At 61.1% G+C, this 57,671-nt stretch carries 49 protein-coding genes and 3 tRNA genes (2 of these 52 only partly in view); 14 read left to right on the top strand and 38 right to left on the bottom strand.

All coding sequences use genetic code 11. The features are described 5' to 3' along the window. The 3 genes from ureG to ACP7BX_RS20600 form a co-directional block, all read left to right on the top strand. Positions 1 to 147: the final stretch of an urease accessory protein UreG gene (gene ureG / locus ACP7BX_RS20610; RefSeq protein ID WP_028615537.1), read on the top strand. The gene continues 468 nt to the left of window position 1, outside the view; 147 of the gene's 615 nt are visible here — the last part of the coding sequence; the start codon falls outside the window, past its left edge; the stop codon is at positions 145 to 147. A gap of 22 nt (positions 148 to 169) precedes the next feature. Continuing rightward, positions 170 to 742, top strand: coding sequence for a HupE/UreJ family protein (locus ACP7BX_RS20605; protein ID WP_178955500.1), 573 nt, complete (start codon positions 170 to 172; stop codon positions 740 to 742). A 182-nt stretch (positions 743 to 924) separates the two neighbouring features. Further along, a complete protein-coding gene (locus ACP7BX_RS20600) occupies positions 925 to 2,043 on the top strand; it encodes an AGE family epimerase/isomerase (RefSeq protein WP_426129207.1) in 1,119 nt (372 codons plus the stop codon). Here ACP7BX_RS20600 and ACP7BX_RS20595 read toward each other — a convergent pair. The 9 genes from ACP7BX_RS20595 to ACP7BX_RS20555 all read right to left on the bottom strand — a co-directional run bounded on the left by ACP7BX_RS20595 (position 2,015) and on the right by ACP7BX_RS20555 (position 13,138). Then, entirely contained in the window at positions 2,015 to 2,920 is a 906-nt protein-coding gene (locus ACP7BX_RS20595) for a cation diffusion facilitator family transporter (RefSeq protein WP_314524952.1), read from the bottom strand. The two genes, ACP7BX_RS20600 and ACP7BX_RS20595, sit on opposite strands and share 29 nt — an antisense overlap. A 197-nt stretch (positions 2,921 to 3,117) precedes the next feature. Continuing rightward, positions 3,118 to 3,882 (bottom strand): SDR family oxidoreductase, encoded by a 765-nt coding sequence (locus tag ACP7BX_RS20590; protein WP_095014487.1) that lies wholly within the window; start codon positions 3,880 to 3,882, stop codon positions 3,118 to 3,120. Between the two features lie 785 nt (positions 3,883 to 4,667). After that, a complete protein-coding gene (locus tag ACP7BX_RS20585) occupies positions 4,668 to 5,384 on the bottom strand; it encodes an ABC transporter ATP-binding protein (protein ID WP_033897392.1) in 717 nt (238 codons plus the stop codon). Beyond that, positions 5,381 to 6,256, bottom strand: coding sequence for an ABC transporter ATP-binding protein (locus ACP7BX_RS20580; RefSeq protein WP_028615532.1), 876 nt, complete (start codon positions 6,254 to 6,256; stop codon positions 5,381 to 5,383). Before ACP7BX_RS20580 ends, ACP7BX_RS20585 begins: the two co-directional genes overlap by 4 nt. Next, on the bottom strand, positions 6,253 to 7,530 hold the full coding sequence (gene livM / locus ACP7BX_RS20575; protein ID WP_016976932.1) for a high-affinity branched-chain amino acid ABC transporter permease LivM: 1,278 nt from the start codon (positions 7,528 to 7,530) through the stop codon (positions 6,253 to 6,255). The genes ACP7BX_RS20580 and livM overlap by 4 nt, the downstream gene beginning before the upstream one ends. Before the next feature lie 2 nt (positions 7,531 to 7,532). After that, the gene (locus ACP7BX_RS20570) at positions 7,533 to 8,447 is read right to left on the bottom strand and encodes an ABC transporter permease subunit (protein WP_003188099.1); all 915 of its coding nucleotides are present in this window, start codon (positions 8,445 to 8,447) and stop codon (positions 7,533 to 7,535) included. Positions 8,448 to 8,679: 232 nt separating this feature from the next. Further along, complete coding sequence (locus ACP7BX_RS20565) at positions 8,680 to 9,816, bottom strand: branched-chain amino acid ABC transporter substrate-binding protein (protein WP_010213577.1); 1,137 nt, start codon at positions 9,814 to 9,816, stop codon at positions 8,680 to 8,682. 374 nt (positions 9,817 to 10,190) lie between these two features. Continuing rightward, positions 10,191 to 11,474 carry an NAD(P)/FAD-dependent oxidoreductase gene (locus tag ACP7BX_RS20560; RefSeq protein WP_426129210.1) on the bottom strand — a complete coding sequence of 428 codons (1,284 nt, stop codon included), beginning with the start codon at positions 11,472 to 11,474 and terminating at the stop codon, positions 10,191 to 10,193. A 173-nt stretch (positions 11,475 to 11,647) separates the two neighbouring features. Then, the gene (locus tag ACP7BX_RS20555; RefSeq protein ID WP_314524933.1) at positions 11,648 to 13,138 is read right to left on the bottom strand and encodes an L-piperidine-6-carboxylate dehydrogenase; all 1,491 of its coding nucleotides are present in this window, start codon (positions 13,136 to 13,138) and stop codon (positions 11,648 to 11,650) included. 153 nt (positions 13,139 to 13,291) lie between these two features. Here ACP7BX_RS20555 and ACP7BX_RS20550 point away from each other — a divergent pair, with 153 nt between their 5' ends. The 3 genes from ACP7BX_RS20550 to nadE all read left to right on the top strand — a co-directional run bounded on the left by ACP7BX_RS20550 (position 13,292) and on the right by nadE (position 16,337). Beyond that, positions 13,292 to 14,188 carry a LysR family transcriptional regulator gene (locus ACP7BX_RS20550; RefSeq protein WP_426129213.1) on the top strand — a complete coding sequence of 299 codons (897 nt, stop codon included), beginning with the start codon at positions 13,292 to 13,294 and terminating at the stop codon, positions 14,186 to 14,188. 103 nt (positions 14,189 to 14,291) lie between these two features. Continuing rightward, on the top strand, positions 14,292 to 15,506 hold the full coding sequence (pncB, locus tag ACP7BX_RS20545) for a nicotinate phosphoribosyltransferase (RefSeq protein WP_016976927.1): 1,215 nt from the start codon (positions 14,292 to 14,294) through the stop codon (positions 15,504 to 15,506). Positions 15,507 to 15,509: 3 nt separating this feature from the next. Continuing rightward, positions 15,510 to 16,337 (top strand): ammonia-dependent NAD(+) synthetase, encoded by an 828-nt coding sequence (gene nadE, locus ACP7BX_RS20540; RefSeq protein WP_061435092.1) that lies wholly within the window; start codon positions 15,510 to 15,512, stop codon positions 16,335 to 16,337. A gap of 136 nt (positions 16,338 to 16,473) precedes the next feature. On the opposite strand, the gene azu is transcribed toward nadE, so the two are convergent. Beyond that, complete coding sequence (azu, locus tag ACP7BX_RS20535) at positions 16,474 to 16,920, bottom strand: azurin (protein ID WP_426129216.1); 447 nt, start codon at positions 16,918 to 16,920, stop codon at positions 16,474 to 16,476. A 332-nt stretch (positions 16,921 to 17,252) separates the two neighbouring features. On the opposite strand from azu, the gene ACP7BX_RS20530 reads away from it, so the two are divergent. Then, positions 17,253 to 17,435, top strand: a complete 183-nt coding sequence (locus tag ACP7BX_RS20530) for a hypothetical protein (protein ID WP_033897398.1) — start codon at positions 17,253 to 17,255, stop codon at positions 17,433 to 17,435. A 46-nt stretch (positions 17,436 to 17,481) separates the two neighbouring features. Here the strand turns inward: ACP7BX_RS20530 and ACP7BX_RS20525 are convergent, their stop codons facing one another. The 13 genes from ACP7BX_RS20525 to rnr form a co-directional block, all read right to left on the bottom strand. Further along, positions 17,482 to 18,372, bottom strand: a complete 891-nt coding sequence (locus ACP7BX_RS20525) for a transglutaminase family protein (RefSeq protein ID WP_426129218.1) — start codon at positions 18,370 to 18,372, stop codon at positions 17,482 to 17,484. After that, positions 18,372 to 20,858 carry a circularly permuted type 2 ATP-grasp protein gene (locus ACP7BX_RS20520; protein ID WP_426129220.1) on the bottom strand — a complete coding sequence of 829 codons (2,487 nt, stop codon included), beginning with the start codon at positions 20,856 to 20,858 and terminating at the stop codon, positions 18,372 to 18,374. Before ACP7BX_RS20520 ends, ACP7BX_RS20525 begins: the two co-directional genes overlap by 1 nt. A 148-nt stretch (positions 20,859 to 21,006) precedes the next feature. Then, complete coding sequence (locus ACP7BX_RS20515; RefSeq protein WP_426129222.1) at positions 21,007 to 24,297, bottom strand: DUF2126 domain-containing protein; 3,291 nt, start codon at positions 24,295 to 24,297, stop codon at positions 21,007 to 21,009. Between the two features lie 187 nt (positions 24,298 to 24,484). Then, positions 24,485 to 24,934, bottom strand: coding sequence for a hypothetical protein (locus ACP7BX_RS20510; protein WP_426129224.1), 450 nt, complete (start codon positions 24,932 to 24,934; stop codon positions 24,485 to 24,487). Continuing rightward, positions 24,931 to 25,851 (bottom strand): NAD synthetase, encoded by a 921-nt coding sequence (locus tag ACP7BX_RS20505; protein ID WP_426129226.1) that lies wholly within the window; start codon positions 25,849 to 25,851, stop codon positions 24,931 to 24,933. Before ACP7BX_RS20505 ends, ACP7BX_RS20510 begins: the two co-directional genes overlap by 4 nt. 108 nt (positions 25,852 to 25,959) lie before the next feature. Beyond that, on the bottom strand, positions 25,960 to 28,263 hold the full coding sequence (locus ACP7BX_RS20500; RefSeq protein ID WP_314524914.1) for a YgiQ family radical SAM protein: 2,304 nt from the start codon (positions 28,261 to 28,263) through the stop codon (positions 25,960 to 25,962). Between the two features lie 96 nt (positions 28,264 to 28,359). Continuing rightward, positions 28,360 to 29,757 (bottom strand): replicative DNA helicase, encoded by a 1,398-nt coding sequence (dnaB, locus tag ACP7BX_RS20495; RefSeq protein ID WP_016976916.1) that lies wholly within the window; start codon positions 29,755 to 29,757, stop codon positions 28,360 to 28,362. 110 nt (positions 29,758 to 29,867) lie between these two features. Next, complete coding sequence (gene rplI / locus ACP7BX_RS20490) at positions 29,868 to 30,314, bottom strand: 50S ribosomal protein L9 (protein ID WP_003171376.1); 447 nt, start codon at positions 30,312 to 30,314, stop codon at positions 29,868 to 29,870. Positions 30,315 to 30,332: 18 nt separating this feature from the next. Beyond that, positions 30,333 to 31,226, bottom strand: coding sequence for a hypothetical protein (locus ACP7BX_RS20485; protein ID WP_177109938.1), 894 nt, complete (start codon positions 31,224 to 31,226; stop codon positions 30,333 to 30,335). 36 nt (positions 31,227 to 31,262) lie between these two features. Next, complete coding sequence (gene rpsR, locus ACP7BX_RS20480) at positions 31,263 to 31,493, bottom strand: 30S ribosomal protein S18 (protein ID WP_002551829.1); 231 nt, start codon at positions 31,491 to 31,493, stop codon at positions 31,263 to 31,265. 28 nt (positions 31,494 to 31,521) lie between these two features. Beyond that, positions 31,522 to 31,944 (bottom strand): 30S ribosomal protein S6, encoded by a 423-nt coding sequence (gene rpsF / locus ACP7BX_RS20475; protein ID WP_003236224.1) that lies wholly within the window; start codon positions 31,942 to 31,944, stop codon positions 31,522 to 31,524. A 193-nt stretch (positions 31,945 to 32,137) separates the two neighbouring features. Continuing rightward, positions 32,138 to 32,893, bottom strand: coding sequence for a 23S rRNA (guanosine(2251)-2'-O)-methyltransferase RlmB (gene rlmB / locus ACP7BX_RS20470; protein WP_017734971.1), 756 nt, complete (start codon positions 32,891 to 32,893; stop codon positions 32,138 to 32,140). Further along, on the bottom strand, positions 32,890 to 35,517 hold the full coding sequence (gene rnr / locus ACP7BX_RS20465; protein ID WP_177109939.1) for a ribonuclease R: 2,628 nt from the start codon (positions 35,515 to 35,517) through the stop codon (positions 32,890 to 32,892). The genes rlmB and rnr overlap by 4 nt, the downstream gene beginning before the upstream one ends. Positions 35,518 to 35,741: 224 nt before the next feature. Here rnr and ACP7BX_RS20460 point away from each other — a divergent pair. From ACP7BX_RS20460 to ACP7BX_RS20440, 5 genes are all read left to right on the top strand, one after another. Continuing rightward, positions 35,742 to 35,828 (top strand) — tRNA-Leu (locus ACP7BX_RS20460). 152 nt (positions 35,829 to 35,980) lie between these two features. Continuing rightward, positions 35,981 to 36,067: transfer RNA gene (locus ACP7BX_RS20455), tRNA-Leu, on the top strand. A 152-nt stretch (positions 36,068 to 36,219) separates the two neighbouring features. Continuing rightward, positions 36,220 to 36,306: transfer RNA gene (locus ACP7BX_RS20450), tRNA-Leu, on the top strand. 158 nt (positions 36,307 to 36,464) lie between these two features. Then, positions 36,465 to 37,490 (top strand): iron ABC transporter substrate-binding protein, encoded by a 1,026-nt coding sequence (locus tag ACP7BX_RS20445; protein WP_177109940.1) that lies wholly within the window; start codon positions 36,465 to 36,467, stop codon positions 37,488 to 37,490. After that, the gene (locus ACP7BX_RS20440; protein WP_426129230.1) at positions 37,490 to 39,055 is read left to right on the top strand and encodes an ABC transporter permease; all 1,566 of its coding nucleotides are present in this window, start codon (positions 37,490 to 37,492) and stop codon (positions 39,053 to 39,055) included. The genes ACP7BX_RS20445 and ACP7BX_RS20440 overlap by 1 nt, the downstream gene beginning before the upstream one ends. Positions 39,056 to 39,146: 91 nt before the next feature. Here ACP7BX_RS20440 and ACP7BX_RS20435 read toward each other — a convergent pair whose 3' ends face one another. The 12 genes from ACP7BX_RS20435 to ACP7BX_RS20380 form a co-directional block, all read right to left on the bottom strand. Then, on the bottom strand, positions 39,147 to 41,081 hold the full coding sequence (locus tag ACP7BX_RS20435; protein ID WP_095014474.1) for a methyl-accepting chemotaxis protein: 1,935 nt from the start codon (positions 41,079 to 41,081) through the stop codon (positions 39,147 to 39,149). A 139-nt stretch (positions 41,082 to 41,220) separates the two neighbouring features. Next, on the bottom strand, positions 41,221 to 42,510 hold the full coding sequence (locus ACP7BX_RS20430) for an adenylosuccinate synthase (RefSeq protein WP_003217505.1): 1,290 nt from the start codon (positions 42,508 to 42,510) through the stop codon (positions 41,221 to 41,223). Between the two features lie 54 nt (positions 42,511 to 42,564). After that, positions 42,565 to 43,752: an ATP phosphoribosyltransferase regulatory subunit gene (locus tag ACP7BX_RS20425; protein WP_177109943.1), complete on the bottom strand. Its 1,188-nt coding sequence runs from the start codon at positions 43,750 to 43,752 to the stop codon at positions 42,565 to 42,567. A gap of 294 nt (positions 43,753 to 44,046) precedes the next feature. Beyond that, positions 44,047 to 44,913 (bottom strand): protease modulator HflC, encoded by an 867-nt coding sequence (gene hflC, locus ACP7BX_RS20420; protein WP_010213607.1) that lies wholly within the window; start codon positions 44,911 to 44,913, stop codon positions 44,047 to 44,049. Further along, positions 44,913 to 46,088, bottom strand: a complete 1,176-nt coding sequence (gene hflK, locus ACP7BX_RS20415; RefSeq protein WP_028615515.1) for an FtsH protease activity modulator HflK — start codon at positions 46,086 to 46,088, stop codon at positions 44,913 to 44,915. The genes hflC and hflK overlap by 1 nt, the downstream gene beginning before the upstream one ends. Positions 46,089 to 46,184: 96 nt before the next feature. Then, a complete protein-coding gene (gene hflX, locus ACP7BX_RS20410) occupies positions 46,185 to 47,486 on the bottom strand; it encodes a ribosome rescue GTPase HflX (RefSeq protein ID WP_016976905.1) in 1,302 nt (433 codons plus the stop codon). Positions 47,487 to 47,498: 12 nt separating this feature from the next. Continuing rightward, positions 47,499 to 47,759, bottom strand: a complete 261-nt coding sequence (gene hfq / locus ACP7BX_RS20405; RefSeq protein ID WP_016976904.1) for an RNA chaperone Hfq — start codon at positions 47,757 to 47,759, stop codon at positions 47,499 to 47,501. A gap of 94 nt (positions 47,760 to 47,853) precedes the next feature. Next, positions 47,854 to 48,825: a tRNA (adenosine(37)-N6)-dimethylallyltransferase MiaA gene (miaA, locus tag ACP7BX_RS20400; protein ID WP_426129233.1), complete on the bottom strand. Its 972-nt coding sequence runs from the start codon at positions 48,823 to 48,825 to the stop codon at positions 47,854 to 47,856. Further along, positions 48,825 to 50,741: a DNA mismatch repair endonuclease MutL gene (gene mutL, locus ACP7BX_RS20395; protein WP_426129235.1), complete on the bottom strand. Its 1,917-nt coding sequence runs from the start codon at positions 50,739 to 50,741 to the stop codon at positions 48,825 to 48,827. Before mutL ends, miaA begins: the two co-directional genes overlap by 1 nt. Further along, complete coding sequence (locus tag ACP7BX_RS20390) at positions 50,741 to 52,162, bottom strand: N-acetylmuramoyl-L-alanine amidase (protein WP_033898464.1); 1,422 nt, start codon at positions 52,160 to 52,162, stop codon at positions 50,741 to 50,743. The genes mutL and ACP7BX_RS20390 overlap by 1 nt, the downstream gene beginning before the upstream one ends. A gap of 15 nt (positions 52,163 to 52,177) precedes the next feature. Next, entirely contained in the window at positions 52,178 to 52,648 is a 471-nt protein-coding gene (gene tsaE, locus ACP7BX_RS20385; protein WP_426129237.1) for a tRNA (adenosine(37)-N6)-threonylcarbamoyltransferase complex ATPase subunit type 1 TsaE, read from the bottom strand. After that, a complete protein-coding gene (locus ACP7BX_RS20380) occupies positions 52,636 to 53,496 on the bottom strand; it encodes an NAD(P)H-hydrate dehydratase (RefSeq protein WP_426129239.1) in 861 nt (286 codons plus the stop codon). Before ACP7BX_RS20380 ends, tsaE begins: the two co-directional genes overlap by 13 nt. A gap of 63 nt (positions 53,497 to 53,559) precedes the next feature. On the opposite strand from ACP7BX_RS20380, the gene queG reads away from it, so the two are divergent. After that, entirely contained in the window at positions 53,560 to 54,624 is a 1,065-nt protein-coding gene (queG, locus tag ACP7BX_RS20375) for a tRNA epoxyqueuosine(34) reductase QueG (protein ID WP_426129241.1), read from the top strand. On the opposite strand, the gene ACP7BX_RS20370 is transcribed toward queG, so the two are convergent. After that, positions 54,621 to 55,235, bottom strand: a complete 615-nt coding sequence (locus ACP7BX_RS20370) for a trimeric intracellular cation channel family protein (protein WP_028615507.1) — start codon at positions 55,233 to 55,235, stop codon at positions 54,621 to 54,623. The genes queG and ACP7BX_RS20370 overlap by 4 nt on opposite strands. A 63-nt stretch (positions 55,236 to 55,298) precedes the next feature. Continuing rightward, positions 55,299 to 55,841, bottom strand: a complete 543-nt coding sequence (gene orn, locus ACP7BX_RS20365; RefSeq protein ID WP_426129243.1) for an oligoribonuclease — start codon at positions 55,839 to 55,841, stop codon at positions 55,299 to 55,301. 108 nt (positions 55,842 to 55,949) lie between these two features. Here orn and rsgA point away from each other — a divergent pair, with 108 nt between their 5' ends. Continuing rightward, positions 55,950 to 56,981, top strand: a complete 1,032-nt coding sequence (rsgA, locus tag ACP7BX_RS20360; protein WP_033898469.1) for a small ribosomal subunit biogenesis GTPase RsgA — start codon at positions 55,950 to 55,952, stop codon at positions 56,979 to 56,981. A gap of 51 nt (positions 56,982 to 57,032) precedes the next feature. Here rsgA and motB read toward each other — a convergent pair whose 3' ends face one another. Next, a protein-coding gene (gene motB, locus ACP7BX_RS20355) for a flagellar motor protein MotB (RefSeq protein ID WP_314524869.1) crosses the window boundary here: on the bottom strand, positions 57,033 to 57,671 show its 3' portion. Its footprint extends 381 nt past the window's final position; the window shows 639 of its 1,020 coding nt (coding positions 382–1,020); its start codon lies off the right edge, out of view — the gene reads right to left on this strand; its stop codon occupies positions 57,033 to 57,035.

The following is a 57,671-nucleotide window of genomic DNA, read 5'->3' as shown; positions in this document are numbered from 1 at the left end:
GTCGGCGCGTCGCTGGAGCTGATGAACAGCGACACCACCCGCATGCGCAACGGCAAACCTTTTGTGTTCAGCAACCAGAAAACCGGTGTCGGCCTGGATGAAATCGTCGCCTTTATCGAACGCCAAGGTCTGCTGACCGCAGCCTGATCAACCCATAAGGAACCTGTCCATGAGCCTCAAGAAACTCTTCACCGCCGCCGCCCTGCTGCTGGCCCCTGCCCTGGCCTTCGCTCACCCGGGCCACGGCGACAACGGCCTGGTGGCCGGTATCAGCCATCCCCTGAGTGGCATCGACCACTTGCTGGCGATGGTCGCGGTCGGCTTGTGGGCCGCCCAACAAAAAGGCGCCGCGCGTTGGGCGTTGCCGTGCACCTTTGTCGGCACCATGCTGATTGGCGGCGTGCTGGGTTTTGAAGGCCTAGAGTTGCCACTGCTGGAAAGCGGGATTGCCGCGTCGGTGCTGGCCCTGGGCCTGGCGGTGGCGCTGGCGGTGCGTCCGCCGTTGTTCATGGCGGTGGGGGCAACGGCCTTGTTCGCACTGTTCCATGGTGTGGCGCATGGTCTGGAGCTGCCGGACATGTCCAGCCCGTGGGCGTATGCCGCTGGCTTTGTCGGTGCGACTGCCGTGCTGCACGCGGCCGGATATGCGGTGGTGCGCTTCCTGCCGGCTGCGGCGGCGCCGTTGGTGCGGATTGCGGGGGCGGCTTCGGCGGCGACTGGGGTCTGGTTGCTCGCAGGCTGATTTTCGGCGCCGATAAGGGCCTCTTCGCGAGCAAGCCCGCTCCCACATTTTGACCGCATTCCAAGGAAGTACTCGGTCAAATTGTGGGAGCGGGCTTGCTCGCGAAGGCGGCAGTACAAACAACACACAACCCAAGCCTGATACCATGCGCGCCTACACCCCTGCCGTGACGACGCCAGCCAATGCCCAGCGCTTCCCAACCCTCCTTGAACACCGTGCTTACGCACTTCCACAGCCTGATCGTGCCGCTCTGGCAAGGCCCGGGCTGGAATGCCGACCTGGCATTGCCCTATGAGGCGCTGGACGCCGATCATCAGCCACTGCCCCCGCAACGCTACCGCGCGATGGCCTGCGCCCGGCAGTTGTACCTCTTTGCCAGCCTGATCGGCGAGCCCGGCGCGGCCTTTGCTGAAGAACGCGCAGCGGCACTGTTTCGCTCCCTGCAACGGCACTTCCACGACGCCGAGCATGGCGGCTGGTTCTACAGCATCGACCCGTCCGGCCAGCCGCTGGACAAGCGCAAGGACCTCTACACCCACGCCTTCATCATCTTTGCCTGCGCCCATTATTGGTCCAAGGTGCGTGAGCCATTGGTGGAGTCGGTGCTCAACGCCGCCCTGGAAGTGGTCGCCGAGCGGTTCTCCACAGGCGACGGTCTGTATGAGGCCGTATTGGAGCGCAACTGGTCATCGCTCAAGTCCGGCCCACTGCAAAATCCGCTGATGCACCTGGCCGAAGGTTTCCTCGCCACCCTCGCGGTGCGTGAAGACGCCGACGTGCAAGCCGCCCTGCTGGCGCTGGCGACGGCCATGCAGCAGCGCTTCATCGACCGCCAGCACGGCGTGATGATGGAAAAACCGCTGGGCGCTGTGGATAACTGGTTCGAACCGGGGCACCAGTTCGAATGGTTCTTCCTGCTGGAGTCTTCGGACGTGCTGCGCGGTACGCCGCTGCATGCGTCTCTGACCCGGGCGTTCGCCTACGCAGAACTCAAGGGTGTGGATAACGTCAGCGGCGCGGTCAGCGGCATGCTGGCGCTGGACGGTACGGTGCGTGACGGCACCCAGCGTATCTGGGCCCAGGCCGAGTACCTGCGGGCACTGACTTTGCGCCCCAACAGCGAAGCCGTGCTGCAACGCCAATTGCTGGCGCTGCAACAGCACTTTCTGCATGCAAAAGGCTGGAATGAATGCCTGGATGCCAAGGGCGCCGTAAGCCGACCTGACATGCCGTCGACCACGCCGTATCACTTGGCCACCTGTTACCAGGGCCTTATGCAATCCACTTGCGATCTCCGGTAAAGCTGATCGTCAGCCAGCGCGCCGCATCCGGCGTGCCGAGCCCTGTGGATATCTCTTCGCGCAGCCCGTCCAGCGTCGCGACGTTATCCACCGGGTAATCCGCCGGCAACACCACATGAATCTCGATAAACCGCGCCCGCCCGTGCTTTTGCACGTACGACACGTAGTCGTCGAAACCATGTTTGGCCTGGGCCGCTTCCATCACTTCGCGCACTTTGTCGTCCAACTGGTCCGGCGCGATTCCCAGCACCTCGCGCAAGGCCGGGCGCAGGATCTTGAACGCCGGCGCCAGCATGCTCAGGGCCAGCAGGATCAGGATCAATGGGTCGACATACACCGCCCACTCGCCATAGCCCTGGGACTTGAGCAACAGCGCCGCCAAAAAGCTGATCAACAAGCCTACCGACAGCATCGCGTCCACCAGCCAGCTGATGTTGTCGAACTGGATCAGCGATGATTTCAGCTGGCGATTGCGATAACGCACGTAGAAGAAGTAGGCGAACTCGACGACGGTAAACACCGCCGCGTAGATGATCACCAACCCCAACTCGATCTCGCGGCCGCCATTGATAATGCCGAACACGCCATTGAGGAACGCATAGATGGCGATCAGCAACAGGAAACTGCCTTCGATCAGCAGCACCATGGGTTCCAGGTGCCAATAGCCGAACTGGAAACGCTCGTTGCTTTTCTTGGCGATCAGCTTGGCCGTGATCAGCATCAACACCTTGATGGCGGTGGCGATCAGCGAGAAAAAGCCGTCGAACAGAATGGATTGGGCGCCAGAAATCACACCCGTGACAATCCCGGCGATCGCGACGGCGAACATCAGGATGGTCGATTGTTTGAGCAGTGCCTGCTCACCTCGGTTACTCACATTTCCTCCCGTTAAAACCTTAAATCCGCACAGTGCGGAGGGGTTTTCAGGAGATGAGTGTACCTTATGACCTGTTTTGGCCGATCTGACGCCTTCGCGAGCAAGCCCGCTCCCACACTTGACCGAGTTCCAACATATGAATGCGGTCGAATGTGGGAGCGGGCTTGCTCGCGAAGCAGGCGACGCGGTCTAGAGCCTTACTTGGCCCCACGCTCAATCGCAAACCCAGCCCACGTCTGGCTTACCGGCATCAGCTCCAAGCGGTTGATATTCACATGCGCCGGCGTGTTCATGACCCAGAAGATCGTGTCCGCAATATCCTGCGGCTGGATCGGCTCGGCTCCTGCATAAGTCGCGTCATACCGCGCCTGATCACCGCCGAAGCGCACCAGCGAGAACTCGCTTTCACACAGGCCCGGCTCGATGTTGGTGACGCGCACGCCCGTGCCTTGCAGGTCGCAGCGCAGGTTCAGCGAGAACTGCTTAACGAACGCCTTGGAACCGCCATACACGTGGCTGCCCGGATACGGATAATTACCCGCGATGGACCCCAGGTTGATGATGCCCGCGCCGCGACCGTGAGCGATCAAGCGTGGCAGCAGCAGGTTGGTGGTGGTCAGCAGGCCCTTGATGTTGGTGTCGACCATGGTTTCCCAATCGTCGAGACTGCACTTGGGCGCTGGGTCGGTGCCCACGGCCAGGCCGGCGTTGTTGATCAGCCCGCGCAGCTTGGCGAACGACGGCGGCAGGTTGGCGATGGCATCTTCCATGCCTTTGCGGTCCCGCACGTCCACGACCAGGCCATGCACTTCGGTCTGCTTGGAAAGCTCTTCGACCAGCGCATTCAGGCGGTCGGCGCGACGACCGGTGAGCACCAGTTTCCAGCCGGCTTCGGCAAAACGACGGGCGCAGGCTTCGCCGAAACCTGAGGTTGCGCCAGTAATAAACAACGTGTCGGACATGGTGTTCTCCTTGCGGGCATCGGGAAAAAAGCAGCCAGCAGAATGCCCGTACACCGCGATGGCGGCAACCGCTAAGCACATAACTTGATACACGCCTGATCACTTTTTAATCAACTGTATAAAAGCCATACAGGCCGTGGCTTGCAGCTATGTGCGCGCAGGTTATCCACAACTGCGCCCACAGTCTTTGGGGGCAACTACAAAACGCTTCAGGCCGCTATACACAAGGGCTACAGGCGGTTTTAGAAAGTTTTTTGCTTGACCTTGGCCGGGGCGTATGTAGGCCTGTCGCCGATCGCAAAATCAGAACGATGGCTCCAGGCCAGTCGTTCCGGCCTCTGCGGCGGTCTTTCCAGAGTTTAGTCACAGACTTATCCACAGGCTGGCGGGACATATTTCGGTCATATACCTGTGTCTTTAAACAGGTTGACAAAGGCTTGGAGCGGCGACCAAAAAGCGCCTGATCAAAAAACAACCGCCGCGCTACAAGCCCCGGATTCATTGGCTTACAGCCAGCTACTCCCACGTTACCCACAGCCGGTTCCACAGCGGATGGGGACAAGTCAAAACTGTGACAAAACAGGGATTTGCGGCGGCTATATGTCGCGCTTTGGAGGGGGGCTGGATTTGTTTTCCACAATTTGGCATCGGCCTTGTGAACCCCACAAAACAAATGTGGGAGCGGGCTTGCTCGCGAAAGCGGTGGGTCAGTTCCAGATGTACTGACTGACACACCGCTTTCGCGAGCAAGCCCGCTCCCACAGGGGCCTGCGTCAAATTTTAAACTAGTGACCGCCGAGGTAGGCGTTGCGCACTTCCTCATTCACCAGCAATTCCTTACCGGTGCCCGTCAGGCGAATCTCGCCGTTGACCATCACATACGCCCGATCCGACAAGCGCAGCGCATGGTTGGCGTTCTGTTCCACCAGGAAGATGGTCATCCCGGTGGAGGCCAGCTCGCGCAACGTCGAGAAGATCTGCTTCACCACAATCGGCGCCAGGCCCAGGCTCGGTTCATCCAGCAGCAGCAGCTTGGGCCGGCTCATCAGCGCGCGGGCGATGGCGAGCATTTGCTGCTCGCCGCCGGACATGGTCATGGCGCGCTGGGTACGTCGCTCCTTGAGCCGTGGGAACAGCTCGAACATGCGCTGCATGTCTTCCTGGGCAAACTTGTCGCCAATGGGGATGGTGCCCATCAGCAGGTTTTCCTCGACGGTCATGTCGGGGAACACCCGCCGCCCTTCCGGCGACTGCGCAATACCGTTGGACGCGATGTAGTGCGACGACTTATGGGTGATGTCGACGCCGTTATAGAGGATCTGCCCCGACTCGGCCCGTGGCTGGCCGAAAATCGACATCAGCAGCGTGGATTTGCCCGCGCCGTTGGAGCCGATCAGGCTGACGGTTTCGCCTTCATTGATGTGCAGCGAGACTTTTTTCAGGGCCTGGATCGGGCCGTAATACACGTCCAGGTCCTTCATTTCGAGGATAGGCCCGTTCATACAAGCTCCTCTTCGTCAGCGCCCAGGTAGGCGGCAATCACTTTCGGGTCGTTGCGAATCGCGTCCGGCCCGCCCTCGGCGATCACGTTGCCGTGGTCCAGCACCACGATGTGGTCGGAAATACTCATCACCATGCCCATGTCGTGTTCGATCAGCACCACCGTCAGGTCGTGTTCGTCGCGCAGCAGGCGAATCATCGCGCTGAGGGCTTCGGTTTCCTGGGGGTTGAGGCCCGCAGCCGGTTCATCCAGGCAGATGATCTGCGGCCGGGTGCACATGGCGCGGGCGATCTCCAGGCGGCGCTGCTGGCCGTAGGAGAGTTCGCCGGCCAGGCGGTTGGCGCAGTCCACCAGGTCCACCACTTCCAACCAGTAGAAAGCGTGGTCGAGGGCGTCGCTTTCAGCCTTGCGGTAGCCCTTGGTATTGAGGATACCCGCGAGCATGTTGCGGTTGACCCACATGTGCTGGGCCACCAGCAGGTTTTCCACCACCGACATTTCCTTGAACAGGCGAATGTTCTGGAACGTCCGCGCCAGGCCGGCGCGGTTCACCAGGTGGGTACCGCCGAACATTTTGTAGTACACCCGGCTGAGGAAGCTTTTGGGCGACACAAAGTCGGTGGGCTGGAAGCGCTCGCCGAGCAACTGGATCACGTCGGTCTGCTTGCCGCGAAGGTTGAGTTGGATCTTGCCGCCGCTGGCTTTGTAGAAGCCGGTGAGGCAGTTGAACACCGTGGTCTTGCCGGCGCCGTTGGGGCCGATCAAGGCGAAGATCGAGTTGCGTTCGACCTTGAGGCTCACATCGCTCAGGGCCTTGATGCCGCCGAAGTGCATCATCAAGTGCTCAACGGAGAGGACGACTTCCTTGCTCATGGCGCCACTCCTTTACGTGGTGTCACACCGGTACGGCTGATGCGGATCAACCCGCGCGGGCGCCAGATCATCATCACCACCATCAACACGCCAAACAGCAACACGCGGTATTCAGAGAAGCTGCGCAGCAATTCAGGCGCGACGGTCAGAACAAACGCCGCAATCACCACGCCCACCGTCGAGCCCATACCACCCAGGACCACGATGGCCAGGATCAGCGCCGACTCGAAGAAGGTGAACGACGACGGATTGACGAAGCCTTGGTAGCTGGCAAAGAACACCCCAGCCAAACCCGCCGTCGATGCTCCGATGGTGAACGCCGAAAGCTTGACCAACACGTGGTTCAGGCCCATGGAACGGCAGGCGATCTCATCTTCGCGCAAGGCCTCCCAGGCGCGGCCGACCGGCATGCGGGTCAGGCGATGCTTGATGTACAGCACGGCCAGCACCACCAGAAACAGCACGATGTAGATGAACAGGAATTTGATGTTGGGGTTGTAGTCGATGCCGAAGAACTCATGGAAGGGCACCCCGCCATCCTTCGCACGCTTGCCGAACTCCAGGCCGAGGAAGGTCGGCGATGGCACCGGCATGCCGTTGGGCCCACCGGTAAACGACAGCCAGTTGTTGAGCACCAGGCGGATGATTTCACCAAAGCCCAGGGTCACGATGGCCAGGTAGTCACCGTGCATTCGCAGCACCGGGAACCCGAGTATGCACCCCGCCAGCGCCGCCGCGATGGCCGCCAGTGGCAGCACCGTCCAGAAGCCCAGGCCGAGGTATTGATAACCCAATGCCAGGCCGTAGGCCCCGATGGCGTAGAACGCCACGTAACCCAGGTCGAGCAGGCCCGCCAGGCCGACCACGATGTTGAGGCCCAGGCCGAGCAACACATAGATCAGGCCGAGGATCACCACGGTGAGCAGGTACTTGTTGGCGAAGATCGGGAACACGATGGCGATCACGATCAGTGCCGGGATGATCCAGCGCAACCGCGACTTGTAGTCCGGCGCCAGCACGTGCACGCCGGAGCCGGTGCTCTCGAAGCCCTGCAGGATCTTCAGGCCCTTAGGGGTTTGCAGGAACAGGCTCATGGCAAAGCGGCCGACCATCACGATGGCCACCAACAGGGCCACGCGGGCCGGTTCCAGGTTGAAACTGTAGCCGTCGAGGACCACGCCGACGATCGGACCGAACACGACCAGTGAAATCAGCCCGGCGAGGACTGTATCGACCACACTTTTCTTGATATCGATGGGTTTGGCAGCAGACATGTTTACACCTTCGCCACAAGTGGGCGACCAAGCAGGCCCTGGGGACGGAAAATCAGAATCACCACCAGCAGGGAGAAACTGAACACGTCTTTGTAGTCAGAGTTGATCAACCCCGAGAACAACGACTCGGAGATACCGAGGATGATCCCGCCCAACATCGCCCCAGGCAGGGAGCCAATGCCGCCGAGTACCGCTGCGGTAAACGCCTTGATGCCGATGATGAAGCCGGCATAGAAGTCGAAGGTGCCGTAGTTGAGGGTGATCAACACGCCGGCCAATGCCGCCATGGCGGCGCCGATGACGAACACATAGGAGATCACCCGGTCGGTGTTGATGCCAAGGATCGACGCCATCTTGCGGTCTTGCTGGGTGGCGCGGCACATGCGGCCGAGCTTGGTGTATTTGATGATGTAAGTGAGCAACGCCATGCCGGCAAACGCCGCCACGAGGATGAACACCTTGGTGTACGTCAACTGAACGAAGCCCGTGCCGATATCGACACGCCAGGCCCCGGCCAGCAGGGTAGGAATGCCCTGTTGCTTGGCGCCCTGAGCGATCTGCGCGTAGTTCTGCAGGATCAGCGAGATACCGATGGCGCTGATCAGCGGTGCCAGTCGGGTGGAGTTGCGCAGCGGTTTGTAGGCGACACGCTCGATGACCCAGCCGTATACGCCAGTGACGACAACGGTGAAGATCAAGGTGCCGAGAATGAGCAGCGGGAAGGATTCGATGCCGAAGTAAGCCAGCAGTGCCAGACTGATCGCCGCGAGGTAAGCGGAAATCATATAAACCTCGCCGTGGGCGAAGTTGATCATGCCAATGATGCCATAGACCATTGTGTAGCCGATGGCGATCAGGCCATAGACCGACCCGAGGGTCAGACCGTTGACCAGTTGCTGCAGGAAAATACCATCCATAACGCAATCTCACGCGGTGAGCACCTGCACACCGGTGGGTGTGCGGCGCTTCTGGAGGAAAAGACAGATTTGTTGCGAGACGCGATTGCACTGGCAACCTCGGTCCCCTGTGGGAGCTGGCTTGCCTGCGATGCGGTTTCACATTCAACACCGTGTTGAATGTCAGCCCGTCATCGCGGGCAAGCCCGGCTCCCACAGGGGATCTGTGGCGCCTGCGTGGTCGCGTTAATGCTTACTTCTGTTTTTCCAGCTGGTGGTATTTGCCGTCTTTATCCCACTGGTAAACCACGTAGTCGGAGATCTTCAGGTCGCCCTTCGAATCCCACGCTTTTTCACCCATGACAGTTTTCACCGGGTGAGCCTTGAGCCACTTGGCGGCGTCTTCGCCTTTGTTGGACTTGGCGCCGTTGAAGCCAGCGGCCAAGGCCTGAACCGACGCATAGGCGTACAAGGTGTAGCCTTCCGGCTCGGTGCCGTTTTTACGGAACTCTTCCACCACGGCCTTGCTGTCTGGCAGCAGGCGCGGGTCGGCGCCGAAGGTCATGTACACGCCGTCGACGTATTGCGCGCCGCCAGCCGTGGCAACCAGTTCGTCGGTGACCACGCCGTCATCGGACATGAACTTGACGTCTTTCAAGCCAGCTTCACGGATCTGGCGAACCAGTGGACCGGCTTCCGGGTGCAGGCCGCCGAAGTACACGACGTCAGCACCGGTGGAGCGGATCTTGGTGACCAGGGCGCTGAAGTCTTTCTCGCCACGGGTCAGGCCTTCTTCCAGCACCGGCTTGACGCCGCGCTTGGTCAACTGGGCAGCGGTGGCGTCGGCCAGGCCTTTGCCGTAGGTGTCCTTGTCGTTGATGACCGCGACTTTCTTGCCCTTGAGCACGTCGACGATGTAGTCGCCGGCAACGATGCCTTGCTGGTCGTCACGCCCGCACATGCGGAACATGGCGCCCAGGCCGCGTTCGGTCACTTGTGGGTTGGTGGAGCCTGGGGTGATGGCGATGATGCCAGCTTCGTCATACACCTCGGAGGCCGGGATGGTGTTGGAGGAGCAGAAGTGCCCGACCACACCGATCACTTTGTCCTGGTCGGCCAGGCGGTTGGCCACGGCCACGGCTTGTTTGGGTTCACACGCATCGTCGCCGGCTACCAGCACGATTTTCTCGCCGTTGATGCCGCCGGCCTTGTTGATCACATCGGCTGCCGCCTGGGCACCCTTCATGTACTGCTCACCGAAAGCGGCGTTGGCGCCCGTCATGGGCCCCGCGACGCCGATCTTCACATCAGCTTGAACAAACGTAGAAACACCCAGCGCCGCTGCAACGGCGAGGGCCAGAAAACCTTTCTTGTAAAACGTCTGGGACATGAGTGGTGCTCCGATATTTTTGATTTTTGGCACGACAACTTGCATTCAAACCTTTCACTGAAAGCCCAGAGCAAGGCGCGTGCCATTACGTTTTTATTCTTCAAAAAGACACGGTGTCATTGTTATTGCAGGTGTTTCGGCTCCATTCGCCAGGACGTGCAACCCTCTAGCGTCCAGAGGTGCAACCAATGGATCCAAAAAGTACAACCGTGGCAGGTCGTACCTGCAACCAAGCCTATAAACGACAGTTCCTGGCGCTGTAACAAACGGCGTAACGGAACTGCACATTTACAGTGCGTGATTGCTACGACTTGCACCAATACAGATTAGTAGCCTGCTAAGAAAATGCAGGCTTTTGAGCGGTATTTCGCTGATCAGATCACGATCCTCAGGCATTGGCCGGCGTGATACAGCGAGAACCCGGCTTCATACAGGCAGCTGCGCAAGCCCACCCCGGCCAATGGCTGCATCGGCGCGAAGGGAATCGGCAGCGCCTGGGGATTCTGGTGACACAAGTAGTCGGCAAATGCCTTGCCGACCACACTGCCGGTGGTTACGCCACGGCCGTTATAGCCCGTGACGGCCACAAGGCCGGGCGCCGGTTCGAACAGACGCATCAAGTGGTCTGGGGTGAAGGCGATACAGCCGGTCCAGGTGAACTCCCACTGCACCGATTTGAGGTACGGGAAGTAGTGCTGCTGCACCCTATCGGCCCACGCCTTGAGGAACCACGCGGGTTTCTGGTTGCCGTTGCCCAGGCTGCCGAGCAACAAACGGCCATCGGCGTCGCGACGGATGCTGCTCAGCACCTGGCGCGTATCCCATGAGCCCTGGCCACCGGGCAGGATCTGTTGGGCGGCGTCGCCCGTCAGTGGGGCCGACGCGACCTGGTAGTAATAGCCGGGGAAGAAATTGCGCCGCAACTCGGTCCACTCGCCCTCGGTGTAGGCGTTGGAGGCGATCACCACTTGTGCAGCCTGCACTGACCCTTGTGCGGTCTGCACCGACCAATACGAACCCTGGCGCTCAAGTTGAGTGACCGGCGAATGATCGAACAACTGCCCGCCAAGGCCCGCCGCCGCATTGGCCAAGCCACTGGTATAGGCCATCGGGTTCAAGGTTCCGGCACGCCGATCCAGCAAGGCGGCGGCGATCTTTTGGGTGCCCGTGGCCTGTTCGCAAGCCTGGCCAGTGAGCAGCTCTACTGGCGCGCCACGGCGCTTCCATTGGGCTTCACGACTGCGCAAATCCGCCTCGCCACGGGCGTTGTGCGCCATGTGCAAGGTGCCTTCACGGCGTAATTGGCAATCGATGTTGTATTTATCGATCAGGCTGAACACCAGGGACGGCGCCGCACCCAACATGCGGTTGAGCTGGCTGCCCACCGCTTCGCCGAAACCGGCTTCGATCTCGTCCGGCGGGATCCACATGCCGGCGTTGACCAGCCCAACGTTGCGCCCCGAACCACCATGGCCAGTGCGATGGGCCTCAAGCACGGCGACGCTTTTGCCTTGTTCCAGCAAATGAATGGCCGCCGACAAACCGGTGATCCCGGCGCCGATCACGCACACATCCACCTTGACCTCGCCCTTGAGCGCGGCACGGTCGGGCCGGCTGGGGGTGAGGTGTTCCCATAAACATGTTTCGCGTAGTGCCATTGCCAGACTCCGGGATGAAACCTAACAAACAACTGTTATTTTGAATTGCAAACCCAATCAAATGTGGGAGCTGGCTTGCCTGCGATGCAGGCACCTCGGTGTATCAGATACCCCATGGTGATGCTATCGCAGGCAAGCCAGCTCCCACATTGACCGCGCTTCGACTTGAGGAATCAGTCGAAAGTAATGCCCTGTGCCAGCGGCAACTCCAGCGAGTAGTTCACCGTATTGGTCTGGCGACGCATATACCCGCGCCACGCATCCGAACCCGACTCACGCCCGCCGCCGGTCTCTTTCTCGCCACCAAACGCGCCGCCGATTTCCGCGCCGCTCGGGCCGATGTTGACGTTGGCGATGCCGCAGTCGCTGCCCACCGCCGACATGAACTGCTCGGCTTCACGCACGTCGGTGGTGAAGATGCACGACGACAGGCCTTGAGGCACGGCGTTGTTCAGGCGCAGGGCTTCGTTGAAGTCGTTGTAGCCGATCACATAGAGGATCGGCGCGAAGGTCTCGGTGCACACCACGTCGCTTTGCTCGGGCATTTCCACAATGGCCGGCGAGACGTAGTAGGCATTCGGGAACGTATCTTCCAGTTGGCGCTTGCCGCCGAACACCTTGCCGCCTTCGCTCAAGGCTTGCTCCAGAGCATCCTGCATGTTGTCGAAGCCGTGCTTGTCAATCAGCGGGCCGATCAGGTTGCCTTCCAGCGGGTGGCCGATGCGCACTTTGGAATAGGCGGCCTTGAGGCGGGTGACAATTTCTTCTTTCACCGACTCATGGGCGATCAGCCGGCGCAGGGTGGTGCAGCGCTGGCCAGCGGTGCCGACGGCGCTGAACAGGATGGCGCGCACGGCCATGTCCAGGTCGGCACTTGGGCCGAGGATCATCGCGTTGTTGCCGCCCAGCTCCAGGATGCTGCGGGCAAAACGGGCGGCGACTTTCGGCGCCACTTCGCGGCCCATGCGGGTGCTCCCGGTGGCGCTGATCAGCGCGACGCGGGGGTCGTCCACCAGTGCGGCACCCGCATCGCGGCCGCCGATGATCACTTGGCTCAGGTATTGCGGGGCGCCATCGAATTTTTTCAGCACGCGCTCGAACAATGCCTGGCAGGCCAGCGCAGTGAGCGGGGTCTTTTCCGAGGGTTTCCAGATCACGGCGTTGCCGCACACCAGCGCCAGGGTGGTGTTCCACGCCCACACGGCGACCGGGAAGTTGAACGCGCTGATCACACCGACCACGCCCAGCGGATGCCAGGTTTCACGCATGTGGTGGCCGGGGCGTTCGGAGGCGATGGTCAAGCCGTACAACTGGCGCGACAGGCCAACGGCGAAGTCGCAGATGTCGATCATTTCCTGCACTTCACCCAGGCCTTCCTGGGTGATCTTGCCGGCTTCCCAGGACACCAACTCGCCCAGGTCGGCCTTGTATTCGCGCAACACGTCGCCGAACTGACGCACCAACTCACCACGGCGCGGTGCCGGCACTTTGCGCCAGGCTTCGAATGCATGCTCGGCGCGACTGACCTGTTGCTCCACCTCGGCGGCACCTTCCCAGTGCACACTGCCGATACGGCTGCCATCGATCGGCGAATGCACGGGCTGCTTGCCCGACTGGTACAGCGCCGGGTTTACCCCGAGACGATCAAGCAATGCGGCAACCATGGGTCACTCCTTCAATCTCAAACAGAAAATTCACGCCGCCACCGACACGGCGATCCAGGCCTTATTTGTAGCTGGCCCAAGACTTGCCAACAAACGACGATTAGGCGAGATATCATTCCGTTTATTCATGCAAAGCATAAAAAGAGGCACACCGTGCTGAACAAAAGACATTTGCCCTCGATCACCGCCCTGCAGTGCTTCGAAGCCGCCACCCGTCATCTGAGCTTCACCCGCGCCGCCGAGGAACTGAACCTCACGCAGAGCGCGGTGAGCAAGCAGGTGGCGCAGTTGGAAGAGTTGCTGCAGCACCTGCTGTTCCGCCGCGTGCGCCGGCGCTTGCAGATGACCCCGGCGGGTGATCTGTACCTGGTGGAAGTACGCAAGATCCTCACGCAGGTGGAGATGTCCACCCACTACCTGCGCTCCTACGGCGGCGAAACCGAAGTGCTGCGCGTCTCCACGCCCTACACCTTCGGCGCGCGCTGGCTGGTGCCGCGTCTGAAGGGCTGGCGGCTGCGTCATCCGCAGATCCACCTGGACCTGTGCAATGAACAGGAACCGGATGAGCTGCTGCAAGGCAAGGCCGACATGGCGTTCTACTTCGGTCAGGGCTCACGCCCCGGCACCGAGAGCCTGAAGTTGTTCAGCGAAGAGCTTGTACCGGTGTGCGCGCCAGAGAGCTTGCCAGCGCAGCCCTTCACCGACCCCACGCAACTGAGCAACCTGGTGCTGCTACAAAACGCCTCACGCCCCCAGGGCTGGCATGACTGGTTCGCCAGCCAGGGTTACCAGACCGAGCATAGCTATCATGGGCCGCGTTTCGACACCTTTTATATGTGCATTCGTGCAGCCCAAGTCGGCTGTGGTGTGGCGCTGCTGCCGCGATTCCTGGTGGAAGAGGAACTGGCCGACGGCAAGCTGGTGATCCCCTGGCAGCATGCAATGCCGAGCCAGGATGCCTATTTCCTGGCCTACCCCGAGCATTCGGCGGAGGTGCCCAAGGTGCGCGATTTTGTGAAGTGGATGATGGAGCAGGTGGATGCCGACTGAAAAAACACTGGCAAACCGACCCACGTCTATGCGCCACTAGCCCCCTTCCTTAATTGTGCGTAAAGGCCGGCGCCCATCGCCGACCCGTCTGGAGATTCCCGTTATGAGCGAGAGTGTGTTTGCCGATCGCATCGTGCAGAACTTGCTCGACACCGACTTCTACAAGCTGACCATGATGCAGGCGGTGCTGCACAACTACCCCAACGTGGAAGTTGAATGGGAGTTCCGTTGCCGTAACAGCGAAGACCTGCGCCCGTACCTGGCGGAGATCCGCTACCAGATCGAACGCCTCGCCGAGCTGAGCCTGAGCCCCGACCAGTTGGGTTTCCTGGAACGCATCAGCTTCATGAAGCCGGACTTTTTGCGCTTTCTCGGGCTGTTCCGCTTCAACCTGCGCTATGTGCAGACCGGTATCGAGAACGGCGAATTATTCATCCGCCTGCGCGGGCCGTGGCTGCATGTGATCCTGTTTGAAGTGCCGATGCTGGCCATCGTCAGCGAAGTGCGTAACCGCTACCGCTACCAGACCGTGATCCTCGAACAGGCCCGCGAGCAGCTGTACCGCAAGTTCGACTGGCTGACCGCCAATGCCAGCAGCGATGAACTGTCGGAGCTGCAAGTGGCCGACTTCGGCACGCGTCGGCGCTTCTCGTACCGGGTGCAGGAAGAAGTGGTCAGCGTGCTCAAGCACGACTTCCCCGGTCGTTTTGTCGGCACCAGCAACGTGCACCTGGCCCGCGAGTTGGACATGAAACCGCTGGGCACCATGGCCCACGAATGGATCATGGCCCATCAGCAACTTGGCCCGCGTCTGATCGACAGCCAGATCGCCGCGCTCGACTGCTGGGTCCGCGAATACCGTGGCCTGCTGGGTATCGCCCTGACCGACTGCATCACCACCGACGCATTCCTGGGCGACTTCGACCTGTACTTCGCCAAGCTGTTCGACGGCCTGCGCCATGACTCCGGCGATCCCGTGCAATGGGCAGAAAAAGCCATCGCCCACTACCACAAGCTCGGTATCGAGCCGATGAGCAAGACGTTGGTGTTCTCCGACAGCCTGTCACTGCCCAAGGCCCTGGAGATTTTCCGTGCGCTGCGCGGTCGCATTAATGTGAGCTTCGGTATCGGCACCAACCTGACCTGCGACATTCCAGGTGTGGAACCGATGAGCATCGTGCTTAAAATGACCGCCTGCAATGGCCAGCCCGTCGCGAAGATCTCCGATGAAGCGGGCAAGACCCACTGCACCGACCCGAATTTCGTCGCCTATTTGCGTCATGTTTTCAAAGTACCTGCCATCTCTAGCAAGGAGTGAATCATGCAAGCCGTACAGCGTGAGATTGCTGAACAGCTCAAGGTCCAAGCGCCGTTCCACGACCAGGCCGCCCTTGAGGCCGAGGTTGCCCGCCGCGTGACCTTTATCCAGGACTGCCTGCGCAATTCCGGGCTCAAGACGCTGGTGCTGGGCATCAGCGGTGGCGTTGACTCCCTGACCGCAGGCCTCTTGGCCCAACGTGCGGTGAAAGCGCTGCGCGAGAACAGCGGTGATGAGGCTTACCGCTTTATTGCGGTGCGACTGCCTTACGAAACCCAGTTCGACGAAATCGATGCCACCGCCTCGGTAGATTTTATCGAGCCGGACGAGCGCCACACGGTGAACATCGGACCGGCCGTCAAAGCCCTGGCCAATGAAGTGGCGGCGTTTGAAGGCAAGGCCGCAGTGTCCCGCGATTTCGTGCTGGGCAACACCAAGGCGCGCATGCGCATGGTGGCGCAGTACACCATCGCCGGCGCAGCCGGTGGCCTGGTGATCGGCACCGACCATGCGGCGGAAGCGGTGATGGGTTTTTTCACCAAGTTCGGTGACGGCGCGTGCGACCTGGCGCCGTTGAGCGGGCTGGTGAAAAACCAGGTGCGTGCGATTGCGCGGCACTTTGGTGCGCCCGAATCATTGGTGGAGAAGGTGCCGACGGCGGACCTGGAAGACCTGTCACCGGGCAAGCCAGACGAAGCGTCACACGGCGTGACCTATGCCGAGATTGATGCCTTCCTGCACGGTGAGCCGGTGCGTGAGGAGGCGTTCAGGATCATCTGCGACACGTATCGCAAGACCGAGCACAAGCGGGTCATGCCGTTTGCGCCGTGAGGTGAGGCAGGTAGTTTTGTATTGATTGCTTGATCGCCATCGCAGGCAAGCCAGCTCCCACAGTTGACCGAGTTCCAGCATGAGAATGCGGTCGAATGTGGGAGCTGGCTTGCCTGCGAAGAACGATAACGCGGTGTTACTTAACGACCACAGTGCCTTTCATCATCGAGATGTGGCCTGGGAACGAGCAGAAGAATGCGTAGTCAGTCCCGGCGGCCAGCTTCGACACGTCGAAGGTCACCGAGTCTTTCTCGCCGGCACCGATGATCTTGGTGTGGGCGATGATGCGTGCGTCGCCTTCTTTCAGGTAGTCCTTGTCGATACCGGCGGCCATGCCGTCGCTGGCGACGCCAGGCATGTCGGCAGCGGAGCTCAGCACCCAGTTGTGACCCATGACGTTTTTCGGCAGGTTGCCGGAGTGGGTCAGCTCGACGGTGAACGTCTTGCAGCTTTTGTCGATTTCAATGGCTTTGGTGTTGAAGGACATTTGGTCGGTGGAGTCGACAGTGACCTTGCACTCTGCAGCAAGCAACTGGCCGCTCGCCAGAGTCAGCAGGGAAACAGCAACGAGTTTGGCAAACATGTGAATCTCCAAGGCAGGGTTTAGAAAACGCGTATTGCGACAAGGGTGCCTGAATCAGGCAGGAATTCTTATGATCTGAATCAACAGATTGTATACAACTTTAGGCTATCAGACTTATCAACACAATCTACCAGCCAAAGTACAACCCCCTGGCTATGATCGGCTCATCACCCATCGGAGTCCGAGCCATGCACCTCAACCAACTGTTCAACGGCCTGCTGGCCGCCTACGCCTGCGGTAAGTGAAGGCCAAGCGCCCCCTGAAGCTGCTACCATGTCGTCCCAAGGCAGCTGCGCGCCGCCACCCTCACCTTCGACCCTAGAGGATCGCCCATGGCCAAACCTAATTACTCCTTCGCCAAACGTCAGAGAGACTTGGCCAAGGAGCAGAAGAAAGAGGAAAAACTGCAACGCAAGAAAGCCGCTGCAGATGAAGAGGCCAATGGGCTGAACGCCGATGTTGATGGTGAAGAAACGAGCGACGAGACCGAAACACCAAAAGATCCGGCTGAATAAATTCCTTTGTGCTGAGCCGGCCTGCCCGGCTCGGCACAATCAACTGTTATTCCAGCGGCATCACCGTCACCCGCACCTCCGGGTCATGGCTCCCTCCTCCCAGAATCACCCCACGCAACGGCGACACATCGGAAAAATCCCGGCCCCAGGCCAGGGTGATGTGCTCCAGTGCCGGCTGCACATTGTTCGTCGGATCGAAATCCACCCAGCCCGAAACCGGGCAGTACACCGAGACCCACGCGTGGGACGCATCGGCGCCGATCAGCCGTGGCTGGCCGGGCGGTGGCTGGGTGAGCAGGTAACCGCTGATATAACGCGCCGCCAGGCCCCGCGAGCGCAGGCAGGCGAGCATCAGGTGGGCAAAGTCCTGGCACACGCCGCGACGGCGCTCCAGCACTTCCACCAGCGGCGTGGCGACCTGGGTGGCCTCGGCATCGAAGGTGAACTCGCTGAAGATCTTTTCCATCAGCGCCTGCACGCCCAGCAGCAAGGGTTTACCAGGTGGGAAACAGCTTTCGGAGAATTCGACGAAGGTCTTCTTCAGGTGTACGTAGGGCGATTCGAAGCGGAAGCGGCAGGCTTCGATCAACTCACCAGACATCGGCTGGCTGCTGTAGGTCAGACTATCGCGGGTCTGGTCCCAGGCCGGTGATTGCTGGAAGTCCAGCGCCGGCCGCGCCAGCACTTCCACGGTCAGCCCGGCATTCACCAGCAATTCATCATGGGGCCGCTCGAATGCCAGGCGCGTGATCGGGTTGCCGAACACGTCCAGCTCATCGCGGCGCGAGGTCGGTTCCGGGCTGATATCCAGTTGCTGCAAGCTGCAACGCTGCCAGGCGCACGGCCGTGGCCACAAATGCGCCAGCTGCTGGGCCAGGGACACCGGGCTGTCGTAGTGGTAGTGGGTATCGTGGAAAATCTGGTAGCGCGCACTCATCACACCGACACCGTTTGCTGGCTGACATCATCCACATGGGCAAAGTGACGCAAGGCCAGACGGTCCGACACTTGCCCACTCTCATCGGCCACCGCTTGCAGCAGGTCGGCCAGGCCGTCCAGCGCGGCACGCACGCTGGATTCGCCGAACAACGGGTTCTCCAGGCAACCCAGGTCGAATCGCGCCAGGCGCTCCACCAAGGGGCCCAGGCCGGTTTCCCGAGGCACACCAAAGTCATCATTGAGACGTCGCAGCGTGCGGCTCACCAGCTTGAGCTGGAACAGCACCGCGTGGGGGTTCTGTTCATCCAGCAACAGCAAGTCGAGTACCGGGATCAATTGCGGCACCGCCAGGTAACGCGAACGGTAGGTGATGCTGCTGTTACCCAGTTCCAGCAACCACTCTAATCCCGCCTGATCGAACACCGCCACACCGCGCAGGAACGCCGCCAGGCTGCTGCTCAGGAATTGCAGACGCTCGATACGCCGCCCCATCATCAGGAAACGCCAGCCTTCATCGCGGGTCATATCATCCAGGGCAAACCCGGACAGCGCCGCCAGGGACATCACCAGGCGGTTGAGGAAATCCAGCAACTCGCCAAAATCCGGCGACTCACTTTCCAGCTCCATGGCTTCGCGCTGCAGCTCCACCAGGGCCTGCCAGTTCTCACGGGACAGCTTGCCGCGCACCTGCGATGCCGCCCACTGCAAGCGTTGCAGGTTGGCGCGCAGGCTCGACGGCCAGTCATCACCGAGCAGCGCCGCCAGCAGGCGTGCGGGCAATTCGCCCTCCTCCGGCAGCAGGCGCAGGTTTTCGCCCAGCTCGACGGCCGCCTGCAGGGCCAGCGGGTCGTCGCCATCCACATAACGCGCCAGCACGATACGCAACCAACGCGCGCTGTCGTCGCAGCGTTCGCAGTAACGACCGAACCAGAACAGGTTTTCCACCACGCGGGACGGCAAATAGGGATCGCGGCGCACCAGGTCATGGGCGCCAATCGCACGCTGTGCACGCCAGTGTTCGCCACCGGCGGCGCGCTCGCCGAGTACCCAGGTGTCCTTGCTCGCACCGCCGCGTTGCATCGACACCACTTCGGCGTCGGCCTCGGCGGCCACCCGCGTCAGGCCACCGGGCAGTACGCGGTAACCGTCGTCACTGGCCACGGCGTACACGCGCATGCCGATGGCGCGGTGTTGTAAATGATCGTCCACGGTGTGCCATACCGGCGCCTGGGACAATTGAGCCAGCTCCTGGGCAACGTAGGCGTAAGGCCGCGCACGCATGCGTTCGGCCAGGGCCTGGCGTTGTTCGTCGTTGAGGTCGCGGCCGAATACCGGCGCAAAACTCTGCGACGGAAACGCCGGTTTGATCAGCAACTCCGGCAGTTTCTCCAGCGCTTCGGCCAGCACCGGCGCCTCACCGCACCACCAAGTGGCAATGGACGGCAGAATCAGTTTTTCACCAAACAGGAATTCGTTGATCTTCGGCAAAAAGCCCAGCAAACCAGGGGATTCCAGCACACCGCTGCCCAGGGCATTGGCCACCAGCACATTGCCTTGGCGCACGGCATCCAACAAACCCGGTACACCGAGGGCCGAGTCGGTGCGCAGCTCCAGCGGGTCGCAGAAGTCATCGTCGAGGCGACGCATGATCGCGTGCACCCGGCGCAGGCCACTGAGGGTTTTCAGGAACACGGTGCTGTCGCGCACGGTGAGGTCGCCGCCTTCCACCAGTGGGTAACCCAGCTGACGGGCGAGGTAGAGGTGTTCGAAGTAACTTTCGTTGAACCGGCCGGGCGTGAGCAGCACGATCAGCGGCGGCTGATCATCACCGGGCGCCTGGCGGGCCAGGGTTTCCTGCAAGGCGCGAAAGAAACCGGTGAGGTGCTGCACCTGCAAGTCACGGTAAAGATCCGGGAAGGCGCGGGACACGATGGTGCGGTTTTCCAGCGCATAGCCGGCACCGGATGGCGCCTGGGTACGGTCGGCGGTGACCCACCAGCGGCCATCTGGCGTGCGCGCCAGGTCCACGGCGTACAGGTGCAGGAACGCACCGTCCGGCGGCTGGATGCCCTGGCACGGCCACAGGAAGTTGTTATGCCCGAACACCAGCTCCGCTGGCAGCAAGCCTTCCTTGATCAGGCGCTGCGGGCCGTACAGGTCCGCCAGCACCGCATTGAGCAAGCGTGCGCGCTGGGCGATACCGGCCGACAGATGCTGCCATTCATCAGCCGCCAGCACATGGGGCAACAAGTCCAGCTCCCACGGCCGGTCGGCGCCCTTGGGGTCGGCGTAGACGTTGTAGGTCACGCCGTTTTCCTGGATCTGCCGGGTCAGCAATGCCTGGCGCTGGGCCAATTGCGCCGGTGTGCTGCGTTGCAGGTGGTCCAGCAGGCGTCGCCAATGGGCACGCACTGCGCCGCTGTCATCCAGCAGTTCGTGATAGGTGCCCGCGGTCAGCGGGTAACGGTCGAGCAAGTCGGACATGGAACGCTCGGCAGAGGCAAGGGGGCTCAGATTAACTCAACAAACACTGCAAATCCCCTGTAGGCCCCGGCTTTTGTGGTGAGCGGGCTTGCCCCGCGCGAGGCAAGCTCGCTCACCACAAAAGCTGGCGTCCACAGAGGGATCGCGTTCAGTCATTTTTATGGGGGAAGCGGCGCAGATCCAGGGTCATCGGTAGTTCATCGTTCACGACCACGCTCGGCACGTCGAGCTTCCCAGGGCTATGCCCCAACCGGAAAAACCGCGCCATGCGCCGACTCTCTGCCTCGTTGGCATTCACCGGCAAGCTGTCGTAATTGCGCCCGCCCGGATGGGCGACATGGTATTGGCATCCACCCAGCGAACGCTGCATCCAGGTGTCCAGCAGGTCGAACACCAGCGGCGCATGTACCGGGATGGTCGGTTGCAGGCAGTTGGCCGGCTGCCAGGCGCGGTAACGCACGCCAGCGACGAACTCACCGACTCGCCCGGTGGCTTGCAGCGGCACCGGGATGCCGTTGCAGGTCAGCAGGTAGCGCTGCGGGGGCAGCCCGGTCAACTTGACTTGCAGGCGCTCAAGGGACGAATCCACATAACGCACGGTGCCGCCCACAGCGCCCTCCTCGCCCAGTACGTGCCAAGGTTCCAAGGCCTGGCGCAGCTCCAGTTCGATCCCGCTGACGGCGTAGTCACCCACTTTGGGGAAACGGAATTCCAGGTGCGCGGCAAACCACTCGGCGCGCAGCGGGTAGCCAGCGGCGTTGAGTTCGACGATCACGTCGGCAAAATCTTGCTCGATGAAATGCGGCAACAGGAAACGGTCGTGCAACTCGGTGCCCCAGCGCGCCAGCTTCGGCGGCGCGTAGGGTTCGCGCCAGAAACGCGCGACCAAGGCGCGCAGCAGCAATTGCTGGGTCAGGCTCATGCGGGCGTGGGGCGGCATTTCAAATGCACGCAGCTCCAACAGGCCGAGGCGGCCGGTGGCGCCGTCCGGCGAGTAGAGTTTGTCGATGCAGAACTCGGCACGATGGGTGTTGCCGGTCACGTCGATCAGCAGGTTGCGCAGCAGGCGGTCTACCAGCCACGGCGGACACTCTTCGCCGGGTTCGGGCATTTGCGCGAAGGCAATTTCCAGCTCGTACAACGCGTCGTTGCGCGCCTCGTCCACCCGCGGGGCCTGGGAAGTCGGGCCGATGAACAGGCCGGAAAACAGGTAGGAAAGCGAGGGGTGGTTGTGCCAGTAGCTGATCAGGCTCCGCAGCAAATCAGGGCGGCGCAGGAACGGTGAGTCCTTTGGCGTCGCGCCACCGAGCACGAAGTGGTTACCGCCGCCGGTGCCGGTGTGGCGCCCGTCGATCATGAATTTCTCGGTGGTCAAGCGCGTCTGTCGCGCCTCTTCGTAGAGGAATTCGGTGCGCTCCACCAACTCGTCCCAGGTGGCGGACGGCTGCACGTTGACCTCGATCACACCCGGGTCCGGCGTCACGCGGAAGTTGCTCAGGCGTGTATCGGCGGGTGGTTCATAGCCTTCCAGCAATACCGGGCAATGCAGCTCTTCAGCGGTGGATTCAATGGCGGCCACCAGCTCCAGATAGTCTTCAACACGCTCCAGGGGCGGCATGAACAGATAGAGGCGCCCTTCCCGCGCTTCGGCGCACAGGGCGGTGCGGGTCAGCCAGTCGGCGGACTCGTCCACCTGTGGCACGCGTTCATCGCTCGGCGCGGGCTCATCGTGGCTTTGCAGCTGCGCGGTGGACGGCAGCTCCGGCTGATCCTGGTTCGGGTCAGTCGGGTGCACAAACGGATACTCCGCCGCCGTCACCCACGGCTGCGAGGCCAATGGCAGGCGATAGCCCAACGGCGAATCCCCCGGCACCAGGCGGCAGTGGTTGTCACGCAGGTACCAGCGCCCGCTTTGCCAACGGTCATTGGCCGCCGTGCGCGCCAACGGCAGCACTTGGCCGATGACTTTATCCAGGCCCTGGCTGAACACCTTGCGCAGGCGTTCGCGCTCCAAGTCGTCGCTCAGGCGCGGGTCCTGGGCGGTGACGTTCTGCGGCAGCGCGCCTTCGCGCCACAGGTAGTAGAAATTGTCTTCGAAGGCCGGGAACACAAAGCGCGCCGGCAACTTGAGGCGCTCTGCGACGCTGGCCAGGAAACGCCCGGCCAGCGCGCCATCCGCGCCGTAGTCCTCTTGCTCATCGGCAATCAACGCGCTGTTGTGCCAGATCGGCACACCGTCGCGCCGCCAGTAGCAATTGAGCGACCAACGCGGCAATTGCTCGCCGGGGTACCACTTGCCTTGGCCGAAGTGCACCAAACCCTTCGGGGCGTAGTGCTTGCGCATTCGCTGGAACAGCTCGGCGGACAGTCGGCGCTTGTCCGGGCCGAGCGCGGCGGTGTTCCATTCGGCGCCGTCGGGATCGTCGATGGAGACAAAGGTGGGTTCGCCGCCCATGGTCAGACGTACGTCGTCCTTGAGCAGGTCGCCATCGATCTGACGCCCCAAGGCCTGGATCGCCAGCCATTGCTCTTCGGTGTAGGGCTTGGTGACGCGCGGCGCCTCCCAGATCCGCTCAACCGACATTTCGTGGGTGAATTCACACTCGCAAGGTTCCACCAGCCCACTGATCGGTGCGGCGGACGAGGGATCGGGACTACACGCCAACGGGATATGGCCTTCACCGGCGAACAACCCGGAGGTAGCGTCCAGGCCGATCCAGCCGGCGCCGGGCAAATACACTTCGCACCAGGCGTGCAGGTCGGTGAAATCCACTTCCGTGCCGGAGGGGCCATCGAGGGCTTTGACGTCAGCAGTGAGTTGGATCAGGTAGCCGGACACAAACCGCGCCGCCAACCCCAGGTTACGCAGGATCTGCACCAGCAACCAAGCCGAGTCGCGGCATGAACCGGAGGCGTTTTCCAGGGTGTATTCCGGGGTTTGCACACCCGGCTCCATGCGGATCAGGTAGCCGATATCAGCCGCCAGGCGCTGGTTGAGGCCCACCAAAAAGTCCACGGCCGGCAGCGGCATGCGGTCGATGCCCGCCAGGTACGCGGCGAACCGGGGCGTGAGCGGCAGGGTTTCCAGGTACGGCGCCAGCTCGCGCTGCTCATCGGCGGCGTAGCTGAAGGGGATTTTTTCGGCGTAGGGTTCGAGGAAAAAGTCGAAGGGGTTGAACACCGCCATCTCAGCGACCAGGTCGACTTCGATGCGCAGCTCGTCAGTCTTTTCCGGGAACACCAACCGCGCCAGGTAATTGCCCTGGGGGTCCTGCTGCCAATTGATGAAATGCTGCTCGGGCAGCACTTTCAGCGCGTAGGACAGAATCCGCGTGCGGCTATGGGCCGCCGGGCGCAAGCGCACAATCTGTGGGCCGAGTTCGACAGCGCGGTCATAGCGGTAATGCGTAACGTGGTGCAACGCGACATGAATCGACACGGCGGCCTCCTGCGAGCCAGGGCATGGAAACAAAGCGCGCAAGACTTATGCCAGAGCGGCGGTCATTGCGCTTTATCGTAAGACCCGGTGCAGTACAGCACCAAAACGGCGCCAACGGCGGTGCCATGGTGCAAGTGACGCACATATTTGTGGCGTCGGTGTGAAGGTGGGTGGGGAATCTACCCAATCACAGTGATTTGTGGCGGGCAATCACGGTTTCACGCAGGAGGCGCACTTCGCGCAGTTTCTGGCGCATTTCGCGGTGGCGCTGGCTGTTGAGCAGTAGCAGCCCGATTAACGGGAACAGCAAGCCCAAGCCAAACATGAACCGGTGCGGCTGATCACTGAAGGTGGGCAATACACCCAGAAAGCAGAGCCCCAGTAGCCCTACCAGCGGCCATACCCACTGCGGATGTCCACGGGCAATCATGAAGTTGCAATGCACAACGACCAAGGTAAGTGCTATGCCTCCCAGGAAGGAATACTTGGCGTTGTCCTCCATGGAAAGGCCAGGTAAATAACTGTCGAAAAACTGCGGTACCGCAAACACCAAGGTAAAAATGGAGGCGAATATCGCCCCCATGAACACAGGGAAATAGGTCGATAGAAAGCTGCGGATACTGGGAAATTCGCTCATTGGTCGGCTTCCTCGTACAACCCCACGGCAATCGTGCGCACGTTCCCCGAAACCGCGCTGCCGGTGAAACCGATGGCAGCGCCCAAGGCATCCTTGATTTGCGTCACCGTCGCGTGCTTGACCTCGGTGGGCGTAAACCGCTTTGGCAGCTCACCCGACAGTTGTTTCAACTTGATCATCTTCGACGTCAGGCGCGGGTCGTTGATGCTCAATAGCTCCTTCGTGAGTTTGGCACGCTCCTGACGGTTCAAGCCACGGAGCACCTCTCTCACACTTTTCCCGGTGGTCGCTTTGTTCAGCCGGACCAGTTTGAGCGTCGCCAGCGACGATGCACCCACCCCGACCAACGAGGCGGCATCCAGCGCAATCATGGTGTATTGGTACCACTCTTCGCTGTCGAGCTGATCATTCTTGGCGGGGTTGCGGATTTCATTCACGGTGCGATAGCCGCTGGCGAAACACTGCACTGAACTGGCGGCGGCGGCGGTGTAGCCGAGTGCCACGACCACCGAACTGGCCCCCGCCGAAAACGGAACCGCGACCGAACCACTGAGCACCACAATCCATCCGATCACCGCTCCAGCACATGACAAGGTGGTATTCACCGCTTCGCCCACTAATCGCGATTCGCGTGGGTTGTCTTGCACCTGCTGGGCGAATTGCGTGGGTGCGATGTACTTCTGCGCCTCACGCAGGATCAACCGCTTGGGCGCGATGCTGCAGATGGGTTGGAATTCGCGCAGGGTCACCACGTTGAAATCGGCGTCGATGTACACGACACCCGCGCCGACGATGGCGGGATCGGCGTCGATGGCCGCAAACAGGCGCGGCAGGTTGATCTGGCTTTCGATGCGCTGGCGCGCCATGAACTGTGAGCGGTTGGAATCCATGCCGATGCCGGCCAGGGGGTTAGCCATGTTTTTCTTCCTTGAACTGAATGGGCGCCACCTTAACAAACCACCCACCCAGCGCCTAGAAAGCAAAACGCCAGCACAAGGCTGGCGTTTTGCATGTTCAGGCTGCGATCAACGCGGCACCACCGGCTTGCGCGCAGGCTTGCCGCCCTTGCCCTTGGCCGCATCGCTGCGCTCCTTGGCGGCTTGCTTGTTGCGCGCCTGGGCGGCGGCCTTGGCTTGCTCGCGCTTGTCCCACGGGTTGCTGCCGTCGCTGCCGCGAGGAGGCAAACCGGTGTGCTGGGTGAGGATCCTGGTGGTGGTTTCCTTGGCGACCTTATGGCTGCCAGCCGGCGTCGAGTTCTTGCGACGGGCACTCTGGTAGCTGTCGGTGCTTGGCTGGTGCAGCGGGATCAGTTGGTCCTTGCCCGGCCCGATCAGATCGGCGCGGCCCATGCGGGTCAGCGCTTCACGCAGCATTGGCCAGCCTTTCGGGTCGTGGTAACGCAAGAAGGCCTTGTGCAGACGGCGCTGGTCTTCGCTCTTGACGATGGTCACCGCGTCGCTCTTATACGTGACCTTACGCAGCGGGTTCTTGCCCGAGTGGTACATCGCGGTGGCGGTGGCCATCGGCGACGGGTAGAACGCCTGCACCTGGTCGGCACGGAAGCCGTTGCCCTTGAGCCACAGGGCCAGGTTCATCATGTCTTCATCGGTGGTGCCGGGGTGGGCGGCGATGAAGTAAGGAATCAGGTACTGCTCCTTGCCCGCTTCCTTGGTGTACTTCTCGAACATGCGCTTGAACTTGTCATAGCTGCCAATGCCCGGTTTCATCATCTGGTTGAGCGGACCTTCCTCGGTGTGTTCCGGGGCGATCTTGAGGTAGCCACCCACGTGGTGGGTGACCAGCTCTTTCACATACTCCGGCGACTCGACGGCCAGGTCATAGCGCAGGCCGGAGGCGATCAGGATTTTCTTCACACCCGGCAATGCACGGGCGCTGCGGTACAGCTGGATCAACGACGAGTGATCGGTGTTCAGGTTCGGGCAGATGCCGGGGAACACGCACGACGGCTTGCGGCACGCGGATTCGATTTCCGGGCTCTTGCAGGCGATGCGGTACATGTTCGCGGTCGGGCCGCCGAGGTCAGAGATCACGCCGGTAAAGCCCGGCACTTTGTCGCGGATCTCTTCGATCTCGCGGATGATCGACTCTTCGGAGCGGTTCTGGATGATGCGGCCTTCATGCTCGGTGATGGAGCAGAAGGTGCAGCCGCCAAAGCAGCCACGCATGATGTTCACCGAGAAACGGATCATGTCGTAGGCCGGGATCTTTTCCTTGCCATACGCCGGGTGCGGGACGCGGGCGTAAGGCATGCCGAACACGTAGTCCATTTCTTCGGTGGTCATAGGAATGGGCGGCGGGTTGAACCACACGTCCACTTCACCGTGCTTCTGCACCAGCGCACGGGCGTTGCCTGGGTTGGTTTCCAGGTGCAACACGCGGTTGGCGTGGGCGTAGAGCACCGCATCGCCACGGACTTTCTCCACCGACGGCAGGCGGATCACGGTCTTGTCGCGGGTCATGCGCGGGCTGGCCAGGATCTGTACGACCTTGGCTTCTTCCGGGTCATCCACCGGACCTTTTTCCTGCTCGATGGCGCAGGCCTGGGTGTCCTGGGTGTTCACGTACGGGTTGATGATCTTGTCGATCTTGCCCGGACGGTCGATACGCGTGGAGTCCACTTCGTACCAGCCCGCTGGCGTGTCACGACGAATGAACGCGGTGCCGCGCACGTCGGTAATGTCTTCGATCTTGTGGCCCCACGACAGGCGCTGGGCAACCTCGACAATCGCACGCTCGGCGTTGCCGTACAGCAGGATGTCGGCGGTGGCGTCGATCAGGATCGAGTTGCGCACGCGGTCCTGCCAGTAGTCGTAGTGGGCGATGCGACGCAGGGAGGCTTCGATGCCGCCGAGTACGATCGGCACGTTCTTGTAGGCTTCCTTGCAACGCTGGCTGTACACCAGGCTGGCGCGGTCCGGGCGTTTGCCGGCCATGCCGCCAGGGGTGTAGGCGTCGTCGGAACGGATTTTCTTGTCGGCGGTGTAGCGGTTGATCATCGAGTCCATATTGCCGGCCGCGACGCCGAAGAACAGGTTCGGCTCGCCGAGCTTCATGAAGTCGTCTTTGGACTGCCAGTTCGGCTGGGCAATGATCCCGACGCGAAAGCCCTGGGACTCCAGCAGCCGGCCGATGATCGCCATGCCGAACGACGGATGGTCAACGTACGCATCACCGGTGACGATGATGATGTCGCAGGAATCCCAGCCAAGCTGATCCATCTCCTCCCTGCTCATGGGCAGGAATGGCGCTGGACCGAAACATTCGGCCCAGTACTTGGGATAGTCAAATAACGGCTTGGCTGTTTGCATGACGGTGACCGGTGTTGAGATGGAAAATCGCGGGCGCGGAATATAGCACAAATTTTGACCAATTCCGACGGTAATGGTCGGAATTGAGCAGACGGGTTATTCGTCGTCGTCGAAGTTGTAGCTGCCCGGCGCGAGGTTCTCGAAGCGGGTGTACTTACCGATGAAGGCCAGGCGGATAAAACCGATGGGGCCGTTCCGCTGCTTGCCGATGATGATCTCGGCAATGCCCTTGTGCTCGGTCTCGGGGTGGTACACCTCGTCGCGGTACACGAACATGATCACGTCGGCGTCCTGCTCGATCGCTCCGGATTCCCGCAAGTCGGAGTTCACCGGGCGCTTGTTGGGACGTTGTTCCAGGGAACGGTTGAGCTGGGACAGTGCCACCACCGGACAGTTGAATTCCTTGGCCAGGGCTTTCAAGGACCGGGAGATCTCGGAAATCTCGTTGGTCCGGCTGTCACCGCTGGAGCCCGGGATCTGCATCAACTGCAGGTAGTCGATCATGATCAGCGCGATGTCGCCGTGTTCACGCACCAAGCGGCGGGTACGTGCACGCATCTCCGAGGGGCTGATACCCGCGGTGTCGTCGATGAACAGTTTGCGGTCATTGAGCAGGTTGACCGCCGAGGTCAGGCGCGGCCAGTCGTCGTCTTCCAGCTGGCCGGAACGCACCTTGGTCTGATCGATACGGCCCAGGGACGAGAGCATCCGCATGATCAGCGATTCACCTGGCATCTCCAGGGAGTACACCAAGACAGTCTTGTCGCTGCGCAGCACGGCGTTTTCCACCAGGTTCATCGCAAAGGTGGTCTTACCCATGGATGGACGACCGGCGACGATGATCAAGTCGGACGGTTGCAGGCCGCTGGTCTTCTCGTCGAGGTCGGCATAACCGGTGGAAATACCGGTGATGGCCGCATCGGTGTTGAACAGGGTGTCGATACGGTCGATGGCCTTGGTCAACAGCTCGTTGACGCCCACCGGGCCGCCGGTTTTCGGGCGGGCCTCGGCAATCTGGAAGATCTGGCGCTCGGCTTCGTCGAGGATCTCTTCGGCAGTACGCCCTTCCGGGTTGAAAGCGCTGTCGGCGATCTCGGTGCTGATGCCGATCAACTGGCGCAGCGTGGCCCGCTGGCGGACGATCTGGGCATACGCCTTGATGTTAGCGACGGACGGTGTGTTTTTCGCCAGTTCGCCGAGGTAGCCGAGGCCGCCGACCTGGGAGGTCTGGCCTTCCTTGTCCAACTGCTCGGCCAGGGTCACCACGTCGATGGGTGAGTTCTGGTCGGCCAGCTTGGCGATGGCGCGGAAGATCAGGCGGTGGTCATGGCGATAGAAGTCACCGTCCGAGACTTGATCCAGCACGCGTTCCCAGGCGTTGTTGTCCAGCATCAAACCACCGAGCACGGCCTGTTCGGCCTCGATGGAATGCGGCGGCACCTTCAGGGCAGCGGTTTGCAGATCGTATTGCTCGGGAGCTGAAATATCGTTCATGGCCACTTGGAATTAGGGGTGTGTAGAAAAACAAAAGGCACGACCTGTAAACAGGATCGTGCCCGATGTTAACTGCCTGGCACGCGAGGTGCCAGTCAGTTAGGTATTGCTTAAGCTGCTACCACGACAACGCGTACGGTGGCTTCAACTTCGGCGTGCAGGTGCACGGCTACGTCGAATTCGCCTACGTTGCGGATGGTGCCGTTCGGCAGACGAACTTCGCTCTTCTGCACTTCAACGCCGGAGGCGGTCAGTGCATCAGCGATGTCGTGGGTGCCGATCGAACCGAACAGCTTGCCTTCGTCACCGGCGGTGGCAGTGATAGTCACTTCCAGCTCAGCCAGTTGGGCAGCGCGAGTTTCGGCCGAAGCTTTTTTGTCTGCTGCTGCTTTTTCCAGCTCAGCACGACGCTCTTCAAACGCAGCCAGGTTGGCAGCGGTTGCAGCGGTGGCTTTGCCGTATGGCAGCAGGTAGTTACGACCGTAACCGGCCTTAACGTTCACTTTGTCGCCCAGGTTGCCCAGGTTGGCGACTTTTTCCAGAAGGATCAGTTGCATGTGAAAATCCTCTAACTTTTAACCTTCACCGTTCGCGTTATCGGCGTCTTTCGGCGCCAGACGACCGCGAAAATCAATCAGGCCGTCGACAATGGCCAAAACCACGAGTAACGGATAGATCAGTTGCATGAACACCAGCATCGTTACGTACATCCCCACCAGCCAGAACTTGGCCAGGCGCTTCTGCGCGACCAGCCCGTGAATCAGGGCCAGTCCGGAAAACACCAGCGGTACGCTGCAAAACAGCACTAGCAAGGTGGCTTGTGAACCGAAGTACGGTCCGACCATCATGAGTGCCAGCAGCAACATCGCCGGGCCCACGGGGATTCTGATACTGCGAAATTCGCGACCAAAACCACCCGGGTTGTACAACAACGCCTGCCAATATCGCCCAAGCATCAGGCTCAGCAAACTGACGATCTGCATCATTACCGCCATCAGGCCGATCAGGGCCGGTGCAATCAGTGTTGCCAGTCGCGCTCGCTCTTCTACCGACAGCTGTTGGTAGAGTTCCCCGAGGGCCATCGGCAGGATCTTGGCGATCTCTTGCGACAGCGCCTCGATTTGCGGGCGGAAAGCCGCGTCAATCAACACCGAAAACACCAACCCCAATGCCACGCTGACCAGCAGCGTGCGGACCCAGGACTCACTTGCGCGCAAAACCAACGCAAGGCTCGACGACCCCAGCAGCACCAGAAGCACTTTGGGTTCGCCCAGTTGCAGCCACCAGATCAAGGCAGCCACGACTCCCAGGGCCAGGATGCCAACGGCATCCTGCAAACCGCGCCGCAGGAGCACAAGGCATCCAGCGGCAGCGGCCAACCAATACAACAACGGCAATGCTGCACATCCAGCCACTACGAGAGTGGCCTGCACACGACCGCGCATGATGAACTCAGCTAAGGCGCGCATGCATTCAATCCCTTACTACTTGTCGACTGCCCGGTCTCAGCGGCCGTGGCTGTCGGTGTAGGCCAGCAGGGCCAGGAAGCGGGCGCGCTTGATAGCGGTGGCCAGCTGACGCTGATAACGTGCTTTGGTACCGGTGATACGGCTTGGAACGATTTTGCCGGTCTCGGATACGTAGGCTTTCAGAGTGTTGAGATCTTTGTAATCGATCTCTTTCACGTCTTCAGCGGTGAAGCGGCAGAATTTACGACGACGGAAGAAACGTGCCATTTGATAGGCTCCTTAAAAGGTCCGTGGATTACTCGTCAGCGTTATCGCTGTTGTCGCTGTCATCACTATCAGCGCTATCAGCGCCTTCGTGCTCAGGACGGTCGCGACGCTCACGGCGCTCACTGCGGTTTTCTTCAGCCTTGAGCATCTCGGATTGGCCGGTAACGGCTTCTTCGCGACGGATGACCAGGTTACGGATCACAGCATCGTTGTAGCGGAAGTTGTCTTCCAGCTCGGCCAGGGCCTTGCCAGTGCACTCAACGTTCAGCATCACGTAGTGAGCCTTGTGAACATTGTTGATTGCGTAGGCCAGTTGACGACGGCCCCAATCTTCCAGACGGTGGATTTTGCCGCCGTCTTCTTCGATCAGCTTGGTGTAACGCTCAACCATGCCGCCGACTTGCTCGCTTTGATCCGGGTGGACCAAAAAGATGATTTCGTAATGACGCATGAATGCTCCTTACGGGTTGTAGCCTGCCGCTCAAAAACGGTCAGACAAGGAGTGAATGACACTTATGGATCTTGCCGCAGGGAGGCACATCGGTGCCCGCCAGGAAGGCAAGGGGCGCAATTGTAGAGAAGGGGGAGGAAGCGTGCAAGGTGATTGGTGATTATTTGAACAATCACCAATCACTGCGGTTGGATCATTTCTTCGATTTGGCCTTGGCGCCACGCTGGCGCTGGGCTTCAAACAGGCACACGCCGGTGGCAACTGACACGTTGAGGCTGCTGACGCTACCAGCCATCGGCAGATGGACCAGGTAATCGCAATGTTCGCGGGTCAGGCGACGCATGCCTTTACCCTCGGCACCCATGATCAGGATGGTTGGGCCGGTGAGGTCCTGGTCATAAATGCTGACCTCGGCCTCGCCTGCCGTGCCCACAACCCACAGGCCACGCTGCTGGAGTTTCTCCAGGGTGCGCGCCAGGTTGGTCACGGCCACCAAAGGAATCACTTCCGCCGCGCCGCAGGCGACCTTACGCACGACCGGCGTCAGGGTCGCGGACTTGTCTTTAGGCACAATCACCGCCAGCGCGCCGGCAGCATCCGCCGAACGCAGGCAAGCGCCGAGGTTGTGCGGATCGGTCACGCCGTCCAGCACCAGCAGCAACGGCGCACCTTCGGTACGGTCGAGCAGCTCGTCGAGCATCGCCTCGCCCCAGACCTGGCTCGGGCTGACGTCCGCCACGACGCCCTGGTGGACGCCTTCGACCCACACGTCCATTTCGCGACGCTCGGCCTGACCGATGGCAACCTTGTTTTGGGTCGCCAATTCAACCAGCGCTTGCACGCGCGGCTCGCTGCGGCCTTCGGCCAACCACACTTGCTTGACGCGTTTAGGGTGGTGACGCAGCAGTGCTTCTACGGCGTGCACGCCGTAGATTTTTTCCAGACTCATGACTTGGCCTTAGGTTTGCGCGACCCGCCGCTCTTGGCAGGGCCCGAACCCGCTTTTGGCGGGCCTTTACGGTGTTTACTTGGCTTGCTCGACGGACTTTCCGCCCCGCGGGACTTTCCCCCAGACGCCGCTTTACCACCGCTTTTGGCTTCGTTGAGCAACTGCTGCTTCAACTCGCGGCTCTTGCGCAGCTCGGCGTTTTTCGCCGCCGCATCGCTTGGGCGATAGGCTTCAGGGGCCTTTTCCTTCGCGGACGGACGACGACCGGCCTTGGCAGGTGCGGGCTCGGCGGTCGCTGCTTTGGCGGGCGCTGCCTTGCCTTTGCTGGCCGGCTCACTGCCACGCTTTTTACGGCTGCCCGGCGATTCGGCTGGCTTGTCGGACATGCCGAAGTCGATCTTGCGCTCGTCGAGGTCGACGCGCATGACCTGCACTTCCACGGTATCGCCCAAACGGAAGCTGCGACCGGTGCGCTCGCCCGCCAGGCGGTGGTGCACAGGGTCGAAGTGGTAGTAGTCACCCGGCAACGCGGTGACGTGCACCAGGCCTTCGACGTAGATGTCGGTCAGCTCGACAAACAGGCCAAAACCAGTCACGGCGGTGATCACGCCAGGGAAAGTCTCGCCCACGCGGTCTTTCATGAACTCGCACTTGAGCCAGTTCACCACGTCGCGGGTGGCTTCGTCGGCACGGCGCTCACTCATGGAGCACTGTTCGCCCAGCTGTTCCAGGGCCGCTTCGTCGTACGGATAGATCCGTGCCTTCGGAATGGTCATGGCACCGGCGCGCTTGACGTGCGGGGTGTTCTGCTTGGAGTGGATCACGCTGCGGATCGCGCGGTGCGTGAGCAGGTCCGGGTAACGGCGAATCGGCGAGGTGAAGTGGGTGTACGCCTCGTAATTCAGGCCGAAGTGGCCCTGGTTGTCAGCGCTGTACACCGCCTGGCTCAGGGAGCGCAGCATGACAGTCTGGATCACGTGGTAATCCGGACGGTCCTTAATGCTGGCGAGCAGCGCCTGGTAGTCCTTCGGCGTCGGGCCGTCCTTGCCTTTGTGCAGGGACAGGCCGAGCTCGCCGAGGAATGCACGCAGCTTCTCCAGACGCTCCGGCGGCGGGCCGTCGTGCACGCGGTACAGAGCTGGAATTTCGTGCTTCTTCAGGAACTCTGCAGTGGCCACGTTGGCGGCCAGCATGCATTCCTCGATCAGCTTGTGCGCATCGTTACGCGTGGTCGGGGTGATTGCGGCGATCTTGCGCTCAGAACCGAAGACAATCCGGGTTTCCTGGGTTTCAAAGTCGATCGCGCCACGTACGTGACGAGCGCCCAGCAACACCTTGTACAGCGCATAGAGCTGCTTGAGGTGCGGCACCACGCCAGCGTATTCGCTACGCAGGGCCTTGGCTTCGCTGGTCTTCGGCGTTTCCAGGATGGTGCTGACCTTGTTGTAGGTCAGGCGCGCCTGGGAGTGGATCACCGCTTCGTAGAACTGGTAGTCAGTCATTTCGCCGGTTTTCGAGATGGTCATCTCGCACACCATGGCCAAACGGTCGACTTTCGGGTTCAGGGAGCACAGGCCGTTGGACAGCTGCTCGGGCAGCATCGGGATCACGCGCTCAGGGAAGTACACGGAGTTGCCGCGCACCTGGGCTTCGTTGTCCAAGGCAGAACCGATCTTCACGTAGCTGGACACGTCGGCAATCGCGACGAACAACTTCCAGCCACCGGAGAACAGGCGCAGCTTGCCAGGCTTGGCTTCGCAGTAGACCGCATCGTCGAAGTCGCGGGCATCTTCGCCGTCGATGGTGACGAACGGCAGATGGCGCAGGTCGATGCGTTTTTCTTTGTCTTTCTCTTCCACTTCAGGCTTGAGCTTGCCGGCTTCTTTGAGCACAGCCTCAGGCCAGACGTGGGGAATATCGTAGGTGCGCAGCGCAACGTCGATTTCCATGCCCGGCGCCATGTAGTTGCCGACCACTTCAACGATATCGCCCTGGGGCTGGAAACGCGCCGTTGGCCAGTGGGTGATCTTCACCTCGACGAACTGGCCGACCTTGGCGGCGCCATTACGGCCCGGAGTGATCAGCACTTCCTGCTGGACCTTCGGGTTATCCGGCACCACAAAGCCGATGCCGCCTTCTTCGAAGTAACGGCCGACGATGGACTCGTGGGCACGGGACACCACTTCGACGATCACGCCTTCACGGCGACCGCGACGGTCCAGGCCGGAAACGCGCGCCAGGGCACGGTCGCCATCGAACACCAGGCGCATTTGCGCCGGGCTCATGAACAGGTCATCGCTGCCGTCGTCCGGGATCAGGAAGCCGAAACCGTCACGATGGCCGGCAATGCGGCCCAGAATCAGGTCGAGCTTATCCACAGGCGCGTAAGTGCCACGGCGGGTGTAGATCAGTTGAGCATCACGTTCCATGGCACGCAAACGGCGGCGCAGGGCTTCGAGCTGGTCTTCGGTGGTCAGACCGAATTCTTCAACCAGCTGCTCGCGGCTAGCAGGCGAACCCCGATCGGCGAGATGCGCCAGGATCAGTTCGCGGCTAGGAATAGGGTTTTCATATTTTTCCGCTTCACGAGCGGCCTCGGGATCGAGGGACTGCCAATCGGCCATTAGAGAGTTTTCACCTTGTCTATATGCGGGTTAGTTTGGCATACGCGTATTGAAACGGGAAATTTCAGACGCCAACAAGCCTTTTAAAGCCCTTTGCAGCCCCCAGCGGGCACCTTGCACGACCATTGGCGAAATTTTCCAGGCTTTTTTCGTGGCAGGGCTTTACAGCTTAAAATCCCCTCCGTATAGTGCGCGCCATCGACGACGGCAACGTTGTTGATGCTGCCCAGGTGGTGAAATTGGTAGACACGCCAGCTTCAGGTGCTGGTGATCGCAAGGTCGTGGAAGTTCGAGTCTTCTCCTGGGCACCAAATTCAGATCAAACCCGCGAAAGCGGGTTTTTTCGTTTCAGGTCTTTGATTTTTAACGGAAAACTTGATTTATTTTTTCGAATCAGGGGTTTACAGATCAAAAAGCCCTCCGTATAGTTCGTCCCATCAACAGCGCAAGCGCTGCTGATAATGCCCAGGTGGTGAAATTGGTAGACACGCCAGCTTCAGGTGCTGGTGATCGCAAGGTCGTGGAAGTTCGAGTCTTCTCCTGGGCACCAAATTCAGATCAAACCCGCGAAAGCGGGTTTTTTCGTTTCAGGTCTTTGATTTTTAACGGAAAACTTGATTTATTTTTTCGAATCAGGGGTTTACAGATCAAAAAGCCCTCCGTATAGTTCGTCCCATCAACAGCGCAAGCGCTGCTGATAATGCCCAGGTGGTGAAATTGGTAGACACGCCAGCTTCAGGTGCTGGTGATCGCAAGGTCGTGGAAGTTCGAGTCTTCTCCTGGGCACCAAATTCAGATCAAACCCGCGAAAGCGGGTTTTTTCGTTTCCGCGGTTTGAAAATCCTGACCTGAATCTTTCCCAGCGATTTGCCCCCTCGCCCGCACCTGAGAAACTTTATCGTTTATCCTTGTAAGTATTTGTTGCATACAAGTGAGGAACAACCCGGATGATGATCCGCGATACCCATCTCAAGACATCCCTTCTGCGTGGCCTGACCATCACTCTGCTCGGCCTGACCCTGCTCTCGCCCACCGCCTATTCCGCCGACAAGGTCTCCCTGACCCTGTACAACGGCCAGCATAAAGAAGTCGGCGATGAACTCGCCAAAGCCTTCGAAGCCAAGACCGGCATTCACGTCAACGTGCGCAAAGGCAGCAGCAATCAGCTCGCCAGCCAGGTCGTGGAAGAAGGCGATCGCTCGCCTGCCGACGTGATCTACACCGAAGAATCGCCACCGCTGAACAAACTCGGCGAACAAGGCCTGCTGGCCAAGATCGACGCCAGCACCCTCGACGTATTGCCCAAGGATTACGTCGGCGCCAACGGTGACTGGATGGGCGTGACCGCACGCACCCGCGTCGTGGCGTTCAACCCGAAATTGATCGCGGAAAAAGACCTGCCCAAATCGGTGCTGGATTTCGCCGGCCCCGAGTGGCAAGGCAAGGTCGGCTTCGTGCCCACCAGCGGCGCGTTCCAGGAACAGGCCGTGGCGATCATCAAGCTGCACGGGCGTGAAGCCGCCGAAGAATGGCTGACCGGCCTGCGCGCCTTCGGCAAGGTGTACAGCAACAACATGGTCGCCCTCAAAGCCGTTGAAAATGGCGAAGTGGCCACCGTACTGGTGAACAACTACTACTGGTTCGCCCTGAAGAAAGAAAAAACCAACCTGGACTCCCAACTGCATTACTTCACCGATGGCGATGCCGGGGGCTTGATCACCGTGTCTTCGGCGGCGGCGCTGAAATCCAGCAAGCATCCCCAGGAAGCCCAGCAACTGCTGGCGTTCATGGCCAGTGAAGAGGGCCAGCGCGTCATCACCAACACATCGGCTGAATACCCGCTGCGCAAAGGCATGGAATCCAACCGTGGCCTCAAGCCGTTCAGCGAGTTGCAACCGCCGAAAGTCACCCCCGCCGACCTGGGCAACGCCGAAGAAGCCTTGGACCTGGAACGTGACGTTGGCTTGAACTGATGAACCCATCGCTACCCGCCCCCGCCCTGCGTGGGGGTTTGCGCCCAAGACGCAAGCGCCCGTCGATCTGGTTGTTGCTGCCCGTCCTGTTGCTGGTCGGCTTGAGCTTGCTGCCGCTGGCCTATGTCGGGCTCAAGGCGTGGCAAGCCGGTTGGGCGGAGGCGGTGCACCTGCTGTGGCGGCCGTATGTGTTCGGGTTGCTGCGCAATACCTTGGCATTGATGATCGGGGTGACGGTAACGTGTGGCGTGATCGGCCTGTCCCTGGCCTGGCTGCTGGAGCGCAGCAACCTGCCAGGGCGACGCATCTGGGGCGTGATCCTGTGCCTGCCGTTTGCGGTACCGGCGTTTGTCAGCAGCTTTACCTGGGTATCGCTGAGCGCCAGTTTCGAAGGGCTTGGCGGGGCGATCCTGGTGATGAGCCTGTCGAAATACCCGCTGGTGTTTCTGCCGGTGGCAGCGACCCTGCGCAATCTTGACCCGTCCCTGGAAGAGTCGGCCCGCACCCTCGGACTGAATCGCTGGGGCGTGTTCTTTCGCATCACGTTGCCGCTGTTGTGGCCTTCACTGCTGGCCGGGGCATTGTTGATCGCACTGCATATGCTGGTGGAGTTTGGCGCGCTGTCGATCATCGGCTTGCAGACCTTTACCACCGCGATCTACCAACAGTTCGAGCTTGAGTTCAGCAATGCGAATGCCGCAATGCTCTCGGCAGTGTTGCTGGTGATGTGCCTGACGCTGCTGTGGCTGGAGCTGCGTGTACGCGGCAAGGGCCGGCATGTGCGTATCGGCCAGGGCGCGGCGCGGCATGCGGAGCAGGTTCGACTGGGTCAATGGGCGCCATTGGGCCAGGTGTATTGCCTGGCGCTGGCGATCATAGGCAGCGGGATTCCGCTGGGGATGCTCGGTTATTGGTTGGCGGTGGGATCTTCTGCCGCTTTCCCGATGGCAGAAATCGGTGAGGCGCTGCTGTCTTCATTGGCACTGTCCCTGGGCGGCGCCGCGCTCTGCCTGGTATTGGCTGTACCGGTCGGGTTGCTGGTGGTGCGCTACAAAGGCCAGTTGGCGATCTGGGCCGAACGCCTGCCGTATCTGCTGCACGCCCTACCCGGCTTGGTGATTGCGCTGACGCTGGTGTACTTCGCCCTGCACTATGTGCCGGCGCTGTACCAGACCTCGGCATTGTTGTTGATTGCTTATGCGCTGCTGTTTTTGCCGCTGGCCCAGGCGCCGATCCGTACCGCGCTGAACAAGGCTGCGCCGCAGCTTGAAGAGGCTGCACGCACGTTGGGGGCTTCATCGTTCGGTGCGTTTTGCAGGGTGACATTGCCGATTATTTTCCCGGCATTGGGGGCGGCGTTTGCGCTGGTGTTCCTGGATGCGATGAAGGAATTGACGGCGACGTTGCTGCTGAGCCCAACGGGGCTGAATACGTTGGCGACGGCGGTGTGGGCGCATACCTCGAATGTTGAATTCGCGGCAGCAGCGCCATATGCAGCGCTGTTGATTCTAGTGTCGGGGTTGCCGGTGTATTTGCTCACGACTCGGATGTATCTGAGCCGTTAAGGCAGCCATCGCAGGCAAGCCAGCTCCCACATTTGGAATGCATTCCCCTGTGGGAGCTGGCTTGCCTGCGATGAGGTCGGTACAGGCGACACTAGGCCCTGAACTGCCCCAGGCTCGCCTTCAATTGCGCCGCCAGCCCATCCAGCACCTTGCCACTGGCGGTGGTTTCCACCACCGCCTGGGCGGCACGCTCGGCCTGGGCATGGATCACCTCGACCCGACCCCGCACTGCATGAGCACCCTGCGCTTGATGCTCGGCCGCGCGTGTCGCCAAGCCAATCGCCGCATGCACCTGCTCCACCGAGGCCTGCACCGTCTGCTGCAAGCGCACGCTGTCACGCAGCACCAGCAAACCTTCATTAGCCTGACGCCCGGCCTTGCCGATGGTTTCCACCGCCTCCCGCGCGCCCTGTTGCAACGCCACGATATGCGCCTGGATATCGCCGGTGGAGCTTTGGGTCTTGCTCGCCAGCGCACGCACTTCATCCGCCACCACCGCAAAGCCGCGACCGGTCTCACCCGCACGCGCCGCCTCGATGGCTGCGTTGAGCGCCAACAGATTGGTTTGCTCGGCAATGCCGTGAATCACGGTCAGCACCACCTCGATCTGCTGGCTTTGCTGGGCCAGGCGCTCGATGACCGTGGAGCCTGCCTGCACCTGGCCCGCCAGTGCCTCGATCAAACTGCCGACCTCCGCCGAGGTCCGCGAGTTCTCATCCGTGGCCTGGCGAATATCCACCACCTGCTGCAACGCCGCCTGCATCGCATGGCTCTCGGCTTGCGCCTCGTCGGCCATCTGCGACAGTGCGCGCAAGCTCTCGGCCACTTCATCGCGCTGTAAACCGGCCGCAGCGTCAGCACCTGCATTGCGCAAGGTCATCGCGCCGATTTCCACGCCAGTACGCTGGGCCACATCCCCCGCCTCGCGCACGATGGGCTGCAACTTATCCACAAAGCGATTGACTGCTGAGGCCATGTCGCCGATTTCGTCCTTGCTGCTGATTTGCACACGCTTGGTCAGGTCACCCTCGCCCGCCGCCAAATCATCCATGGCAGCAATCAGTAGCTTCAAACGATTGACTACGCGACGACCCAACACGATGGCGATCAACAGCAACACACCGAAACCGACCAGCGCCAGGCCCATGCCGATGCGCCAGCGCAAGGTGCCGGCGGCGTCCTGGACGGCGCTGGTGGTGTTGGCGGTCATCTGTGTAGCGGTGGCTTGCGCGGATTGCAGGCGCGCGCCCATGGCGGCAGCGCTATCGGCCGCAGCGCCCTTGAGGCTGTCGCCCACCAACTGGTCACCACTGGCGATCAGTGCGGCGAAGCGCTTATCCAGCGCGGCCAGATCAGCCTCCACTGCGGCAGTGGAAACCCCCATGCGCACTTTGCCGATCTCCACGCCGTTGGGGCTGATGGACGCCTCGACATAGAACACCGAAGGATCATCTTTGGCCGCATCCAACACTTTATCCAGGGCGCGGTCACCCTTGCCTTTTTCCAACAGTGCCTGGTTGATCGGGTTTTCACGGTTGAGGTAGCGGGTCAAGTGCTCACCCGCCGCGTCGTCATAGACCACAAACAGCACGTTGGGATTGCGCTGGGCACGCCGGGCGAACTCCGACAACGTCGGCACGTCGCTGTCCCACATGGCGCGGGGCGCCACCGAGGCCAGCAGTTGCGCCATGTCATTGGCGGAGTCTTTCAGGTCTTTTTCCAGGGTCGCACGCAGTTGCTTCTGCTCTTCCTGCAGGCGGGTTGAAAGCCCCGCTGTCAGACGCTGACGGGTACTGGTCGACAAGCTGTCCAGGCTGGACGTGACTTCTTTACCGGCCTGGGCCAATTCACCCGACAGTTTCTGGCTGTCGATACCCAGGCGATTGCCCAAATCAGCTTCCAACGCGGTGACGGTGCTTCGCGTCAGGGCGACGGCCACCAGCACTTGCACCAAAAGGGCGATACCTAGGGTAACGAACACCGGCCGCAACAGACGGCTTTGTAACAATGAGAGAACGGCAGACATCGGGAATCCCTCCACCACGGGTGCCATTAATTTGATAGCACCGCGAAAGAGAGAACCGAAGCAAGGGTCGTGCCGCCCAGGCGACAGAAACGACAAAGGGCTCCCGAAGGAGCCCTTTGCTTTTTACATCAACAGCTTATTAAGCGAACGGGTGACGCAGAACGATGGTTTCGTTGCGGTCCGGACCTGTCGAAATAATGTCAATCGGCGCACCGATCAGCTCTTCGACACGTTTGATGTAGGCACGGGCGTTAGCCGGTAGCTCTTCCAGGGTCTTGGCGCCCACGGTCGATTCGGTCCAGCCCGGCACTTCTTCGTACACAGGCTGCAGGCCCACGTAGCTGTCGGCGTCGGTCGGAGCAACGTCCTTGCCTTCGGCATCTTTGTAACCGATGCAGATGTTGATGGTTTCCAGGCCGTCGAGTACGTCCAGCTTGGTCAGGCAGATGCCCGAGATGCTGTTCACATCGATAGCGCGACGCAGGATAACGGCGTCGAACCAGCCACAACGACGAGCACGGCCGGTGGTCGCGCCGAATTCGTGACCTTGCTTGGCCAGGTGAGCGCCAACATCGTCGAACAGCTCAGTCGGGAACGGACCCGAACCTACGCGAGTGGTGTAAGCCTTGGTGATGCCCAGGATGTAGTCCAGGAACATCGGGCCAACGCCGGAGCCGGTCGCAACGCCACCCGCGGTGGTGTTGGAGCTGGTCACGTACGGGTAGGTGCCGTGGTCGATGTCCAGCAGGGAGCCTTGGGCGCCTTCGAACATGATGTCTTTGCCAGCGCGACGCAGGTCGTGCAGCTCGGCGGTCACGTCCAGCATCAGCGGCTTGAGCAGCTCAGCGTATTCCTTGCACTCGGCCAGGGTTTTCTCGAACTCGATGGCTGGCTCTTTGTAGTAACCGACCAGCATGAAGTTGTGGTAATCCACCAGTTCACGCAGCTTGTCTTCAAAGCGCGGCATGTTGAGCAGGTCGCCCACACGCAGGCCACGGCGTGCAACCTTGTCTTCGTACGCTGGGCCGATGCCGCGACCGGTGGTACCGATCTTCAGCTCGCCACGGGCCTTTTCACGGGCCTGGTCCAGCGCAACGTGGAAGGACAGGATCAGCGGGCAGGACGGGCTGATACGCAGGCGCTCGCGCACCGGTACGCCTTTCTCTTCCAGCTTGGTGATCTCACGCAGCAGGGCGTCAGGTGCAACCACCACGCCGTTGCCGATCAGGCACTGCACGCCTTCGCGCAGTACGCCCGACGGGATCAGGTGCAAGACGGTTTTTTCGCCATCGATGACCAGGGTGTGGCCAGCGTTGTGGCCACCTTGGTAGCGCACTACGGCGGCAGCATGTTCGGTCAGCAGATCAACGATCTTGCCTTTGCCCTCATCACCCCATTGGGTGCCCAGGACTACGACATTCTTACCCATAACACTTGTCCTCATTCGCGCAAACTTGGTGCCGGCGATGGCCGGCAGGAAAACTCAAGAAGCCAGTGGCGATACTTGCCAAAGCCCGTTCTGCAGAATCAATTGCCGGTCGCAGTCCGCTTCACGGGCGGCGGCCAATGGCTGCCCAGGCAACGCCTGGACGACACGCTGACCCTCACTGCGCAACTGGCAAACCTGCTGCCAGAGTGCTGCGTCCGTACTGTCGGGCATCCAGATGCCACCAGACGGCAGCTCGACCTCAGCACGCCCCAGGGTCACCAGGGTTTTCAAATCGGTGGAGAAACCAGTGGCCGGACGCGCACGACCAAAGTCGGCGCCGATATCGTCATAACGACCACCCTGGGCGATGGCTTGGCCAACACCCGGTACAAATACAGCGAACACCACACCGGTGTGGTAGTGGTAGCCGCGCAGCTCACCCAGATCAAAGTACAGCGGCAGCTCCGGGAAGCGCGCCGACAACTGCTCGGCAATTGCCAGTACGTCGTCCAGTGCAGCCAGTACCGGCGCCGGCGCCTTGGCCAGGCGCTCACGCGCAGCCACCAGCACTTCACGACCGCCGCACAGGTTGACCAGTGCACGCAGCATGTCAGCCAGGTCGGCAGGCACGCCAGCGGTCAGGGCAATCACTTCGTCGATGGCCTTGCGTTGCAGGGCATCGAACAGCTGTTGTTCCACTTCACCGGACAAACCGGCCGCACGGGCCAGGCCACGGTAGATACCGACGTGACCCAGGTCCATGTGGACGTCCGGCACATCAGCCAGTTGCAGCATGGCCAGCATCAGGCTGATCACTTCAACGTCGCTGCTCGGGCTCGCATCGCCGTACAACTCGGCGCCCAGTTGGATCGGGCTACGGGACGACGACAACGCGCGCGGTTGAGCATGCAGCACGCTGCCCGCGTAGCACAGGCGGCTTGGACCTTCGCGACGCAGGGTGTGCGCATCGATGCGCGCCACTTGCGGCGTGATGTCGGCACGGAAACCCATTTGCCGGCCCGATTGCGGGTCGATGACCTTGAAGGTGCGCAGATCCAGGTCCTGGCCCGCGCCGGTCAGCAGGGATTCCAGGTACTCGATATGGGGGGTCACGACAAACTCGTAACCCCAGCTCTGGAACAGATCCAACACCTGGCGACGCGCTACTTCAATGCGCGCAGCTTCTGGTGGCAGTACTTCTTCGATGCCATCTGGCAGCAGCCAGCGGTCTACCGTTGCCATTACGCCATTCCCCTTTGATCCGGGCGGCCAGCCCTCGGCCGAGCCTTGAGTGAAGCAGAAAATACCCGCCCCCTGCATAAACCACGCGCAAGAGCGACGTGACGAACGGCCTGTAATCGGCCTCGTCGGGCACTTTCCTCGAAAAACCTGTCACGCCTGCCGAATCAAACATGCAGACGCAAAAAAGCCGGGAATTTCCCGGCTGCCGCATCATACACCCGTTTTCTGAAAGGATCACCCCGCCAGGCGTTTTAGCCGCCCGACGGGAGTGAAACCTACAGAATCACAGGCTGGTTACTTGGACTTTTCCAGGTAGCGGAAGAAGTCGCTGCTTGGGTCCAGCACCATGACGTCGGTTTTGTTCGCGAAGCTTTCACGGTAGGCGCGCAGGCTACGGTAGAACGCGTAGAACTCCTGGTCCTGGCCGTAGGCCTTGGCATAGATCGCCGCAGCTTGAGCATCGCCATCACCACGGGCCTCTTCAGACTCGCGATAGGCTTCGGCCAGCAGTACACGGCGCTGACGGTCGGCATCCGCACGGATACCTTCTGCCAGCTCGTTACCCTTGGCGCGGTGCTCACGGGCTTCACGCTCACGCTCGGTGCTCATACGCTCGAACACGCTGCGGTTCACTTCCTTCGGCAGGTCGATCGCCTTGACCCGGACATCAACCACTTCAATGCCCAGCTCTTTCTCTGCCATCGTGTTCAACGAACGCGTGATGTCAGCCATCAGCGCGTCACGCTCACCGGATACCACCTCGTGCAGGGTGCGCTTACCAAACTGGTCACGCAGGCCCGATTCCAGACGGCGCGACAAACGCTCGTCAGCAATCTGCTTGAGGCCGGAGGTCGCAGTGTAGAAGCGCTCGGCATCCTTGACGCGCCACTTGGCGTAGGCGTCAACCATCACGGCTTTCTTTTCCAGGGTCAGGAAGCGCTGTGTCGGTGCATCCAGGGTCATCAGGCGGGCGTCGAACTTGCGCACCTGGTTGACGTAGGGGACTTTCACATGCAGGCCCGGCTGGACATCCGCCTGGACCACGCGACCGAATTGCAGCAGCACCGCACGCTCGGTCTGAGCCACGATGTAGAAGCAGTTCCAGGCAGCGATGACCACGACGACGCCCACAATCAGGGCGGTCAGCGATTTATTGCTCATCAACGACTCTCCCTGGTACGTGTTTGCTGTTGCAGCAAGTCAGCGGCCGCACGGGCGCTCGCTTCGTTGGCAGCGGCATTGGAACCGGTGGACGGTGCGCTGGTGCTGCTACGACCACCTTCGATCATCTTGTCCAGCGGCAGGTACAGCAGGTTGTTCTGCCCACCTTTGCTGCCGGTCACGAGAACCTTGCTGGTGTTGCTGAAGACTTCCTGCATGGTGTCCAGGTACAGACGCTCACGCGTGACTTCCGGCGCCTTGCGGTACTCGGCGACCAGTTTGGTAAAGCGATCCGCCTCACCCTTGGCGCGAGAGACCACTTCGTCGCGGTAACCGTTGGCATCCTCTAGGATGCGCTGGGCCTGACCACGGGCTTCCGGCACGACGCCGTTGGCGTAGGTTTCAGCCTGGTTGCGCGAACGCTGCTCGTCTTCACGGGCACGGATCACGTCATCGAAGGCTTCCTGCACTTCACGCGGTGCGGCTGCGCTCTGTACGTTCACCTGGGTAACGGTGATACCGGTGCGATAGGTATCGAGGAACCGCTGCAGGCGCTCCTTGATCTCGCTGGCCATCAATTCACGACCTTCGGTCAGCACCTGGTCCATCGCGGTCGAACCGACGACGTGGCGCAGGGCACTTTCGGTGGCGTGTTGCAGGCTGATTTCCGGCTGATCAACGTTCAGCACGAAATCCTGCAGGTTGCTGATCTTGTACTGCACGGTCAGCGGCACTTCGACGATGTTCTCGTCTTCGGTCAGCATCTGGCCCTGCTTGGTATAGGCACGCTCACGCGTGACGTTTTCCATGTACTTCTTGTCGATCGGCGGGAAGTAGATGTTCAGGCCAGGGCCGACTGTCTCGTAGTACTTGCCGAAGCGCAGCACCACGGCTTGCTCCTGCTCGTCCACCACGTAGACGGCGCTGTACAGCCATACGGCCGCCAGCACGACAAGACCCAGGCCCAGCAGGCCATAGCCGCCGCCCTTGCTTGTGCGACCGCCGTCGTCACCACCACGTTTTTTTCCACCACCGAACAACCCATTCAGGCTTTCCTGCAGCTTTCGGAAGGCCTCGTCGAGATCTGGTGGCCCCTTGCGGTCGCCATTATTGCGGCGTTTACCACCCCAAGGATCCTGATTATTCGAGTTGCCACCCGGCTCATTCCAAGCCATAGCGCTCTCCATCTGATAAAGCAAAGACGCACCCACGGCGCGCCGACCAATGCTACAGAATGCCTGCCACTGCGGCACAACCGCTTTAGGAGGCTTTTATTGCAAAGTGTGTTGTTCGATGAACTCTGTCGGTACAACGCCCTCACGGCTGACCAGCCGATTGAGCTCCGAGCGCGGCAATCGAACGGCCAGCAAGCTGACACCTTCTTCGTCGTGTTCTTCTTTCTGTACCGCGCCCAACTCGAAAAACTGTGCACGCAGTCGAGCAAAACGCTGGGGCAAGCGCAAGGTACCAACGAACAAATCGCCGCCGAGCAACTCGGCAATGGCCTGTTCAAGCAACTCAAGACCACTGCCATCACGCGCCGACAGCCAGACCCGCTGGGGCTTGCCATTCTCATCGCGCTGGATTTGTGGCTCAACGCCTTCAAGCAAATCGAGTTTGTTATAGACCTCGAGGATCGGCAAGTCCTGGGCACCAATCTCGCCCAGTACCAGCATCACCTGTTCAATCTGCAACATGCGATCCGGTTCAGCCGCATCGATCACGTGCAACAGCAGGTCGGAATTGCTCGACTCTTCGAGCGTAGACCGAAATGCCTCGACCAGCTTGTGCGGCAAGTGACGAATGAAACCCACGGTATCGGCCAGGACAATCGGCCCCAGGTCGTCCAGATCCAGACGGCGCAAGGTCGGGTCGAGGGTGGCGAACAGTTGGTCGGCCGCGTACACGTCCGATTTCGTCACATTATTGAAGAGTGTGGATTTGCCGGCGTTGGTATAGCCCACCAGGGACACGGTCGGGATATCCGCGCGGGTACGCCCACGGCGCGATTGCTCACGCTGGCTGCGCACTTTCTCGAGGCGGCCCTTGATCTGGCGCAGGCGAACCCGCAACAGGCGTCGGTCGGTCTCGAGCTGGGTTTCACCCGGGCCGCGCATGCCGATGCCGCCACCTTGACGCTCAAGGTGAGTCCAGCCGCGGACCAGGCGGGTGCTCATGTGGTCAAGCTGGGCCAGTTCAACCTGGAGCTTGCCTTCATGGGTACGGGCGCGCTGGGCAAAAATATCGAGAATCAGACCGGTACGGTCGATCACGCGACACTCGAAGACACGTTCGAGGTTACGTTCCTGACTGGGCGTAAGGACGTGATTGAAGATCACCAGATCGGCTTCTTCGGCATGGACCAGGTCGCGCAGTTCCTCGACCTTGCCGCTGCCAATCAGGAATTTGGCGGTTGGCCGATGACGCGGCACGTTAAAAAACGCAACGGTCTCGGCGCCGGCCGAATTTGCCAACTCCTGAAACTCCTGCGGATCTTCGCGCGCCTCAGGGTCCTGTCCATCCAAGTGAACGAGTATTACCCGCTCACCACCACCGTGGCGCTCAAAGAACAAAGGAGACTCCTATCAGGCGTTACCTGGCTCAGCGTCAGCTGCTTCATCACCGGCGGCGCTAGGCAGACGGATTGGACGAACAGGGACGACTGTCGAGATAGCGTGCTTGTAGACCATCTGGCTGACGGTATTTTTCAGCAGGATCACGAACTGGTCGAACGACTCGATCGTGCCTTGCAGCTTGATGCCGTTGACCAGGTAGATGGAAACCCCCACTTTCTCTTTACGTAAAGTATTCAAGTAAGGGTCTTGTAGCGAATGCCCTTTTGACATGTGCCGCACTCCTTTAAGGATCAATAATAAAAAATCGGAAAATAGATAGCTTATGGCCGTCACACCCCCAAGGATAGACGGCAATTGCAAGGACTCAGCTCAATATGGAGACCGTTCCCAAGTATTTCAAGGCGCGTGACAGATTGTCGCTGTCCAGGCTGTCCAGCCAGTGCAAATCGCTCCAGCTGCGCAACCAGGTGAACTGGCGTTTCGCCAATTGGCGCGTGGCAATGATGCCGCGCTCCTGCATTTCGGCTGACGTCAGCTTGCCATCCAGATGATCCCAGACTTGGCGGTAGCCTACAGCACGTATCGAAGGTAACCCTGGATGCAGGTCACCTCTGGAACGCAGAGCTACGACCTCGTCCACAAACCCCTGTTCCAACATAATTGTGAATCTTTGTGCAATTCGATCATGCAGCACCTGGCGATTTGCCGGAGCGATGGCCAGATTCGCCACAGTATAGGGCAATTGTGACGCGCCAGATGCGCCTGCGTCAGCACTTTGCGCACTTTGTTTCAGGCGATGTTCAGTCATGGTCTGCCCGCTCACGCGCCAGACTTCCAGGGCGCGAGTGAGGCGCTGGGGGTCATTGGGGTGAATGCGCGCGGCGGACACCGGGTCCACGGCGGCCAACTGGTCGTGCAAGGCTTGCCAGCCAAGGCGTAGAGCCTCTTCTTCAAGCTCGGCGCGCACCTGGGCGTCGGCCGGCGGCATATCCGCCAGGCCTTCCTGCAAAGCTTTGTAATAGAGCATCGTGCCGCCCACCAGCAGCGGAATATTGCCCCGTGCGGTGATGTCGGCCATGGCCGCCAGGGCATCGGTGCGGAAATCCGCGGCCGAATAGCTCTGCGACGGGTCGATGATGTCGATCAACTGATGCGGATATTGGGCTAACAGCGCTTTGGAAGGCTTGGCCGTGCCGATGTCCATGTCCCGGTAAACCAGGGCAGAGTCGACACTGATCAGCTCGCACGGCAGCACCTTGGTCAGCTCGATGGCCAGGTCGGTCTTGCCGGCGGCCGTGGGGCCCATCAGGAAGATCGCGGGGGGCAAGGCACTCATCAACGGCCGCGCAAGAACAATTTGTCCAGATCGTCCAGGCCCATCTGGGTCCAGGTCGGTCGGCCATGGTTGCATTGCCCGCTGCGTTCGGTGTTTTCCATGTCGCGCAGCAGACCGTTCATTTCCGGCAGGGCCAGGCGGCGATTGGCGCGGATGGCGCCGTGGCAGGCCATGGTGCCGAGCAACTCGTTGATGTGCGCCTGGATACGGTCACTGGTGCCGTATTCCATCAGGTCCGCCAGCACGTCAGCGACCAGGCGGTTGGCCTCGGCCTGCTTGAGCAACGCTGGAATCTGGCGGATGGCCAGGGTTTCCGGGCCCAGGCGCTGCAATTCAAAGCCCAGCTTCTGGAACACACCGTGGTGCTCCTCGGCACAATCGGCCTCACGCTGACTGACGGCCAGGGACTCCGGCACCAGCAGCGGCTGGCCGCTGAGGCCTTCGCTGGCCATGGCGATCTTGAGGCGTTCGTACATGATCCGCTCGTGGGCGGCGTGCATGTCCACCAGCACCAGGCCATGAGCGTTTTCCGCCAGGATGTAGATACCCTTGAGCTGCGCCAACGCGTAGCCCAGCGGCGGGATATCTCCGCCACCTTCCGGCAAGGCCACAGGCGCGCCCGGCTCGGCACCCGGCAGCGGCGCGAAAAACTCGCGATAGGCCGCCTGGGCCTCAGCTACCGGTACTGCTGACTGCGGGCGCGGCGTGTATTGGTATTGATAGCCTGAGCCGGCGCCAGCATTCGGCGCGGTATAGGCAGGTTGCGACTGCGGCGATTGCAGTAGGTTGGCCGCCAGGCTCATTTCGCCCTGGGGGCCAAACTCACCGGCTTGCGGGCCACTCGGGCGGACCACTGCCGTCACAATCGGCGCAGACAACTGATCATCCGGGCGCACATCACCCAGGGTGCGGTGCAGAGTGCCGTAGAGGAAATCATGCACCATGCGCCCATCACGGAAGCGCACTTCGTGCTTGGTCGGGTGCACGTTGACGTCCACCACCGACGGGTCGACCTCAAAGAACAACACAAACGTCGGGTGACGCCCGTTGAACAGCACATCGCGATAGGCCTGGCGCACCGCGTGGGCCACCAGCTTGTCGCGCACCGCACGGCCGTTCACAAAGAAGTACTGCAAGTCCGCCTGGCTGCGGGAGAAGGTCGGCAAACCGACCCAACCCCACAAACGCAGGCCATTGCGCTCGATTTCAATCGGCAGCGCCTGCTCCAGGAAGCCCGGCCCGCAAATCGCCGATACCCGGCGAGCACGCGCGGCGTCATCGTGGGCTTCGTGCAGGCTGAGGATGGTCTTGCCGTTATGCCGCAGGTGAAACGCCACATCGAAGCGGGCCAGGGCCAGGCGCTTGATGACTTCCTGCAGGTGATCGAATTCGGTTTTCTCGGCCTTGAGGAATTTGCGCCGCGCAGGGGTGTTGAAGAACAGGTCGCGCACTTCCACCGACGTACCGACGGGATGGGCTGCCGGCTGGACCCGAGGCGCCATGTCGCGACCTTCGGTTTCCACTTGCCAGGCCTGCTCGGCGCTGCGGGTGCGGGACGTCAGGGTCAGGCGCGCCACAGAGCTGATGGACGCCAGGGCCTCACCGCGAAAGCCCAGGCTCATCACCCGCTCAAGGTCTTCCAGGTCGCGAATCTTGCTGGTGGCGTGACGGGCCAGGGCCAGCGGCAGGTCGTCGGACGAGATCCCGCTGCCATCGTCACGCACGCGCAGCAGCTTGACGCCGCCCTGTTCCACGTCGACATCAATGCGCTTGGCGCCGGAGTCGATGCTGTTTTCCAGCAGCTCCTTGATCACCGATGCCGGGCGCTCCACCACCTCGCCCGCCGCAATCTGGTTGGCAAGGCGCGGGCTCAGCAGTTCGATGCGTGAGCCGTTATCCAGGATCGAATCGCTCATTACTGCGCCGCCAATTCTGTGCCAGGGATGGTCAATACCTGGCCGACTTTCAATTCATCGGTCTTCAGGTTGTTGGCGCTGCGCAAGGTCGCGGCCGATACCTGGAAACGCACGGCCAGCATGGCCAGGGTGTCGCCGGGCTGTACGCGATGGTCGCGCGGGCCCTGGGCGATTTTCCCGGAGTCACGCAGCCAGGCGATGTAGGTGCCCGGTGGCGGATTCTGCTGGAAGAACTGGCGCACACCGGCACTGATGGAACGCGCCAGCGCTTGCTGGTGGCTGGCGCTGGCCAACTTCGAGGCCTCGTTGGAGTTGGAGATAAACCCGGTCTCCACCAGGATCGATGGGATATCCGGCGACTTCAACACCATGAATCCTGCTTGTTCCACGCGCTGTTTGTGCAGCGAGGTGACCCGGCCGATGTTACTCAGGACCTTCTGGCCCACGTTCAAGCTGGACGTCAGCGAAGCGGTCATCGACAGGTCGAGCAGTACGCCGGCAAGCATTTTGTCTTTGTCATCAAGGGAGACGTTACCCGCCCCGCCGATCAAGTCGGAACGGTTTTCACTGTCGGCCAGCCAGCGGGCGGTCTCAGACGTCGCGCCGCGATCCGACAGGGCAAACACCGAGGCGCCAAAGGCTGCGGTAGAAGGCGCGGCGTCGGCATGGATCGACACGAACAGGTCAGCACCTTTCTTGCGGGCAATTTCGGTACGGCCGCGCAGCGGAATGAAGTAGTCGCCGGTGCGGGTCAGCTCAGCGCGGTAGCCTTTCATCGCGTTGATCTGGCGCTGCAGTTCACGGGCGATCGCCAGCACCACGTCTTTCTCATGCTGGCCGCGTGAGCCGGAAGCGCCCGGGTCTTCACCGCCGTGGCCGGCGTCGATCACCACGATAATGTCACGCTTGCCGGCGGGAGCCGGTGGCGGCGGAGGCAGCTTGACCTGCGGTTGCGACGGGTTGACCGGCACCGCCGGGACAGTCGCGACGCTGGGCGGCGGTGCAGGCGGCGGGTTGGCATCGGCGGCATTGTCGAACAGGTCGACCACCAACCGGTTGCCGTACTGGGCGTTGGGCGCCAAGGAGAAGCTTTTCGGGGTCACGACCTTTTTCAGGTCGATCACCACACGCAGGTCGGTCGGCGTGCGCTGGGCCGAGCGCATGGCGGTAATCGGGGTATTGGCAGTGGACACTTTCAACGGCGCGGCCAGGGTCGCGCCGTTGATGTCGATCACCAGGCGATCAGGCGCCGTCAGGGTAAAGACGCTGTGCTGGACCGGGCCAGACAGGTCGAACACCAGTCGCGTGTTATCCGGCGCTCGCCACAGGCGAACACTTTTCACCTGTGAAGCAGCCAGAGCATTGACAGTCATTGCCGCAAGCAACACCCCCACGACAGCAACCAACGCGCGAAAGCGCATACCTAACCCCACCAATTATTTGAATTCCAATGCCAAAGCGGCGCACCACGACTGGCCGCGCGCGCTCTGGGGCAACAACTTCAACTGACGTCCATGCTGATGCGGCGTAATGGTAATGGTCATGTCAGGCTTTGGCAAAAAGCCTGTGCCTTTATCTGGCCACTCGATCAGGCACAACGCATCTTCATCGAAGTAATCCCGGATCCCCATATATTCGAGCTCTTCGGGGTCCACCAGACGATAAAGGTCAAAGTGGAAAGCGCGCACTGCACCGATCTCGTAGGGTTCTACCAGGGTGAACGTAGGGCTTTTTACTGCCCCCGTATGGCCCAACCCTCGGATAATGCCTCGGGATAGCGTGGTCTTGCCCGCACCCAAATCACCTTCCAGAAAGATCAGCCCTGCACCGGCCGTCACCTGCGCAATGCATTGCCCGAACGCAACCATGGCTTCTTCATCGGCCAGGAAAAGGATTACTTCAGACACGGCGATTGCTCCTCCAGCAATTGACGAATGGCGGGTATCAAGTCGCTGGCAGCCAAGCCGCGACCAAAGGTGCCCTGGCGATCGCCCGCCGTGGCGTGCAACCAAACCGCCAGGCAGCTTGCCTCATAGGCCGGCATGCTCTGGGCCAGCAACGCACCCACCAGACCGGCCAGGACATCACCGAGCCCCGCCGCCGCCATCGCCGGATGGCCTTGGTCACACCGTGAAACACGCCCGTCCGGACTGGCAATCAAACTGCCAGCACCCTTGAGGATAGCCACTGCATTGAATTTCTGAGTCAACGCGCGCGCCACCTTAAGACGATCGGCCTGAACCTCGGCTGTCGAAAGGCCCAACAACCGCGCAGCCTCCCCCGGATGCGGGGTGATCACGCTGTTGGCTGGCAAGCTGATGCCGCCATTGGCGAGCTGATTCAAGGCGTCGGCATCCCAGACTTGCGGCTGCTTGGCGTTGGCGGCGACGGACAGCAGGCTTTTGCCCCAGGACGCCTCACCCAGCCCAGGCCCGATCACAATGACCGAGATCTTTTCCAACAAGCCCATCAGTTGGTTGGCCGAGCTGACGCCGACGGTCATGACTTCCGGCAAGCGGGCCAAAGCGGCTGGCACGTGTTCCGGGCGCGTCGCCAGGGACACCATGCCCGCGCCACTGCGCAAGGCACTTTCGGCGCTCAGCAAGGCGGCGCCGCCAAAGCCGCGGTCACCGCCAATGACCAACAGGTGGCCAAACTGGCCTTTATGGGCGTCCGGCGAACGGGCCGCCAGTTGCGGCAAATGGCCGTGCAACAGGGGCTGTACGTCGGTTATTGCGTGTTTTGTCTGCGGCATGCGTCTTCAAGCTCCGATGTCTGGCAGAATTATACGCATCTAACCTGTGGTTTCCCGTGTCTCATGCCTGCTATTACGTCCGATCTGCCCGCCCTCGCCCAATCGATCAAAGACTGGGGCCGCGAGCTGGGCTTTCAACAAGTCGGCATCAGCGGCCTGGACCTCGCCGAGCATGAGCAGCACCTGCAACGCTGGCTCGACGCGGGCTACCACGGCGAGATGGAGTACATGGGCGCCCATGGCAGCAAACGCTCCCACCCCGACGAACTGGTGCCGGGCACCTTGCGTGTGGTGTCGCTGCGCATGGATTACCTGCCGGGCGACACGCAAATGGCCCAATTGCTGGCCAAGCCGGAAAAAGCCTATATCTCGCGTTACGCCCTGGGCCGCGATTATCACAAGCTGATCCGCAAGCGCGTGCAGCAGCTGGCTGACCGCATCCAGGCGCAGATCGGCCCGTTCGGCTTTCGCGCCTTCGTCGACAGCGCGCCCGTGCTGGAAAAAGCCATCGCCGAAAAAGCCGGGCTGGGCTGGATCGGTAAAAACACCCTGGTCCTCAATCGCAAGGCGGGCAGCTATTTCTTCCTGAGCGAACTGTTTGTCGACCTGCCGCTGCCGATCGACGCCCCCCACAGCACCGAACACTGCGGCCGCTGCACGGCTTGCCTGGACATCTGCCCCACTAATGCCTTCGTCGGCCCCTATGTGCTGGACGCGCGACGCTGCATTTCCTACCTGACCATCGAGCTGAAAAACGCGATCCCCGTGGACCTGCGCCCCCTGATCGGCAACCGCGTGTTCGGCTGCGATGACTGTCAGATCGTATGCCCATGGAATCGTTTCGCCCGCTCCACCGCCGAAAGCGATTTCAAACCGCGCCACAACCTGGATAACGCGGAGCTGGCCGAACTGTTTATGTGGGACGAGGATAAATTCCTCAGCAGTACCGAAGGCTCACCGCTGCGTCGTGCCGGCTACGAGCGCTGGCTGCGCAACCTGGCGGTGGGCCTGGGCAATGCGCCGTCGAGTATTCCGGTGCTGGAAGCCTTGAAGGCGCGCCGGGATTACCCGTCGGAGCTGGTGCGCGAACACGTGGAATGGGCGCTGAACCAGCACGCTAAGCGCTAGTGCACGTCGTCGTTGTAGACGAACTTGGGCATTTCCCAGTGAAAACGGATCGCCAACAGCCGCAATAGAAAGCCGCTGAACAGGGTCAGCAGGATCGACTGCTCGCTGGGCAGTTCCAGATAAAGGCAGAGCATGTAGAACCAGGCGGCGAGGAACGACACGCTGGCGTACAGCTCGCGGCGGAAGATCAGCGGGATGTCGTTGCAGAAGATGTCGCGCAGGATGCCACCGAAAACCCCAGTGATCACACCACTGACCGAGGCCACCAACATGCCGTGGCCCATCTCCAACGCGGTCATGCAGCCGATCAGGGTGAAGGCCACCAGGCCCACGGCGTCCAGCGCCAGGAACAGCGAGCGCAGGCGACGCATCAGCGGAGCAATAAAGATCGTCACCAGTGCGGCAATAGAGGTCAGCACCAGGTACTCCGGGTGCTTGACCCAGGTCAGTGGGTAATGCCCGAGCAGCACGTCACGCACTGAACCGCCACCCAGCGCTGTCACACAGGCGATCAGCACTACGCCAAACCAGTCCATGCCGCGTCGCCCGGCCGACAGCGCGCCGGTCATGGCTTCGGCGGTGATGGCGATGAGGTAGAGCATCAGCAGCATGAGGGCGATCCTTGCATTGAGGCCGGCAGTCTAATCATTTGCTGACGGCACCAAAAGGGGGCGTCACGCTTTGATGAAATGCTTGCGGTAATGCTGCAACTCGGCAATCGACTCGCGAATGTCATCCAGCGCCAAATGCGTGCTGCCTTTATGGAAGCTGTCTTTGACTTCCGGCGCCCAGCGCGCGGCCAGCTCTTTGAGTGTCGACACATCCAGGTTGCGGTAATGGAAGTAGCTTTCCAGCCCTTTCATATGGTTATAAAGGAAGCGACGGTCCTGGCAGATGCTGTTGCCGCAGATCGGCGACTTGCCCTTGGGCACCCACTTTTCCAGGAAGGCGATGGTCTCGGCTTCGGCCTCGGCCATGCTGATGCGGCTGTCGCGCACGCGCTGGGTCAGGCCGGAGTTGCCGTGGGTGCGGGTGTTCCACTCATCCATGGTGGCAAGGACGGCATCGCTGTGGTGGATGGCGATCACCGGACCTTCGGCCAAGGTGTTGAGGTTGCTGTCGGTGACAATGGTCGCCATCTCGATGATGACGTCGGTATCGGGGTTCAGACCGGTCATTTCCAGATCGATCCAAATCAGGTTCTGTGGGTTTTGCATGGCTTGATTCTCTTGGCACCTTGGCGTAGCTGCGCAGTTTAGCAGGCGGGGGCGTGCTAGACTCGCGACCGTTTTACCCAACCTTTGCATTATCGACACGGAACACCAATGGCCAAACGCCAGCTCAACCGTCGCCAAAACTGGCGCATCGAAAAGATTCAAGGTGAACGCGCCGCTCGCGCCGCCAAACGTGAATCCTCCGCCGTGGAAGCGCTTGAAGGCGGCGACCTGGGTCCTGAACAAACGGGCCTGGTGATCGCGCACTTTGGTGTGCAGGTCGAAGTCGAGGCGCTCGAAGGCGAACTCGCAGGCCAAGTGTTCCGTTGCCACTTGCGCGCCAACCTGCCTGCCCTGGTGACCGGCGACCAAGTGGTCTGGCGTGCCGGCAACCAGGGCATCGGCGTGATTGTCGCCCAGTTGCCACGCACCACCGAACTGCGCCGCCCGGACAGCCGTGGCCAGCTCAAGCCAGTGGCGGCCAACGTCGACATGATCGTGATCGTGTTCGCGCCACTGCCCGAGCCCCATGCCAACCTGATCGACCGCTACCTGGTCGCAGCCGAGCATGCCGGCATCCGCCCGCTGTTGCTGCTGAACAAATTCGACCTGATCGACGAGCAGAACGCCCCGGCACTGAATGCCCTGCTGGCGGTGTACCGCACGCTCGGCTACCCGGTGCTGGAGGTTTCGGCGCATCACGGCAATGGCATGGAACAGCTGCAACAGCAGTTGGACGGACGCATCAGCGTGTTTGTCGGCCAATCGGGCGTGGGTAAATCCTCGCTGGTCAACAGCCTGCTGCCGGAAGTCGAAACCCGCGTGGGCCCGCTGTCGGAACTGTCCGGCCAGGGCACCCACACCACCACTACCGCGCGGTTGTTCCACTTCCCCGGCGGCGGTGAGTTGATCGACTCCCCCGGTATCCGCGAATTCGGCCTCGGCCACGTCAGCCGCAGCGATGTGGAAGCAGGCTTCATCGAATTCAACGACCTGATCGGCACCTGCCGCTTCCGCGACTGCAAACACGACCGCGAGCCGGGCTGTGCGTTGCTCAAGGCGCTGGAGGATGGGCGTGTGCAGCAGCAGCGGATGAATAGCTATCGGTCGATTATTGCGAGTTTGCCGGAGAGCAGTTACTAAACTGCCGAAACAACAAGGCCGCGATCATCGCGGCCTTGTTGCATGTAAAGCTTACGATCCCGTACTCGGCACCGTAGGATCCTTCACCCCACCATCATCAAACAAGTTCAGCTTCTGACGCAGTTCATGCGCCGGCAACGGCTCCTGCCCCGGTGGAATCGCGTTCGGATCGGCCGGGACCTCTCCCGGCGCGCCTGCGCCTGGGGTAGGTTGCGGCGTCGGCGGTTGATCGCCTTCAATCGCACGCTGGGCCTTTTTGGTCAGCACCACGATATCGATCCGGCGGTTGACCGGATTGAACGGGTCTTGATGATCAAACAGCTGCGACGAAGCAAACCCCACCACCCGCGCCACTTGCGGGTCCGGATAACTGCCGGCAACCAGCGCGCGGCGCGCGGCGTTGGCGCGGTTGGCCGAGAGCTCCCAGTTGCCGAAATCGCCCTGGCCCGCGTATGGCTTGGCGTCGGTGTGGCCGCTGATGCTGATCTTGTTCGGCACCGCCTTGATGGTGTCGGCCATGGCCAGCAGGATGTCTTCAAAGTACGGCTTCAGGCGCGCACTGCCGGAGTCGAACATCGGCCGGTTGGCCGCGTCGGTGATCTGGATGCGCAAGCCTTCTGGCGTGATTTCAAAAGAAATCTGGTCCTTGAATTTCAGCAGTTGCGGGTTTTCTTCGACCTTGGTCTGCAG

This window comes from Pseudomonas sp. DWP3-1-3b3, from assembly GCF_049896305.1.
GTDB classification, from domain to species: domain Bacteria; phylum Pseudomonadota; class Gammaproteobacteria; order Pseudomonadales; family Pseudomonadaceae; genus Aquipseudomonas; species Aquipseudomonas azotoformans_A.
The sequence above is the reverse complement of the archived record's forward strand: the minus strand, read 5'-3'. Positions and strand labels throughout refer to the sequence as shown.

Bases quoted from the DNA above. Each gene is read 5' to 3' on its own strand.
- ACP7BX_RS20605 (WP_178955500.1), top strand. From the start codon at position 170: ATGAGCCTCAAGAAACTCTTCACCGCCGCCGCCCTGCTGCTGGCCCCT.
- ACP7BX_RS20600 (WP_426129207.1), top strand. From the start codon at position 925: ATGCCCAGCGCTTCCCAACCCTCCTTGAACACCGTGCTTACGCACTTC.
- ACP7BX_RS20590 (WP_095014487.1), bottom strand. From the start codon at position 3,882: ATGTCCGACACGTTGTTTATTACTGGCGCAACCTCAGGTTTCGGCGAA.
- ACP7BX_RS20585 (WP_033897392.1), bottom strand. From the start codon at position 5,384: ATGAACGGGCCTATCCTCGAAATGAAGGACCTGGACGTGTATTACGGC.
- ACP7BX_RS20580 (WP_028615532.1), bottom strand. From the start codon at position 6,256: ATGAGCAAGGAAGTCGTCCTCTCCGTTGAGCACTTGATGATGCACTTC.
- livM (WP_016976932.1), bottom strand. From the start codon at position 7,530: ATGTCTGCTGCCAAACCCATCGATATCAAGAAAAGTGTGGTCGATACA.
- ACP7BX_RS20570 (WP_003188099.1), bottom strand. From the start codon at position 8,447: ATGGATGGTATTTTCCTGCAGCAACTGGTCAACGGTCTGACCCTCGGG.
- ACP7BX_RS20565 (WP_010213577.1), bottom strand. From the start codon at position 9,816: ATGTCCCAGACGTTTTACAAGAAAGGTTTTCTGGCCCTCGCCGTTGCA.
- ACP7BX_RS20560 (WP_426129210.1), bottom strand. From the start codon at position 11,474: ATGGCACTACGCGAAACATGTTTATGGGAACACCTCACCCCCAGCCGG.
- ACP7BX_RS20555 (WP_314524933.1), bottom strand. From the start codon at position 13,138: ATGGTTGCCGCATTGCTTGATCGTCTCGGGGTAAACCCGGCGCTGTAC.
- pncB (WP_016976927.1), top strand. From the start codon at position 14,292: ATGAGCGAGAGTGTGTTTGCCGATCGCATCGTGCAGAACTTGCTCGAC.
- nadE (WP_061435092.1), top strand. From the start codon at position 15,510: ATGCAAGCCGTACAGCGTGAGATTGCTGAACAGCTCAAGGTCCAAGCG.
- azu (WP_426129216.1), bottom strand. From the start codon at position 16,920: ATGTTTGCCAAACTCGTTGCTGTTTCCCTGCTGACTCTGGCGAGCGGC.
- ACP7BX_RS20530 (WP_033897398.1), top strand. From the start codon at position 17,253: ATGGCCAAACCTAATTACTCCTTCGCCAAACGTCAGAGAGACTTGGCC.
- ACP7BX_RS20525 (WP_426129218.1), bottom strand. From the start codon at position 18,372: ATGAGTGCGCGCTACCAGATTTTCCACGATACCCACTACCACTACGAC.
- ACP7BX_RS20520 (WP_426129220.1), bottom strand. From the start codon at position 20,858: ATGTCCGACTTGCTCGACCGTTACCCGCTGACCGCGGGCACCTATCAC.
- ACP7BX_RS20510 (WP_426129224.1), bottom strand. From the start codon at position 24,934: ATGAGCGAATTTCCCAGTATCCGCAGCTTTCTATCGACCTATTTCCCT.
- ACP7BX_RS20505 (WP_426129226.1), bottom strand. From the start codon at position 25,851: ATGGCTAACCCCCTGGCCGGCATCGGCATGGATTCCAACCGCTCACAG.
- ACP7BX_RS20500 (WP_314524914.1), bottom strand. From the start codon at position 28,263: ATGCAAACAGCCAAGCCGTTATTTGACTATCCCAAGTACTGGGCCGAA.
- dnaB (WP_016976916.1), bottom strand. From the start codon at position 29,757: ATGAACGATATTTCAGCTCCCGAGCAATACGATCTGCAAACCGCTGCC.
- rplI (WP_003171376.1), bottom strand. From the start codon at position 30,314: ATGCAACTGATCCTTCTGGAAAAAGTCGCCAACCTGGGCAACCTGGGC.
- ACP7BX_RS20485 (WP_177109938.1), bottom strand. From the start codon at position 31,226: ATGCGCGCCTTAGCTGAGTTCATCATGCGCGGTCGTGTGCAGGCCACT.
- rpsR (WP_002551829.1), bottom strand. From the start codon at position 31,493: ATGGCACGTTTCTTCCGTCGTCGTAAATTCTGCCGCTTCACCGCTGAA.
- rpsF (WP_003236224.1), bottom strand. From the start codon at position 31,944: ATGCGTCATTACGAAATCATCTTTTTGGTCCACCCGGATCAAAGCGAG.
- rlmB (WP_017734971.1), bottom strand. From the start codon at position 32,893: ATGAGTCTGGAAAAAATCTACGGCGTGCACGCCGTAGAAGCACTGCTG.
- rnr (WP_177109939.1), bottom strand. From the start codon at position 35,517: ATGGCCGATTGGCAGTCCCTCGATCCCGAGGCCGCTCGTGAAGCGGAA.
- ACP7BX_RS20445 (WP_177109940.1), top strand. From the start codon at position 36,465: ATGATGATCCGCGATACCCATCTCAAGACATCCCTTCTGCGTGGCCTG.
- ACP7BX_RS20440 (WP_426129230.1), top strand. From the start codon at position 37,490: ATGAACCCATCGCTACCCGCCCCCGCCCTGCGTGGGGGTTTGCGCCCA.
- ACP7BX_RS20435 (WP_095014474.1), bottom strand. From the start codon at position 41,081: ATGTCTGCCGTTCTCTCATTGTTACAAAGCCGTCTGTTGCGGCCGGTG.
- ACP7BX_RS20430 (WP_003217505.1), bottom strand. From the start codon at position 42,510: ATGGGTAAGAATGTCGTAGTCCTGGGCACCCAATGGGGTGATGAGGGC.
- ACP7BX_RS20425 (WP_177109943.1), bottom strand. From the start codon at position 43,752: ATGGCAACGGTAGACCGCTGGCTGCTGCCAGATGGCATCGAAGAAGTA.
- hflC (WP_010213607.1), bottom strand. From the start codon at position 44,913: ATGAGCAATAAATCGCTGACCGCCCTGATTGTGGGCGTCGTCGTGGTC.
- hflK (WP_028615515.1), bottom strand. From the start codon at position 46,088: ATGGCTTGGAATGAGCCGGGTGGCAACTCGAATAATCAGGATCCTTGG.
- hfq (WP_016976904.1), bottom strand. From the start codon at position 47,759: ATGTCAAAAGGGCATTCGCTACAAGACCCTTACTTGAATACTTTACGT.
- miaA (WP_426129233.1), bottom strand. From the start codon at position 48,825: ATGAGTGCCTTGCCCCCCGCGATCTTCCTGATGGGCCCCACGGCCGCC.
- mutL (WP_426129235.1), bottom strand. From the start codon at position 50,741: ATGAGCGATTCGATCCTGGATAACGGCTCACGCATCGAACTGCTGAGC.
- ACP7BX_RS20390 (WP_033898464.1), bottom strand. From the start codon at position 52,162: ATGCGCTTTCGCGCGTTGGTTGCTGTCGTGGGGGTGTTGCTTGCGGCA.
- ACP7BX_RS20380 (WP_426129239.1), bottom strand. From the start codon at position 53,496: ATGCCGCAGACAAAACACGCAATAACCGACGTACAGCCCCTGTTGCAC.
- queG (WP_426129241.1), top strand. From the start codon at position 53,560: ATGCCTGCTATTACGTCCGATCTGCCCGCCCTCGCCCAATCGATCAAA.
- ACP7BX_RS20370 (WP_028615507.1), bottom strand. From the start codon at position 55,235: ATGCTGCTGATGCTCTACCTCATCGCCATCACCGCCGAAGCCATGACC.
- orn (WP_426129243.1), bottom strand. From the start codon at position 55,841: ATGCAAAACCCACAGAACCTGATTTGGATCGATCTGGAAATGACCGGT.
- rsgA (WP_033898469.1), top strand. From the start codon at position 55,950: ATGGCCAAACGCCAGCTCAACCGTCGCCAAAACTGGCGCATCGAAAAG.